General features: G+C 73.8%; 45 protein-coding genes and 1 riboswitch (1 of these 46 running past the window's edge). Of the genes, 17 read left to right on the top strand and 28 right to left on the bottom strand.

Annotated features, from left to right (window positions below; translation table 11 throughout):
- The first annotated feature begins 231 nt into the window (after positions 1-231).
- Together AB0302_RS04975 and AB0302_RS04970 are read left to right on the top strand one after the other, a co-directional pair.
- Complete coding sequence (locus tag AB0302_RS04975) at positions 232-1,149, top strand: tryptophan-rich sensory protein (protein ID WP_366370722.1); 918 nt, start codon at positions 232-234, stop codon at positions 1,147-1,149.
- A 135-nt stretch (positions 1,150-1,284) separates the two neighbouring features.
- The gene (locus tag AB0302_RS04970) at positions 1,285-2,742 is read left to right on the top strand and encodes a thermonuclease family protein (protein ID WP_366370721.1); all 1,458 of its coding nucleotides are present in this window, start codon (positions 1,285-1,287) and stop codon (positions 2,740-2,742) included.
- 110 nt (positions 2,743-2,852) lie between these two features.
- Here AB0302_RS04970 and AB0302_RS04965 read toward each other — a convergent pair whose 3' ends face one another.
- The 3 genes from AB0302_RS04965 to AB0302_RS04955 form a co-directional block, all read right to left on the bottom strand.
- Positions 2,853-3,989 carry a YihY/virulence factor BrkB family protein gene (locus tag AB0302_RS04965; RefSeq protein ID WP_366370720.1) on the bottom strand — a complete coding sequence of 379 codons (1,137 nt, stop codon included), beginning with the start codon at positions 3,987-3,989 and terminating at the stop codon, positions 2,853-2,855.
- An 81-nt stretch (positions 3,990-4,070) separates the two neighbouring features.
- Entirely contained in the window at positions 4,071-5,492 is a 1,422-nt protein-coding gene (locus tag AB0302_RS04960) for an L-serine ammonia-lyase (protein WP_366370719.1), read from the bottom strand.
- A gap of 144 nt (positions 5,493-5,636) precedes the next feature.
- On the bottom strand, positions 5,637-6,560 hold the full coding sequence (locus AB0302_RS04955) for an NUDIX hydrolase (protein ID WP_366370718.1): 924 nt from the start codon (positions 6,558-6,560) through the stop codon (positions 5,637-5,639).
- A 124-nt stretch (positions 6,561-6,684) separates the two neighbouring features.
- Here AB0302_RS04955 and AB0302_RS04950 point away from each other — a divergent pair, with 124 nt between their 5' ends.
- Genes AB0302_RS04950 through AB0302_RS04940 form a run of 3 tightly spaced genes read left to right on the top strand, consistent with a single transcriptional unit; the run spans position 6,685 to position 10,314 of the window.
- Positions 6,685-7,467, top strand: coding sequence for an electron transfer flavoprotein subunit beta/FixA family protein (locus AB0302_RS04950; protein WP_366370717.1), 783 nt, complete (start codon positions 6,685-6,687; stop codon positions 7,465-7,467).
- A gap of 23 nt (positions 7,468-7,490) precedes the next feature.
- Positions 7,491-8,501, top strand: coding sequence for an electron transfer flavoprotein subunit alpha/FixB family protein (locus tag AB0302_RS04945; protein ID WP_298986622.1), 1,011 nt, complete (start codon positions 7,491-7,493; stop codon positions 8,499-8,501).
- Positions 8,502-8,553: 52 nt separating this feature from the next.
- Entirely contained in the window at positions 8,554-10,314 is a 1,761-nt protein-coding gene (locus AB0302_RS04940) for a cytochrome b/b6 domain-containing protein (protein WP_366370716.1), read from the top strand.
- Positions 10,315-10,444: 130 nt separating this feature from the next.
- On the opposite strand, the gene AB0302_RS04935 is transcribed toward AB0302_RS04940, so the two are convergent.
- A complete protein-coding gene (locus AB0302_RS04935; protein WP_366370715.1) occupies positions 10,445-11,392 on the bottom strand; it encodes an acyl-CoA thioesterase domain-containing protein in 948 nt (315 codons plus the stop codon).
- A gap of 163 nt (positions 11,393-11,555) precedes the next feature.
- Here AB0302_RS04935 and AB0302_RS04930 point away from each other — a divergent pair, with 163 nt between their 5' ends.
- The gene (locus AB0302_RS04930; RefSeq protein WP_366370714.1) at positions 11,556-12,689 is read left to right on the top strand and encodes an acyl-CoA dehydrogenase family protein; all 1,134 of its coding nucleotides are present in this window, start codon (positions 11,556-11,558) and stop codon (positions 12,687-12,689) included.
- Between the two features lie 88 nt (positions 12,690-12,777).
- On the opposite strand, the gene AB0302_RS04925 is transcribed toward AB0302_RS04930, so the two are convergent.
- Genes AB0302_RS04925 through AB0302_RS04910 form a run of 4 tightly spaced genes read right to left on the bottom strand, consistent with a single transcriptional unit; the run spans position 12,778 to position 17,227 of the window.
- Positions 12,778-13,965 carry an enoyl-CoA hydratase/isomerase family protein gene (locus AB0302_RS04925; RefSeq protein ID WP_366370713.1) on the bottom strand — a complete coding sequence of 396 codons (1,188 nt, stop codon included), beginning with the start codon at positions 13,963-13,965 and terminating at the stop codon, positions 12,778-12,780.
- Positions 13,962-14,759: an enoyl-CoA hydratase gene (locus AB0302_RS04920; RefSeq protein ID WP_248104446.1), complete on the bottom strand. Its 798-nt coding sequence runs from the start codon at positions 14,757-14,759 to the stop codon at positions 13,962-13,964. The genes AB0302_RS04925 and AB0302_RS04920 overlap by 4 nt, the downstream gene beginning before the upstream one ends.
- Positions 14,756-15,673 (bottom strand): 3-hydroxyisobutyrate dehydrogenase, encoded by a 918-nt coding sequence (gene mmsB, locus AB0302_RS04915; protein ID WP_366370712.1) that lies wholly within the window; start codon positions 15,671-15,673, stop codon positions 14,756-14,758. The genes AB0302_RS04920 and mmsB overlap by 4 nt, the downstream gene beginning before the upstream one ends.
- A gap of 39 nt (positions 15,674-15,712) precedes the next feature.
- Complete coding sequence (locus tag AB0302_RS04910; RefSeq protein WP_366370711.1) at positions 15,713-17,227, bottom strand: CoA-acylating methylmalonate-semialdehyde dehydrogenase; 1,515 nt, start codon at positions 17,225-17,227, stop codon at positions 15,713-15,715.
- Positions 17,228-17,409: 182 nt separating this feature from the next.
- On the opposite strand from AB0302_RS04910, the gene AB0302_RS04905 reads away from it, so the two are divergent.
- Positions 17,410-18,183: an SDR family NAD(P)-dependent oxidoreductase gene (locus AB0302_RS04905; RefSeq protein ID WP_366370710.1), complete on the top strand. Its 774-nt coding sequence runs from the start codon at positions 17,410-17,412 to the stop codon at positions 18,181-18,183.
- Positions 18,184-18,232: 49 nt separating this feature from the next.
- Here AB0302_RS04905 and AB0302_RS04900 read toward each other — a convergent pair whose 3' ends face one another.
- From AB0302_RS04900 to AB0302_RS04890, 3 genes are read right to left on the bottom strand one after another with little or no spacing between them, the layout of a single operon-like run.
- The gene (locus AB0302_RS04900; protein WP_366370709.1) at positions 18,233-18,667 is read right to left on the bottom strand and encodes a GNAT family N-acetyltransferase; all 435 of its coding nucleotides are present in this window, start codon (positions 18,665-18,667) and stop codon (positions 18,233-18,235) included.
- Positions 18,664-19,215 carry a MarR family transcriptional regulator gene (locus AB0302_RS04895; RefSeq protein ID WP_366370708.1) on the bottom strand — a complete coding sequence of 184 codons (552 nt, stop codon included), beginning with the start codon at positions 19,213-19,215 and terminating at the stop codon, positions 18,664-18,666. Before AB0302_RS04895 ends, AB0302_RS04900 begins: the two co-directional genes overlap by 4 nt.
- A 14-nt stretch (positions 19,216-19,229) precedes the next feature.
- Positions 19,230-21,026 (bottom strand): AMP-binding protein, encoded by a 1,797-nt coding sequence (locus tag AB0302_RS04890; protein WP_366370707.1) that lies wholly within the window; start codon positions 21,024-21,026, stop codon positions 19,230-19,232.
- Positions 21,027-21,201: 175 nt separating this feature from the next.
- On the opposite strand from AB0302_RS04890, the gene AB0302_RS04885 reads away from it, so the two are divergent.
- Positions 21,202-22,383: an acyl-CoA dehydrogenase family protein gene (locus tag AB0302_RS04885; RefSeq protein WP_366370706.1), complete on the top strand. Its 1,182-nt coding sequence runs from the start codon at positions 21,202-21,204 to the stop codon at positions 22,381-22,383.
- Here the strand turns inward: AB0302_RS04885 and AB0302_RS04880 are convergent.
- From AB0302_RS04880 to AB0302_RS04870, 3 genes are all read right to left on the bottom strand, one after another.
- Positions 22,331-23,098: a YoaK family protein gene (locus AB0302_RS04880; RefSeq protein ID WP_319075529.1), complete on the bottom strand. Its 768-nt coding sequence runs from the start codon at positions 23,096-23,098 to the stop codon at positions 22,331-22,333. The genes AB0302_RS04885 and AB0302_RS04880 overlap by 53 nt on opposite strands.
- 106 nt (positions 23,099-23,204) lie before the next feature.
- Positions 23,205-24,293, bottom strand: a complete 1,089-nt coding sequence (locus AB0302_RS04875) for a putative sulfate exporter family transporter (protein ID WP_366370705.1) — start codon at positions 24,291-24,293, stop codon at positions 23,205-23,207.
- A gap of 123 nt (positions 24,294-24,416) precedes the next feature.
- A complete protein-coding gene (locus AB0302_RS04870; RefSeq protein ID WP_366370704.1) occupies positions 24,417-26,357 on the bottom strand; it encodes a metallophosphoesterase in 1,941 nt (646 codons plus the stop codon).
- A gap of 207 nt (positions 26,358-26,564) precedes the next feature.
- Positions 26,565-26,685, top strand: a riboswitch (glycine riboswitch).
- A gap of 161 nt (positions 26,686-26,846) precedes the next feature.
- Between AB0302_RS04870 and gcvP the strand changes: the two genes are divergently transcribed.
- The 3 genes from gcvP (at position 26,847) to AB0302_RS04855 (ending at position 32,024) form a co-directional block, all read left to right on the top strand.
- On the top strand, positions 26,847-29,837 hold the full coding sequence (gcvP, locus tag AB0302_RS04865; protein WP_319075535.1) for an aminomethyl-transferring glycine dehydrogenase: 2,991 nt from the start codon (positions 26,847-26,849) through the stop codon (positions 29,835-29,837).
- Between the two features lie 14 nt (positions 29,838-29,851).
- Positions 29,852-31,018, top strand: coding sequence for a glycine cleavage system aminomethyltransferase GcvT (gene gcvT / locus AB0302_RS04860; protein WP_366370703.1), 1,167 nt, complete (start codon positions 29,852-29,854; stop codon positions 31,016-31,018).
- A 160-nt stretch (positions 31,019-31,178) separates the two neighbouring features.
- Positions 31,179-32,024 carry a nuclease gene (locus tag AB0302_RS04855; protein ID WP_248116596.1) on the top strand — a complete coding sequence of 282 codons (846 nt, stop codon included), beginning with the start codon at positions 31,179-31,181 and terminating at the stop codon, positions 32,022-32,024.
- Here the strand turns inward: AB0302_RS04855 and AB0302_RS04850 are convergent, their stop codons facing one another.
- The 4 genes from AB0302_RS04850 to AB0302_RS04835 form a co-directional block, all read right to left on the bottom strand.
- Entirely contained in the window at positions 32,025-32,516 is a 492-nt protein-coding gene (locus AB0302_RS04850; protein WP_248116598.1) for a hypothetical protein, read from the bottom strand.
- A 78-nt stretch (positions 32,517-32,594) separates the two neighbouring features.
- Entirely contained in the window at positions 32,595-33,635 is a 1,041-nt protein-coding gene (locus AB0302_RS04845; RefSeq protein WP_366370702.1) for a hypothetical protein, read from the bottom strand.
- Between the two features lie 90 nt (positions 33,636-33,725).
- Positions 33,726-34,454 (bottom strand): peptidase dimerization domain-containing protein, encoded by a 729-nt coding sequence (locus AB0302_RS04840; protein WP_366370701.1) that lies wholly within the window; start codon positions 34,452-34,454, stop codon positions 33,726-33,728.
- Positions 34,455-34,694: 240 nt separating this feature from the next.
- The gene (locus tag AB0302_RS04835) at positions 34,695-35,585 is read right to left on the bottom strand and encodes a hydroxymethylpyrimidine/phosphomethylpyrimidine kinase (protein ID WP_366370700.1); all 891 of its coding nucleotides are present in this window, start codon (positions 35,583-35,585) and stop codon (positions 34,695-34,697) included.
- A gap of 131 nt (positions 35,586-35,716) precedes the next feature.
- Between AB0302_RS04835 and AB0302_RS04830 the strand changes: the two genes are divergently transcribed.
- From AB0302_RS04830 to AB0302_RS04820, 3 genes are all read left to right on the top strand, one after another.
- Positions 35,717-36,343 (top strand): DUF4126 domain-containing protein, encoded by a 627-nt coding sequence (locus AB0302_RS04830; RefSeq protein ID WP_366370699.1) that lies wholly within the window; start codon positions 35,717-35,719, stop codon positions 36,341-36,343.
- Complete coding sequence (locus AB0302_RS04825; protein ID WP_366370698.1) at positions 36,340-36,663, top strand: putative quinol monooxygenase; 324 nt, start codon at positions 36,340-36,342, stop codon at positions 36,661-36,663. Before AB0302_RS04830 ends, AB0302_RS04825 begins: the two co-directional genes overlap by 4 nt.
- 98 nt (positions 36,664-36,761) lie before the next feature.
- Entirely contained in the window at positions 36,762-37,397 is a 636-nt protein-coding gene (locus tag AB0302_RS04820) for an N-acetyltransferase (RefSeq protein WP_343282214.1), read from the top strand.
- A gap of 10 nt (positions 37,398-37,407) precedes the next feature.
- Here the strand turns inward: AB0302_RS04820 and AB0302_RS04815 are convergent, their stop codons facing one another.
- A complete protein-coding gene (locus tag AB0302_RS04815; RefSeq protein WP_366370697.1) occupies positions 37,408-38,013 on the bottom strand; it encodes a helix-turn-helix domain-containing protein in 606 nt (201 codons plus the stop codon).
- 126 nt (positions 38,014-38,139) lie between these two features.
- On the opposite strand from AB0302_RS04815, the gene AB0302_RS04810 reads away from it, so the two are divergent.
- Positions 38,140-39,354 (top strand): acyl-CoA dehydrogenase family protein, encoded by a 1,215-nt coding sequence (locus tag AB0302_RS04810; protein ID WP_366370696.1) that lies wholly within the window; start codon positions 38,140-38,142, stop codon positions 39,352-39,354.
- A gap of 98 nt (positions 39,355-39,452) precedes the next feature.
- On the opposite strand, the gene AB0302_RS04805 is transcribed toward AB0302_RS04810, so the two are convergent.
- The 4 genes from AB0302_RS04805 to AB0302_RS04790 all read right to left on the bottom strand — a co-directional run bounded on the left by AB0302_RS04805 (position 39,453) and on the right by AB0302_RS04790 (position 46,180).
- Positions 39,453-40,394, bottom strand: coding sequence for a hypothetical protein (locus AB0302_RS04805; RefSeq protein WP_366370695.1), 942 nt, complete (start codon positions 40,392-40,394; stop codon positions 39,453-39,455).
- Between the two features lie 297 nt (positions 40,395-40,691).
- On the bottom strand, positions 40,692-42,056 hold the full coding sequence (gene tgt, locus AB0302_RS04800; protein ID WP_366370694.1) for a tRNA guanosine(34) transglycosylase Tgt: 1,365 nt from the start codon (positions 42,054-42,056) through the stop codon (positions 40,692-40,694).
- 40 nt (positions 42,057-42,096) lie between these two features.
- A complete protein-coding gene (locus tag AB0302_RS04795; protein ID WP_366370693.1) occupies positions 42,097-43,050 on the bottom strand; it encodes an ornithine cyclodeaminase family protein in 954 nt (317 codons plus the stop codon).
- Between the two features lie 112 nt (positions 43,051-43,162).
- On the bottom strand, positions 43,163-46,180 hold the full coding sequence (locus tag AB0302_RS04790) for a S8 family serine peptidase (RefSeq protein ID WP_366370692.1): 3,018 nt from the start codon (positions 46,178-46,180) through the stop codon (positions 43,163-43,165).
- Positions 46,181-46,282: 102 nt separating this feature from the next.
- On the opposite strand from AB0302_RS04790, the gene AB0302_RS04785 reads away from it, so the two are divergent.
- Positions 46,283-47,209: a LuxR C-terminal-related transcriptional regulator gene (locus tag AB0302_RS04785; RefSeq protein ID WP_366370691.1), complete on the top strand. Its 927-nt coding sequence runs from the start codon at positions 46,283-46,285 to the stop codon at positions 47,207-47,209.
- Between the two features lie 25 nt (positions 47,210-47,234).
- Here AB0302_RS04785 and AB0302_RS04780 read toward each other — a convergent pair whose 3' ends face one another.
- The 4 genes from AB0302_RS04780 to AB0302_RS04765 all read right to left on the bottom strand — a co-directional run bounded on the left by AB0302_RS04780 (position 47,235) and on the right by AB0302_RS04765 (position 50,772).
- Positions 47,235-48,005 carry a glutamine amidotransferase gene (locus tag AB0302_RS04780; RefSeq protein WP_366370690.1) on the bottom strand — a complete coding sequence of 257 codons (771 nt, stop codon included), beginning with the start codon at positions 48,003-48,005 and terminating at the stop codon, positions 47,235-47,237.
- A 109-nt stretch (positions 48,006-48,114) separates the two neighbouring features.
- Positions 48,115-49,020 (bottom strand): DUF6707 family protein, encoded by a 906-nt coding sequence (locus AB0302_RS04775; RefSeq protein WP_319075559.1) that lies wholly within the window; start codon positions 49,018-49,020, stop codon positions 48,115-48,117.
- Entirely contained in the window at positions 49,017-49,556 is a 540-nt protein-coding gene (locus tag AB0302_RS04770; RefSeq protein ID WP_248118053.1) for an NUDIX hydrolase family protein, read from the bottom strand. The genes AB0302_RS04775 and AB0302_RS04770 overlap by 4 nt, the downstream gene beginning before the upstream one ends.
- A gap of 85 nt (positions 49,557-49,641) precedes the next feature.
- A complete protein-coding gene (locus AB0302_RS04765) occupies positions 49,642-50,772 on the bottom strand; it encodes an NADH:flavin oxidoreductase/NADH oxidase (protein WP_319075560.1) in 1,131 nt (376 codons plus the stop codon).
- Between the two features lie 66 nt (positions 50,773-50,838).
- On the opposite strand from AB0302_RS04765, the gene AB0302_RS04760 reads away from it, so the two are divergent.
- Positions 50,839-51,156, top strand: a complete 318-nt coding sequence (locus AB0302_RS04760) for a hypothetical protein (RefSeq protein ID WP_319075562.1) — start codon at positions 50,839-50,841, stop codon at positions 51,154-51,156.
- 72 nt (positions 51,157-51,228) lie between these two features.
- Here the strand turns inward: AB0302_RS04760 and AB0302_RS04755 are convergent, their stop codons facing one another.
- Positions 51,229-51,458, bottom strand: the end of a protein-coding gene (locus tag AB0302_RS04755) for a hypothetical protein (RefSeq protein ID WP_366370689.1). The gene runs 1,933 nt beyond the window's last position; only the last 230 of its 2,163 coding nucleotides appear in the window; its start codon lies off the right edge, out of view; its stop codon occupies positions 51,229-51,231.

Here is a 51,458-nt window from a genome sequence, read left to right as displayed (position 1 = left end):
GCCTGGATGGCTGCACTTCTACAATCATCATCGCGTCCACTCCGCGATCGGCGCCGCGCCTGCCACCAGGCTCAACAACCTCCCTGGACATCACACCTAGGCGGGGCGCGGGGGTGGGAGGCCAGACGGCGTGGGAGAGGCACCTGACGGAGGCCGCTCCGGGTTGGCTACGCTGACCACGAACGGCATCCGCATGCGCGGGCGCCATCCGACCCCGACCTGGGAGAGACCATGAGCACCGCCGCCCCCGGCCAGCCCCCCGCCCCGCACTCCGCCCACGCGGCCACCGCCCGCGCCGACCGGAGCGTCGACCTGGGCCGGACCTCCCGCGGCCGTCAGGCGGTCATGCTGCTGGTCGTCCTCGCCTCCCTCGTGGCCGCCTTCCTCGGCTCCGGGGCGTTCCTCCGCGACGCGACCGGCGGCTGGTTCACCGACGACGGCTCCTGGCTCTCCCCGTCCCGCCCCGCCCTGTGGCTGTGGGCCCTGGTGGGACTGGGGCTGCTCGCCTCTGCGCTGTGGCAGTTCCTGCCCGCCGCGCAGACCGTGCGCCACGACCGCCTGCGCCCGTGGATCATGGCGAGCGCCGTGCTCGGCGCCGCGTGGATCTGGACGATCCACGCCGCCTGGCTCCTGGTGAGCGTCGTCGTCGCGCTGCTCCTCGTGGCCGTGCTGTTCCGGATCCTCACGCTCCTGGAGTCGGGCCACCCCCGCACCGTGGCCGAGCGCGTCCTCGTGGACGGCGTGCAGGGGCTGCACCTCGGCTGGGCCACGTTCCTCCTCGTCGCGAGCCTCGCGGCGTGGCTCACCTCCGCCGGCTGGGCCGCGGGGCTCATGCCCACCACGTGGGCGCAGACCCTGATCGTGGTCGCCGCGATCGTGGGCCTCTTCACCGCCGTGTACGACGGCGGCCGGCTGGCCCCGGCGCTCGCCCTCGCCTGGGGGCTCCTCTGGGTGGGCGTGGGCCGCTCGGACGGCGCCGGCCTGTTCTCCGGCGCGGTGGCGGTGACGGCGTGGGGCGCGGCCGTGATCGTCCTGCTCGGGTGGGTCGCCTCCCTCCTGCTGTCCCACGTGTCCGCGACGGGTGAGGCGCGCGACCTCGTCCTCGACGCCATCGACGGCGGCGACGACCCGATCGATGGCCGCCGCTGACTCTGGACCCGACCGGAGACGGCAGGGGCGTGCCACACGAGAATCCGGTGCAATGACCGTGGGAGGATGACTCCGACGGAGGGCCCCGCCGCATGGCGGGGCCCTCGCCCGTCCCCACCACCGTCAGGAGCCCCCGTGACCCCTCTCCGTCCTCTGCGCACCGGACTCGCCGCCGCGTCCGCAGCCCTCGCCCTCGTCGGCTGCACCGCCTCCGATCCGTCGCCCGCGAGCGGTCCGCCGTCCGCCGCGGGCACCAGCGGCGCCGCCGTCCATCCCGCGGCGGAGGTGTCGCCCTCCACCGCGCCCTCCGATGCCGTGGAGGGCGACGCGGCGGTGGTCGTCCGGGTGGTCGACGGCGACACCGTCGACGTGCGCAAGGACGGCGAGGCCGCCGTCACCCGGGTCCGCCTCCTGAACATCGACACCCCCGAGACGAAGCACCCGAGCAAGGCGGTGCAGTGCAGGGGCCCGGAGGCCGCCGCGCTCCTCGAGTCCCTCCTGGAGGAGGGGGACCACGTCACCCTCCAGTACGACGAGGAGCGCTACGACAGGTTCCACCGCACGCTGGCCGGCGTGTTCGAGGGCGCCACGCTCGTGAACGCGGAGATCGCGCGAGCCGGCCTGGGCGTGCCCGTGGTGTTCGAGCCGAACCGTCGCTTCTACGACGAGGTGCTCGCCGCCTGGAACGAGGCGGAGGAGGACGGCGCCGGGCTGAACCAGCCGGGCCTGGACTGCTCCCTGCCGGTCATGGCCGAGCAGGCACCGGCGGGAGCGGAGCCCGCGGAGGGCGTGCTCGAGGAGCTCGCACTGGCGTACGCGGGCGCCGCGTCCGGTGAGCAGGCCTGGATGAGCGCCCTCTACCCGGACGTGCTCTCCCGTGTGAAGCACCTCGTCTCCACAGGCACGTCGAGCGCTGGGGAGGGCGCCGGCGGGGACGAGGCGCCGACGGCGAGCGCGGCTCCGGAGCAGCGGGCCGAGGGTCAGCGTGCCGCGGAGGGCCGTGCCGCCGAGCAGCGGGCCGAGGAGGAGCGGGCAGCCGAGCAGCGGGCGGCACAGGAGCGCGAGGCCGAGCAGCGGGAGGCTGCCCGGAAGCGCGAGGCGGCCGCAGCGTCGGCCCGGGCTGCTGAGGCCGAGGCCGAGGAGAGGGCCGCTGCCGCGCGTCGCGCCGCAGAGGAGAAGGCGGCCGAGACCGCGCCCCGGAACGTCGCGGGCACGTCCGGCGGATCCGGCTCGGGGTCCTCGTCCTCCGGCCGGCCCTCCGGCGGGACGTCCAGCAAGGCGCCGAACCGCTGCTACGCCCCGGGCGGCGAGACCTTCGTCTACTGCGACGAGGAGGGGTCCTCGGGTTCAGGCGGTTCAGGCGGTTCAGGCGGCTCGGGATCGGGGTCGGGGTCGTCGGGCTCCGCAGCGGCCGCCGGCGGTCCGGTGGCCGGCAGCGGCGGCGTCTGCCCGGACGGCTACCCGGTCAAGGTGAGCAGCTCGGGCAAGTACCACGTGCCCGGCGGAGAGCACTACGACCAGACGAGCGCGAAGAACTGCTACGCGTCGACCTCGGCCGCAGCGGCGGCCGGCTTCATCGCCTCCCAGCGCTGAGGCCGTGAGCCTCCTCGCAGAGGAGGCCCCCCGGCCTCGGCCGCGAGGAGACGAACGGGCGCCCACCTCGATGAGGTGGGCGCCCGTTCGTCGTGCCGGGGACGTGAGGCTCAGGACGTGGCGTGGCGGGGGCCGGAGCCGCCGTCAGAGGTGTCCGGGGCGTCCTCGTGGGCGGCCCGCAGCTCGTAGCCCTTCTCCTCCAGCTCCTCCTGCTTCTCCACCTTCTTCACCAGGGCGTCGGTGTCCTTGGGGGGCAGGCGCACGGCCTTCTCGGCGGGCATGCCGGCGGTCAGCTGCTTGGCGCGCTCCACCTCGGTGTCGATCTCCGCGCCGAGCAGCAGCACGATGTTGAAGATCCACAGCGCGAAGAGCAGGGCCATGATGCCGCCGATCGCGCCGTAGGCGCTGTAGCCGGCGAACTGCGTGAGGTACACGGACAGCGCGACGGCGGCGAGGGCCAGGCCGACGAGCGCGAAGACGTTGCCCGGGCCGAACATGTGGAAGCTCGGCTTCTTCACGTTCGGGGTGGTGTAGTACAGGGTCGCGATGAGCAGGAGCAGCAGCACGATGACCACGGGCCACTTCACCCAGGCCCAGATCGGCAGGAAGGTGTCGAGCAGGAAGTCCACCACGCCGCCCAGGCCGAGCGGCTGGGCGATCGGCGCGAGGAAGCCCTCGACGAGCGACTTGTTGAGGGCCAGTGAGATCAGCACGAGCACGATGCCCACGATCAGGATGAGCGTGGTGAGGAGGTTGGTGAGGGTCAGCTTGACGAAGCCGCGCCCCTCCTCGTAGTTGTAGACCTGGTTCATGCTGCGGTTGAACGCCTTCACGTACGCGGAGGCGGACCACAGGGCGGTCAGGATGCCGATCACCAGGGCGATGATGCCGCCGGTCGCCTGGTTGCTCATGGTGGTGATCATGTCCGTCACCATGGGCTCGTACTCGACGGGCACCGCGCCGGCGATCTGGTTGATCAGGTCGTCCACGGCCTGGCGGTTGTTGGAGAGGACGAGGCTGAGGATGGAGAAGATCGCGAGCAGGGACGGGGCCAGCGAGAGCACCATGAAGTAGGTGAGCTTCGCGGCGAGGTCTGTGCCGCCGTCGTTGCCGAACTCCTTGAGGGCACGGGTGAGGGCGTACTTCCAGCCCTTGCCGTCCAGCTTGACGTCCTTCAGGCGCTCCGTGCGCTCCTCCGGGTCGATCCTCGCGCCCTCGAGGGTCGCGTCGACGGGGTGAATGGCCACGGTGGGTCCTTCCGCATGACAGGTCAGGGGTCGCGCCCACAGTAGCCGACCCGGGCCGTCAGGGCCCGGGCCGGGGACCCGTCAGCACTCGGGGACGTTGACGGCGAGCCCGCCGCGCGAGGTCTCCTTGTACTTGGACTTCATGTCCGCACCGGTGTCACGCATCGTCTTGATCGCCTGGTCCAGGCTCACGCGGTGCGTGCCGTCGCCGAGGAGGGCGAGGCGGGCGGCGTTGATGGCCTTCACGGACGCGATGGCGTTGCGCTCGATGCAGGGCACCTGGACGAGGCCGCCCACGGGGTCGCAGGTCAGGCCGAGGTTGTGCTCGATCCCGATCTCCGCCGCGTTCTCCACCTGCTCGGGGGTGCCGCCGAGCACCGCGCACAGCGCGCCGGCCGCCATGGAGCAGGCCGAGCCGACCTCGCCCTGACAGCCGACCTCGGCGCCGGAGATAGACGCGTTGCGCTTGTACAGGATGCCGATGGCCGCGGCGGTGAGGAGGAAGTCCACCACCTTGTCCTCGCGCTCGGCGTCCGTGGCGTCCTCCGACATCTCGAACCGCTTGAAGTAGTGCATCACCGCGGGGATGATGCCGGCGGCGCCGTTGGTGGGGGCCGTGACGATGCGTCCGCCGGAGGCGTTCTCCTCGTTCACCGCCAGGGCGAAGAGGTTCACCCACTCCATGGCCCACATCGGGTCCTTCTCCCCGGTCTGGGCCTCGAGGTGCGCGCGCAGGGCGGGGGCGCGACGGCGGACCTTCAGCCCGCCGGGCAGGATCGGCTCGGTGCGGGTGGTGCCGTTCTCGACGCACTCCTCCATGACGGCCCAGATGGCCAGGAGCTTGCCGCGCAGCTCCCCGAGGTCGTGCTTGACCGCCTCGTTGGCCAGCATCAGCTCGGCGATCGAGATGCCGTTGGCGCGGCAGTGGGCCACCAGCTCGGCGCCCGAGGAGAACGGGTAGGGCTCAGCGCCCTCGGTGGCCTCGTCCTTGCGGTTCACGTCCCGGGCCTCGTCCAGCTCGGCCTCGAGCTCGTCCGAGGTGACCACGAATCCGCCGCCCACGGAGTAGTAGTCGCGCGTGTGCAGCTCCTCGCCGGCCTCGTCGAAGGCGGTCAGGCGCATGCCGTTGGGGTGGCCGGGCAGGTTCTGCCGCATGTGCAGGACCATGTCCTTCCTGCGGTCGAAGTGGATCTCCCGGCGGCCGTCGAGCGGCATGCGGCTGCTGTCCACGATGTCCTTGACGAGCCCCACGCAGGCGTCGGGGTCGATGGTCTCCGGGTCCTGGCCCGCGAGGCCCAGGAGGACGGCGGTGTCGGAGCCGTGGCCGATGCCCGTGGCGGCGAGGGAGCCGTACAGCTCCGCCTTTACGCGGTGGGTGGAGTCGAGCACGTCGTTCTGCTGCAGGCTGGAGGTGAAGCGGCGCGCGGCGCGCATGGGACCCACGGTGTGGGACGACGACGGGCCGATGCCGATCGAGAACAGGTCGAGGACGCTCAGCGACATGCCGGGGACTCCTTGGTTGCCGGGACGGGGCCCGGGATGTGGGGCGCTCCGCGGGAGGCGTCCGGCGCGTCGGTCCGGGCTCACCGGACGACGGGCGCCGTGGTCGACCCTCCCGTGCTGTCCAGCGTAGGGGCAGACCGGGCCTCAGAGCACGTTGTCGGGGCTCTCCTCCACGGTGGCGGCGGCCCGGAAGGCGGCCAGGTCGCGCAGGTAGTCGGCGGCGCCCGTGAAGTCGGGGCGGGGGGCGTTCGCCCTCAGCATGACGGCCCGCAGCGGCTCGAGGCTCCGGCTCAGGGGCACCACGTCCTCGCACCCCTCGGCGTCGGCGAGGGCGCGCAGCTGCCACCACGTCGGGGCCATGAGGTTCACCGCTCCCGCCCGGAAGCGCTCGAGCAGCGCCGCGGGGGTGGCCCAGCCGTGATGGGCGGCCTCGGTCGAGACCCGCTCGGGGGACTGGCCCGCGGGCAGGCGGACCACGAAGAAGAAGGTGTCGTAGCGCCGCGCGCCGCCGGGCGGCGTGATCCAGCGCGACCACGGGACGAGCGCCCCGACGTCGGGGGCGAGGCCCTCGTGCGCCAGGAACGCGCCGAAGTCCACCTCGTGGCGCTCCACCTGCGCGCGCAGCTCAGCAGGGAGCGCGGCCACGCGCTGCGCGTCCACCGGGACGCCGGTGGCCGCGTCCCGGGCCAGGAGCACGCCCACCTCCTCGAAGGTCTCCCGCACGACGGCGGCCAGCAGGCGCCCGGCGGCGCGCTCCGGGGCGAGGTCCCCGAGGGTGCTCCGCGCGCCCTCCGGCTCCCCGGGCAGGCCGAGCCTGTCCGCCCACCCCGCGAGGTCGACCCCGTCCCACAGGGCGGGCGGCAGCTCGTCGGCCGGGTCCACCCGTCCGCCGGGGAAGGCCGTGGCGTGCGCGCTGAAGGCCATGGTGGCGGCGCGCTGGAGGGCGAACACCTCGAGGCCGCCCTCCTCGCCCGGGCGCACCAGGAGGAGGGAGGACGCCGGGCGGGCGGGCGCATCGAGGGGCGGAGTGCCCTCGTGGGGGGCGCGGGGCGGGTGGGAGGCTGTCACCACCGTCACACTAGTCAACCGGGGTTGTGTAGCGTGAGCCCTGCATGCCGTGCGCGCCACGAGCAGGGCCTCATCCCGCTCGGCGCCGCGCGGCCCCGAGCGGAGATTCGAGGAGGAGTCACCCGTGAAGATCGTGGTGCTGGTCAAGCAGGTGCCGGACACGTGGCAGGCGCGTGAGCTGAGCCTGGAGACCGGTTGGGTGGTGCGCGACGGCGCGGCCGAGCCCGTGCCGGACGAGATCAGCGAGCGCGTCATGGAGGTCGCCCTGGGCTGGCGGGACGCCGGAGCTGACGTCGAGATCGTGGCCTTGACGGTGGGCCCCGAGGACTCCTCGAAGACGCTGCGCAAGATGCTGGCCATGGGGGCGGACTCCGCCGTGCAGATCACCGACGACGCCCTCGTCGGCTCGGACGCCGTGGAGACGGCCCGCGTGATCGCGGCGGCCGTCGAGAAGGAAGGCGCCGACCTCGTGCTCGCCGGCACGCTGTCCACGGACGGCGGCACCGGCGTGGTGCCGGCCATGGTCGCCGAGCTCCTGGACCGGCCCTACCTGCCGCATGCTGAGGCCCCCGAGTTGGTCGACGGCGAGCTGACCGGCACCGTGGTGACCTCGGACGCGGACGTGCGCGCCGCCGTCGCCCTGCCCGCCGTGGCGAGCCTGACGGAGAAGACCGCGGAGCCGCGGTTCCCGAACTTCAAGAACATCATGGCGGCCAAGAAGAAGCCGCTCACCGTGCTGTCCCTGGCCGACCTCGGCATCGCCGCGGGCCCGGCCCAGGCCGCCTACCGCTCCGTGATGGTCTCGGCGGACACGCGCCCCGAGCGTGCCGCGGGCGAGAAGATCACCGACGACGGCACCGCCGCCGAGCGGCTGGTGGAGTTCCTCGCGGGTCGGGGGCTCGTGTGAGCGCGAACGTGGAGGAGACCGAGATGACGACGCAGACCGATGCCGCGAACAGCGGTCAGACCGTGCTGGTGCACGCCGAGATCGGCGCGGACGGCGCGCTCCGCCCGGTCGTGGCCGAGCTGCTCGGCGCCGCCGCCACCGTGGGCGTGCCCGAGGCCGTCCTCGTGACCGGCGCGGAGGGCAGGGACGCCGCCGTCGCCCGTCTGGGGGAGTACGGCGCCACGCGCGTCCACGTCCTTGTGGCCGACGACGCCGCCACCACCCTGGGTGACGCGGCCGTGCAGGCCCTGACGGCCGTGACCGCCCGCACCGCTCCCGTGGCCGTGCTGCTCTCCGGCAGCCCGGAGTCCCGCGCGGTGGCCGGCCGTCTGTCCGTTCGGGCCCGCGGCCCCGTGTGCGCGGACGCCGTGGGGCTGCGCTGGGCCGACGACGAGGTCATCGCCCGCCACTCCGTGTTCGGCGGCGACTACCTCAGCGAGTCCACCGGCGAGGGCGGCCCCCGGATCATCACCATGCGCCCCGGCGCCGTCGCGGACCGGGCCCCGGCCGTCGAGGCGCCCGAGGTCGTGGAGCTGGCCGCCGCCGAGCTGGGCCCGGTGACCGCCGGCGCCCGGGTGCTCGAGGTGAGCGCCCGGACGCAGAACTCCGCCCGCCCGCCCCTGCGCGGTGCGAAGACCGTCGTTGCCGGCGGCCGCGGTGTGGGATCCGAGGAGGGCTTCGCGATCGTCGAGCAGCTCGCCGACGAGCTCGGCGCCGCCGTGGGCGCCTCGCGCGCCGCCGTGGACTCCGGCTACACCGCGGCCGACCGCCAGGTGGGTCAGACCGGCGTGATCGTGTCCCCGAACCTGTACATCGCCCTGGGCATCTCCGGAGCCATCCAGCACCTGGCCGGCATGAAGACCGCCAAGACCATCGTGGCGATCGACAAGAACGAGGACGCCGAGATCTTCGAGCACGCCGACTTCGGTGTGGTCGGGGACATCTTCCAGGTGGTCCCGCAGGTCATCGAGCAGCTGCGCACCCGCCGCGGCTGAACCGGTGCGGGCGCGGTCCGCCTCGGACCGCGCCCCTCGGACGAGGAGAAGCATGCCCAAGCAGCGAATGGCCGGATACGTCCCCCTGAAGGGCGCCCCGGCCGAGACCGAGCCCGCCCCCGCCCTGGCGCAGGACACCACGACGGCGGCCCCGGCCCCGGTGGTGGCGCCCGCCGCACCGGCGGCCCCGGCCCCGGTGGCCGCGCCCGCCGTCCCGGTGGCGCCGGCCGCACCGGCGTCGGCTCTGACGCCCCTGTCCGCGCGACGCCGCATGGCCGGATACGTCCCGTTCGCCCGCGAGGCCGAGTGGCTCGGCGGGGCCGCCGCCCCGGCCGCCGGCTCGACCCCAGCCGCCGCCCCGGCGGTGCCCGTCGCGCCTGAGCCGATCGCCGCCTCGGCGTCCCCGACGCGGGCCCCCGCACCCGCGGAGACCGAGCCCGTCGTGCCGGACGTGGCGGCCGCCGTCGCCGCCGCCGCGACCGGTGCGCCCGCCGCTGCCGGGGCGGGCACGCCCGTGGAGTCCGACCTCGTGCCGCTCGCGGAACGGCGACGCATGGCCGGGTACGTGCCGTTCGCCCGCGAGGGGGAGTGGTTCACCGAGCTGGCCGCCGTGGGCGTCCCCACCGCGCCGGAGACGGTGGCGCAGGAGGTCGTCGCACCGAAGTCGGTCACCGCCGAGCCCGCCGCCGCGGCGCCGGCCCGGTCGGTCGTCGCCGAGCCGGCCGATGCGGCACCGGCCGTCGCCGCCCCCGTGGCCGCGGCGTCGGCCGCGGAGCCGGCTCCCACCGCGCCGGACACCCGTTCGGCCCCGCCGGCCTCCGCCGCGCAGCCGCCCCAGGCCGCCCCCGGTGCCGCCACCGGCATGCCCGCTCGGGCCGCGGAGACGGACGCCGCCGAGTCCGCCGCCCCGTCCCGTCTGCGCAAGGCGCTGCCGGCGCTGGCCGGCGTCGTGGTGCTGGCGCTGCTCGCGGTGCTGGCCGGACGCTGGCTGCGGAGCCTGGACCCGGTGGCGGACTTCATCGCGACCTACGACGGGCACCCGGTCCTGCCCGAGGGCACCCCCGAGGGGATGCCCTGGTGGATGGGCTGGCAGCACTTCCTGAACATGTTCCTGATGGTGCTGATCATCCGGACGGGCCTGCAGATCCGTCACGAGACGCGGCCTCCGGCCAACTTCACTCCGACGAAGGACGGCCTGTTCTCCGCGCGGGGCAACACCCCGAAGAAGTTCTCGCTCACCATCTGGATGCACCAGGCCCTCGACGCGCTGTGGCTGCTCAACGGCGTGATCTTCGTGGTGCTGCTGATCGTCACCGGCCACTGGGCGCGGATCGTGCCCACGGACCCGCACGTGTTCCAGCACGCCGTGTCCGCCGGCATCCAGTACCTGTCCCTGGACTGGCCCACCGAGAACGGCTGGGTGCACTACAACGCGCTGCAGATGCTCTCCTACGCGCTGGTGGTGTTCGTGGCCGCCCCGCTCGCCGCCCTCACGGGCTGGCGCATGTCCTCGTGGTTCCCCACGGAGGCCACGGGACTGAACAAGGCGTTCCCCATGGAGGTGGCCCGCAAGGTGCACTTCCCGGTGATGGTCTTCTTCGTGGCGTTCATCCTGGTGCACGTGTTCCTCGTGGCCTTCACGGGCCTGCTGACGAACCTGAACCACATGTACACCTCGCGCGGCGGGGCCACCGACGCGTGGGGCCTCGTGGTCTTCCTCGTGAGCGTGGCGGTCACCGCCGCCGCCTGGTTCTTCCTGAAGCCCGCCTTCACGGCCCCCGTGGCCTCCCGGTTCGGCACCGTGGGCCGCTGAGCCGGCCCCACGACGACGGCCCCTCCTCCCGGGACTTTCGAACGTGACTTCGGGGGAATGAGCGCTTTCGAACGTGGGATAGGCCCTATCTCACGTTCGAAAGCGCTCGGGGGCTCGGGCGTGCGGGGCGTCAGCTCCGGGTCGCGCGGAAGGTGACCTGCACCTGGACCATCGGCTTGTCCGCCACGGGGTCGCCGTCGGCGCCGACCGGCACGAGATCGACGTCCACGAGGCGCAGGGACCGGCCGGCGTGCCGCACCCGCGTGAGGGCGACCATCTCGCCGTGACCCGGGCGCACGAACACCACGCGCACGGCCTGGACGTCGTAGCGCTCGCGGTCCGGCATGGCCGCCTGCGCGGCGGTGACCGCCCGCAGCGTCATGGCCCCGCCGTGGACCGCGCCCGACGGGTTGGCCAGCTCAGGCTTGGGGGCGAAGCGGGCACCCGGGGTCCCCGCGGCGGCGACGGCGGGGCGTACGTCCGGAGCGGCCGTCGGCAGTGACTCGGGGCGGGCGGCCAGCAGCCTCGGCATGGGCATGCGGGTCTCGGCTCCGCGGGGCAGCCGTCCGGCGGCGACGAACTCGGCCATCCGCTCCGGTGCTCCGGCGGGCACCGACTGGAACCAGCCGGTCGCCTCGACCACGCGGCGTCCGCCTGCGTCCTCGAGCCAGGCCCGGGCCACGCCACCCCCCGCATCCCAGCTCAGCGGGCGGGTCCAGCACTCCAGCAGCGGGCCGTCGTCGTCCCCGGCCGTGACGGCCGCGGCGTCGAAGGCGGGCAGCGGGCCGAGCACGTTGACCTGCAGCTCGGTGGTGACCACGGCCTCGATGTCCCGGGCCGCGTGGTGCACGGCCACTGCGGTGGCGTTGTCCATGATCACGGTGGCGGCCGCGCCGGTGGGCCGTCCGTCCAGGTCGAGGCACCAGGGTCCGACCTCGAACGCTGCCGGGTTGAGGGCGCCGTCCCGCGCGCTCATCAGGGCATGACGACGGATGCCGAACAGCTGCTCCGTGCGTCCGGAGGCGTGGGAGCGGGGGCCGGTGGGCGAGTCTGCGGTGGGGCTGGTGGTGGTCTGCACGGGCAGAACGCTAGCCCACGGCCCGGTGGTGAGGCGGAGAATCGTTGGATGTCCTATTATCGTGGTGACGACAGTCACACCATGGCGCCGCCCACGCCGTCACCCGCCCCACCCCGTCGTGGACCGCCCGCGCGGCCGGACCGAGCCCCAGGAGGACGAACCCATGTTCCCCCTCACCGACGACCAGAAGGCCCTGGTCGACGCCGTCCGCGACTTCGCCGAGCAGCGCGTCACCCCGCACGCTCTCGACTGGGACACCGAGAAGCACTTCCCGGTGGACGTGCTCGCCGAGGCCGGCGAGCTCGGCCTGGGCGGCATCTACGTGGGGGAGGAGTACGGCGGCACCGGCCTGGAGCGCACGGACGCGATCCTGATCTTCGAGGAGCTCGCCAAGGCGGACCCGGCCTTCGCCGCCTACATCTCCATCCACAACATGGTGGCCTGGATGATCGACTCCTTCGGCAGCGACGAGCAGCGCGCACGCTGGATCCCCGAGCTCGCGAGCATGGAGCACCTGGCCAGCTACTGCCTCACCGAACCCGGTGCCGGCTCGGACGCGGCCGCGCTGAAGACCCGCGCCGTCCGCGACGGCGACCACTACGTCCTCAACGGCGTCAAGCAGTTCATCTCCGGCGCCGGCGCCTCCGACTACTACGTGGTGATGTGCCGGACCGCGGACACGGGCGCTCGGGGGATCTCCGCCGTCGTGGTCCACAAGGACACCCCCGGCCTGTCCTTCGGCCCCAACGAGAAGAAGATGGGCTGGCACACCCAGCCCACGCGCCAGGTGATCTTCGAGGACGTCCGCGTGCCCGTGGCCGACCGTCTCGGCGAGGAGGGCGACGGCTTCCGCATCGCCATGAAGGGCCTCAACGGCGGCCGTCTGAACATCGGCGCCTGCTCGATCGGCGGCGGCCTGGCCGCGCTGGACAAGGCCACCCGCTACCTCAAGGAGCGCAGCGCGTTCGGCGAGCCGCTCGCCACCAAGCAGGCCCTCGTCTTCGAGCTTGCGGACATGTCCGTGAAGCTTGAGACCGCCCACACGATGCTCATGCGCGCCGCGGACGCCCTGGATCGCAACGATCCGGACACCGTGCGCCTGTGCGCCATGGCCAAGCTCGTGGCCACCGAGTCCGGCTACGAGGCCGCCGACACCGCCCTGCAGCTGCACGGCGGCTACGGCTACCTGCACGAGTACGGCGTGGAGAAGCTCGTCCGGGACCTGCGCGTGCACCGGATCCTCGAGGGCTCCAACGAGATCATGCGCATGATCGTGGGTCGCGGCCTGATCGGCTGAGACCGGGGGGCCCGCCCGGTCGCCCCACTCAGCACGGCGCCCCGCGGTCACCACACGTGACCACGGGGCGCCGTCCGTCGGGGCGGGCTCAGCCGAGCTGCAGCGGGTCCACCCCGGGCACGGGCTCGAAGTGGCCGGCCACGTCCTCGGCCGAGACGTCCTCGAGTCGGGCCGGGCTCCACGTCGGATCCTTGTCCTTGTCCACGAGCAGCGCGCGGATGCCCTCGGCCATGTCCGGCTCGCGCATCAGGTGGGTGCCGATCGTGAACTCCTGGCGCAGCGCGTCGGCCACGGTCAGGTCCGCCCCGCGTGCGGCCAGCCGGCGCTGGGCCTCGTGGGCGACGGCGACGGCGGTCGGGGACTTGGTGCGGATGGCCTCGGCGGCCCTCCCCGCGGCCTCGGCGTGCTCCCCGCCCGCGGCGGCGCGCTCGTCCAGGGCGGCGAGGGCCTCGGCGGCCGTCTCCCGGCCGTAGGCGTCCTCGATCCACTCCCGGCCGGCCACCAGCGCGGACGCGGGCCGTGCGTCCTCGGCCACCGCGAACCGGGCCAGCACCTCGTCGGCGGCGGCGAAGGCGGCCTCGTCGCGCGCGCCCGCGTCCGCGGCCGAGCCGAGGGCGCCGAACGCCGCGGCGAGGTCCTGCTCGAGCTCGTCCAGCCGGGCGGACTCCACGAAGACGTCCGCCAGGCCCAGGGCCACCGCGTCGGAGCCGGAGGCGTGCGCCGAGGTCGCGGCCAGGTGCCGGCCCGCCTGGAAGGGTGCGCGGGCGAGGTGGAAGGAGCCGCCGACGTCGGGGGTGAATCCGATCGCCGTCTCGGGCATGCCGGCGCGGGTCCGCTCGGTGGCCACGCGGTGCGAGCCGTGCGCGGACACGCCCATGCCGCCGCCCAGGACGATGCCGTCCATGAAGGCCACGTACGGCTTGGGGTAGGTGGCGATGCGCTCGTTCATCGCGTACTCGTCGCGGAAGAACTCCTCGGCCTCCGCGAACCGCCCGGCCAGGAGCGAGGAGCGCAGGGAGACGACGTCACCGCCGGCGCACAGTCCCTTCTCCCCGGCGCCGCGGATCAGCACGCCGCGCACGGCGGGGTCCGCGGCCCAGTCGGTCAGGGCCGCGTCGATCGCTCGGACCATGTCCTGCGTCAGCGCGTTCAGGGCGCGGGGACGGTTCAGCGTGATGCGGCCGAGGCCGTCGCGGACCTCGAGGAGCACCTCGTCCGCCGCCCCGTCCCGTGCGGCCGCGGGGGCCGTCGTCGCCGTGGTCTGCGCGTCGCTCATCGGTGCTGCCACCCCGCCTCGCGCTTGGCCGCGAACGCGTCCATGCCCTCCTTCTGGTCCGCAGTGGCGAACGCGGCGTGGAACACGCGGCGCTCGAAGGCGATGCCCTGGGCGAGCGTGGTCTCGAACGCGGCGTTGACGGCCTCCTTGGCCATCCAGGAGGCCGACTTGGACTTGGACGCGATGGTCGCGGCCACCTCCAGCGCCTCCTCGAGGGCCTTCTCGTCGGCCACCACGCGGGAGACGAGCCCGATGCGCTCGGCCTCCTCCGCCCCGATCATGCGGCCGGTGAGGATCATGTCCATGGCCTTCGCCTTGCCCACGGCGCGGGTCAGGCGCTGGGAGCCGCCCATGCCGGGGATGACGCCGAGGTTGATCTCGGGCTGGCCGAACTTCGCGCCCTCGCCGGCCACGAGCACATCGGCCATCATGGCCAGCTCGCAGCCGCCGCCGAGGGCGTAGCCGGTCACGCACGCCACGATGGGGGTGCGGGCACGGGTGAGCCCGTCCCAGCCGGCGAACCAGTCGGCCGCGTACATCTCGGAGAACTCCTTGGTGGCCATCTCCTTGATGTCCGCGCCGGCGGCGAACGCCTTGGGGGAGCCGGAGAGCAGGATCGCCCCGATCTCCGGGTCGGTGTCCAGCTCCTGCACCGCCGCGACGACGGCACGCATCGTCGCCTCGTTCAGCGCGTTCAGGGCCTTCGGTCGGTTCAGCCGGATGTGGCCGACCCGGCCCTGCCGCTCCACGATGATCGGCGACTCGGCGCCGTCCGGGGTGGTCTGCTCGCTCATGCCTCGCTCCTGTCCGTGTGTGATGCTCGGATGTCCTCGATGATGCCGGAAAAGTCGCGGGCGGCGCCTTCTCCGGCGGCGTACTCGGCGTATTTGGCCTGCGCGAGGCGGCCCAGGTCGGCCGCCACGCCCTGCTCGTCCAGGGCCGCGAGTGCGAGCCCGAGGTCCTTGGCCATCAGGGCGCCGGCGAAGCCGGGCTGGAAGTCCCGGTTCGCGGGGGAGCCGGGGACGGGGCCGGGCACCGGGCAGTTGGTGGTCAGGGACCAGCACTGCCCGGAGGCCTGGCTCATCACGTCGTAGAGGGCCTGGTGGTCCAGGCCGAGGCGCTCGCCGAGCACGAAGGCCTCGGCCACGGCGATCTGCGTGACGCCCAGGACCATGTTGTTGCAGATCTTCGCCGCCTGGCCCAGCCCGGACCCGCCGCAGTGCACGATCCGCCCGCCCATCACCTCGAGCAGCGGCAGCACCTCGGCGTACACGTCGTCGTCGGCGCCCACCATGAACGCGAGCGTCCCGGCCTCGGCGCCCACCTGGCCGCCCGAGACGGGCGCGTCGGCGGCCCGCATGCCCGCGGCCACGGCCGCCTCGGCGGCCTCGCGGGCCTCCGCCACGTCGATCGTGGAGCAGTCCAGGAACACGGTGCCCGGGCGGGCGGCGCCGAGGAGCCCCGGCGCGTCGCCCCGGCCCCGGTACACGTCCAGCACGAGGCGCCCGTTGGGCAGCATGGTGAGCACGACGTCGGCCTCGGCGGCCGCCGCGGCGGTGTCCGAGACGGTCTCGACGCCGGCCGCGCGGGCCTTCTCGAGCGCTGCGGGGACGAGGTCGAAGCCGAGCACGCGGTGGCCCGCGGCGGCGAGGTTGGCGGCCATGGGGCCGCCCATGTGGCCGAGGCCGAGGAACAGGACGGTGGTCATGGGGATCCTCCGGGTCGGGGTGGGTGCGTGAGGGGCGGGTCAGGACCCGGCGGGCATCACGAAGCTGGCGCCCTCGCGGTTGCCCGAGGGCCAGCGCGTGGTGATCGTCTTGGTCTTGGTGTAGAACTTCAGCCCGTCCGTGCCGTGCTGGTTGAGGTCGCCGAAGCCGGACGCCTTCCAGCCGCCGAACGTGTAGTACGCGATCGGCACGGGGATCGGCACGTTCACGCCGACCATGCCGACCTCCGCGCGGGTGGTGAAGTCGCGGGCCGTGTCTCCGTCGCGGGTGAAGATGGCCACGCCGTTGCCGTACTCGTGCTCGTTCGGCAGGGCGAGGGCGTCCTCGTAGTCCTTCGCGCGGACCACGCAGAGCACGGGGCCGAAGATCTCCTCGCGGTAGATCCGCATGTCCGGGCTCACGCGGTCGAACAGGGTGGCGCCCACGTAGAAGCCGTCCTCGTGGCCCTCGACGACGACGCCGCGGCCGTCCTCGACCAGCTCGGCGCCCTCCTCGACGCCCGAGGCGATGCACTCCTCGATGCGGCGCTGCGCGTCCTTCGAGACGACGGGCCCGAAGTCCGAGGACTCCTCCAGCGACGGACCGACCCTCAGGCCCTCCATGCGCTCGCGGAGCAGGGCCACGAGGCGGTCGGCGGTCTCCTCCCCGACGGGGACGGCCACGGACAGGGCCATGCAGCGCTCGCCGGCGGAGCCGAACGCGGCGCCGATCAGGGCGTCCGCGGCCATCTCGAGGTCCGCGTCCGGCATGATCACGGCGTGGTTCTTGGCCCCGCCGAAGCACTGGGCGCGCTTGCCCATGCGGGCGGCGTGCTCGTAGATGGACTGGGCGATCGGGGTGGAGCCCACGAAGCCCACGGCCTTCACGCGCGGGTCCTCGATGAGGGTGTCCACCGCGAGCTTGTCCCCGTGCACCACGTTGAGGGTGCCCTCGGGCATGCCGGCCTCGAGGGCCAGCTCGGCCAGGCGCACCGGCACGGAGGGGTCGCGCTCGGAGGGCTTGAGGATGAACGCGTTGCCCGCGGCCAGCGCGATGCCGGCCTTCCACAGGGGGATCATCGCGGGGAAGTTGAAGGGGGTGATGCCCACGACCACGCCGAGGGGCTGGCGGATGGAGTGCACGTCCACGCCGCGGCCGACCTCGGAGGAGAACTCGCCCTTGAGCAGGTGCGGCGCGCCGGCGGCGAACTCGACCACCTCGACGCCGCGCTGGATGTCGCCGCGGGCGTCCGGGACGGTCTTGCCGTGCTCCTGGGCCAGGGTCCGGGCCAGCTCGTCCGCGTGCGCGTTGATCAGGTCCACCCAGCGCAGCAGGATGCGGGCGCGGCGCTGCGGGTTGAGGCGGGACCAGGCCTGGAACCCCTGCTCCGCGGAGGCGACGGCGGCCTCCACCTCCTCCTTCGTGGCCAGCGGCACGCGTCCGGCCACCTGCCCGAGGGCCGGGTGGTACACGTCGCCGAAGCGGCCGGACTCGCCGTCGGTGCGGCGTCCGTGCACGAAGTGGGGGATCACGGGGGTGGAGGTCTCGAGGGACATGGTGGCGGCTCCTGAAGCGATGGTCGAGGCGGTGGAGGTCGGTCCCGGGAGCCCGGAGCTGGCGCTGCCGCGGGGCCGTGCGGTGTGATCTGGATGACGTCGCCGCTAATCTATGGCGAGAACGTAGGACATGCAACTATCGAGCGCCGGGAGTAATCCCCGGCCCGAGGTGAGGAGCCCTCATGGACCTGAAGAACGCCAGCGCCATCGTCACGGGAGGCGCCTCCGGCCTCGGCCACGCCACGGCGCGCCGGCTCGCGGAGGCGGGCGTCGCCGTCGTGGTGGTGGACCTGCCGGACCGTGAGGGGGAGACCCTCCGCGCCGACGCCGTGGCCTCCCTGGGCGAGCGGGCGCGGTTCGTCCCCGGCGACGTCACCCAGGAGGCGGCGGCGGAGGCCGCCGTCGCTGCGGCCGCCGAGCTCGCGCCCCTGCGCGTCCTGGTCAACTGCGCCGGCGTGGCCACCCCCGGCAAGCTCGTGGGCCGCGAGGGCCCGCTGCCGGCCGAGACGCTGGCGCGCGTCCTCGCGATCAACACCGTGGGCACCGTGAACTTCATGGCCCGTGCCGCGCAGGCGATGCAGGGGCAGGAGCTGTGGGGCGAGGACCGCGGCGTGATCGTCAACACCGCCTCCGTGGCCGCCTACGACGGCCAGATCGGGCAGATCGCCTACGCCGCGTCGAAGGGCGCCGTGGTCTCGATGACCCTCCCTGCCGCGCGCGAGCTCGCCCAGAGCGCGATCCGCGTGGTGACGATCGCGCCGGGCCTGATGGAGACTCCGATGATGGCCGGCCTGCCCGAGGCCGCGCGCGAGGCGCTCGCCACGAAGACCCCGCATCCCGCCCGCCTGGGCCGCCCGGACGACTACGCCCTGCTCGTGGAGCAGATCGTGGCCAACCCGTTCCTCAACGGCGAGGTCATCCGCCTCGACGGCGCCGTGCGCCTCGAGCCCCGCTGAGCCGTCCGGCGGGGCTTGGCTGCCCGGGCGGACAACGGGGCGGGCCCGTTCACGAGAAGCGGACGAAGCCGCGCATGCCGCCGTGCGGGACGTCTCGGATCTCCCGGAACCCCAGGGACTCGTAGAAGGCGCGCTGCCTCTCCTCGGCGTCCGTCATGAGGACGTGCTGACGGACGGACGCGAACGGCGCGAACGCCCTGCCGACCAGCTCGGAGGCGATCCCGCGGCGCTGGTGCTCCGGATCGACCAGCACGTCCTGCAGGTACGCGATGGTGTGGCCGTCCGAGATCACGCGGGCCAGGCCCACGAGGCGCTCGTCCCTCCACGCCGTCACCACGTGCGCCGAGCCGGCGAGCCCGCGCATCAGGGAGTCGAGGTCGTCGGTGTAGGCGGACCAGCCGACGGAGTCGTAGAGCGCCCGCACGTCCTTCGCGCCGGGGATCCTGCCGGCGGAGCAGCGGACGTCCGCGGGCGTCCCGCTCATCGGTCCCGCCCGGCCGGGCTCTCCGCGCCGTCCCCGGCCTCGAAGTCCCCCGCCTGGGCCCGGAAGCGGGCGAGGATCTCGTTGAGCTGCGCGACGTCGCCGTCCTCGAAGCCCGTCTGCCCGAACACCTCCGCGTTGAGCGCCTCCGTGGCCTCCGCGGCCACCCTCGTGCCCTCGTCCGTGAGCACCAGCACGAGGGCCCGACGGTCGGACTCGTGCGGCCGGCGCTCCACGAGGCCCGCGGCCTCGAGGCGGTCCACCGCGTTGGTCACGGACGTGGGGTGCACCTGCAGGAGCGCGCTCGCCTTGGACATGAGCAGCCGCTTCTCCCGGGAGAAGTTCAGGAGGGCGAGCAGCTCGTAGCGGGCGAACGTCAGGCTGAACGGCTTGAGCACCGTCTGCGTGCGCGCCAGGAAGATCTGCTGGGCGCGCATGATCGAGGTGACCGCCGCCATCGGGGCCGCGACCTCGCCCCATCCGTGGCGCTCCCAGTTCAGGGCGGCCTCCGCGATGGGGTCCTTGGTCAGGGGCGTGCTGTTGACGGTCATGGATCCCAGCCTAGTCAGCGCTGCAGGTCCAGGTCCTCCTCGCGGTACTCGGCGCCGTAGCCCTCGGGGGCCTCGCCGGTCTCGGACCGGGAGACCTCCGCCTTGCGCAGCTCCACGCGGCGGATCTTGCCCGAGATGGTCTTGGGCAGCTCGAGGAACTCGATGCGGCGGATCCGCTTGTACGGGGGCAGCTGCGTGAGCGTGTACTGCAGGATCGCCCGGGCCGTCTCCGCCGTGGGCTCGTGGCCGGGGGCGAGGGTCACGAACGCCTTGGGCACGGCCAGGCGCACCTCGTCCGGGGTCGGCACGATGGCCGCCTCCATGACGGCCGCGTGCTGCACGAGCACCGACTCGAGCTCGAACGGGGAGACCTTGTAGTCGGAGGACTTGAACACGTCGTCGGCGCGGCCCACATAGGTCAGCACGCCGTTCTCGTCGCGGGAGGCGATGTCGCCGGTGTGGAAGACGCCGTCGCGGAAGACGTCGTCGGTCTTCTCCTGGTTGCCGTAGTAGGACTTCAGCAGGCCCACGGGGCGCGGGTCCAGGCGGAGGCAGATCTCGCCCTCCGCGGCCTCCGCGCCGGTCAGCGGGTCGATGAGGACCACGTCCATGCCGGGCAGGGGGCGGCCCATGGAACCGATGACGACCTTCTGCCCCGGCGTGTTGGCCACCTGGAGGGTGGTCTCGGTCATCCCGAACCCGTCGCGGATCGTGGCGCCCCAGGCCTTCTGGACCTGGTCGATGACCTCGGCGTTCAGGGGCTCGCCGGCGGAGATCGCCTTCGTCGGCGGGGTGGCCAGCTGGGTCATGTCCGCCTTGATCAGCATGCGCCACACGGTGGGCGGGGCGCAGAAGCTCGTGACCCCGTAGCGGGCCATGTTCGCCATGAGGGAGGCGGGGTCGAACTTGCGGGCGTTGTGCACGAAGATCGTGGCCTCCGCGATCCACGGGGCGAAGACGTTGGACCACGCGTGCTTGGCCCACCCCGGCGAGGCCACGTTCAGGTGCACGTCGCCGGGCTCGAGGCCGATCCAGTACACCGTGGTCAGGTGGCCCACGGGGTAGGAGGTGTGGGTGTGCTCCACGAGCTTGGGCTTCGAGGTGGTGCCGGACGTGAAGTAGAACAGCAGCGTCTCCTCGGCCGGCGTCGGCTCGTCCGGGGCCAGCTCCGAGGAGGAGGAGGCGGCGTCGTCGTAGGAGAGCACCGTGTGGCCGGCGACTCGAGGGGCCGTGCGGTCCGCACCCTCGGCGAAGACGCCGGGGACGTGCACGAGGCGCAGGCCCTCGCCCACCCCCGCGAACTTGGCGAGGTCCTCGGCGCCGGCCACGGCCCACGAGGCCTCGGCGCGCTCGACGCGGTCCTCGAGGTCGGCCGACGTCATCTGCGTGGTGGTGGGGATCATGACGACGCGCAGCTTGATGCACGCGAGCATGAACTCCCACAGCTCCACCTGGTTGTTCAGCATGAGGATCAGGCGCTCGCCACGGCGCAGGCCCTGCTCGGTGAGCCAGGTGGCCACGCGGTTCGAGGCGGCGGAGAGCTCCGCGAAGGTCCGCTCGGTGCTGCGCCCGTCGTCCTCCGCGATGATCAGGGCGGGCACGTCCGCGCGGGCGGGGTCCTTCGCCAGCTGGTCGAACCAGTCGAATCCGAAGTTGAAGTGCTCGAAGCGGGGCCACGCGAACTCGGCGCGGGCCCGGGCATAGTCGGTCTGGCACTCGACGAGGAGGTCGCGGGCGGCGCGGAACGCCGCGGTGACCTCGCTCTGGTCTGTGGTGGCGGGGGCCTGGGGAGTGGTGTCCGGGGTGGTCAAGGGAGTCCTCCTCGTCGGGGCGGGCGGCAGGGGCGCGGGCCGCCCGTGGCCGATGTCCGCTGTGATCTGCAACACTACTCACAGACATGGATAGTCGGAAGTCCTACAGTCGGACTGACGCGAAGACGTCGGCGGCCGCCGGCTCGTGCGTCCGCCGCGCCCGAAGGAGACACCGTTGACCAGCCCCGCCACCCCCTCGCCCTCCGCCCTGCCGCACGTGGACCTGCTCCGTCTGCGGGACGGCCTCGACGAGGCCGAGCGCGCGCGACTCGAGGCGATCGAGGAGCACCTGCAGACGCAGGTCCGCCCGCGCCTGGCCCCGTACTGGGATGCCGAGGAGTTCCCCTTCGACCTCCTGCCCGGGCTGGCCGCGCTCGGCCTGGGGCGGCTGCTCACGGACGGCTCGTCGTCGCTCTTCCAGCACCTCGTGCACGCGGAGATCGCGCGCGTGGACCTCTCCCTCTCCGCGCTCGTGGGCATCCACAACGAGCTGAACCTCGGGATGATCGTGCAGCTGGGCTCGGACGAGCAGAAGGCCCGCTGGCAGGGGCCGCTCGAGCGGTTCGAGGCGATCGGCGCCTTCTGCCTGACCGAGCCGGAGCACGGCTCGGACATCGCGGGCGGGCTGGAGACGACCGCGACGCGGGAGGGGGACGAGTGGGTCATCCGCGGCGCCAAGCGCTGGATCGGCGCGGGGACCATCGCGCAGGTGGCGCTCGTGTGGGCGCGTGACACGGCCGACGGCGAGATCAAGGGCTTCGTGGTCCCCACGGACACCCCCGGCTACGAGGCCTCGAAGATCGCCGGGAAGATGGGCCTGCGCATCATGCAGAACGCGGACATCACGCTGGACGTGCGCCTGCCGCTGGACGCTCAGCTGCCCGGCGCGGCCACCTTCGACGCCACGCGCGACCTCCTGCGGGACTCGCGCATGTGGGTGGGCTGGCAGGGGGTGGGCGTGCAGATGGGCCTGCTCGACGTGCTGCGGGCGTATGCGCTGGAGCGCCGGCAGTTCGGCCGCCCGCTCGCCAAGTTCCAGATGATCCAGTCCCAGATCGCCGAGGTGGCAGGCAACCTGGCGGCGGCCTCCGGGATGATGATGCAGGTGCACCGGCTCAACGAGGCGGGGACGATGGACATGATGCACGCGGCCATGGGCAAGGCCACGTCCACGCGCCTGGCGCGCTCCTCCGCGGCCCTCGCCCGGGACGCCTTCGGCGGCAACGGCCTGCTCAGCGAGTACGAGGTCTCCCGGATGATGGGCGACATCGAGGCCATCTACAGCTACGAGGGCTCCTACGGCATCAACGCGCTGATCGTGGGCCGCGCCCTGACGGGCGTCTCGGCCTTCGTCTGAGCCACGCCTCCCTCAGGTCCTGGACGAGGGGCCGGTGGGCGATCAGCAGGAGCACCGCGGCCACGGGCACCACCACCTCGAAGCCGAGCCAGAGGTACCCCAGGGCGCCCGCCATGCCTCCCAGGAAGAACAGGGCCACGAGCCCGGCCAGGGCGGCGATGCGCCGCGGCTCCCCGACGACCGGGTCCGCGGCGTCCGCGGGACTGCGGTAGAGGGCCTTCCCGATCTCGACGCCGATGTCCGTGACCATGCCCGTGATGTGGGTGGTGCACACGGGCCACTCGCCGATCCGTGTGATGAGCGCGTTCCGGAGGCCCATGGTGAAGCAGAGGACACCCACCACGACCACGGACCGGTGGGCGTCCTGCAGGCGCTCGGCGAGCAGCCCGAAGAGCAGCATCCCCATGCCCTCGAGCAGCAGGATGTTGGCGTAGCGCGAGTGCAGTCCCCGGACCCGCCCCCAGTTGAAGACGAGCGCGCAGGCCACCGCCCCCAGCACGAAGGCCGTCAGCGCGAGTGCTCCCACGGCCACCAGGTCCGGCAGGCCCAGGGCGATCGCGTCCGCCATCGAGGCGACGATGCCGGTCATGTGCGAGGTGTACCGGGCCACGGCGACGAACCCGACGGAGTTGAGGATCCCCGCCACCACCGTGAGGACGCAGGCGAGGTGGAGGTTGCGGCGCACGGTGCGCTCGGGGCTGCACAGGTTGAGCACGTCGTCACCCTAGGTCGCTCTCGCAGAGGACGCGGGCGGGTTGCGCCGCCGGTCGTCGACGCGGCCTGCTCCGGAGCTCCCGTTTCGCACACGGAAGCGGGCGCCCTCACGCCAGCAGGGCCGCGCCCGCTCCGCCCACGGCGACCGCGACGGCGGTGCTCCCCGCGCCGAGCACGAGCGGCCTCGGGCCCACGGCGGCGATCGAGCGCAGGTGCACGTTCAGGCCCAGCGCCACCATGGCGGCGGCCAGCAGCACCTGCTGCAGCACGGCGACGGCGTCCAGGACTCCGGCGGGCAGCACGCCGGTCGCCCGGATCGCGACGGCGGCCAGGAACCCGAGCACGAACCACGGCACGAGCGGTGGCCGGGTGACGCTCGCGGCCGGATCCGCGCCCGGGACGGCGGCGTCCTCGCCCGTGGCCGACCCGGCCGGACGGCGCCGCTCCCACCAGGCCAGGCCCGTCATGACCGGCGCGAGCAGGACGACGCGCGCGAGCTTCACGGTGACCGCCACGGAGAGCGCCGTCGGGCCGACGAGCCCGCCGGCCGCCACCACCTGGGCGACCTCGTGCGTGGACGCGCCGATCCACAGCCCGGCCACCCGCTCGTCGAGCCCGAGCGCACCGATGAGCAGCGGCATCACCGGGATCATGAGCGTCCCGAACAGCACCACGAGGCCGATCGCCGTGGCCGCCATCTCGCGGCGCGCGCGCACCACGGAGTCCGCGCCGGCGACGGCCGCCGCGCCGCAGATCGAGAACCCCGAGGCCACGAGGGCCGTCAGGTCCCACGGCAGCCCCAGCGCGCGCCCCAGCGCCACGGTCGCCGCGAACGTGAGGCCGACGGCGGCCACCACCAGCGCGATCACGCCCGGGCCCAGCGCGAGCACGTCGGCGAGCACCAGCTGCAGCCCGAGCAGGACGATGCCCGCGCGCAGCACCGGCTTCGCCGCGACCGCGATGCCCGGGGCGAGGGTCGCCGGCACGCGGGCGAGGTTCCGCCACGCCAGGCCCACGAGGATGGCGAGCAGCAGCGGGCTGAGCGCGGGCACCCAGGGGCGCGCCGTCGCCGCGATCAGGACGCAGACGACGCCGAGCACCGTGCAGACCGCGAGGCCGGGCAGCCAGGCGGAGCGGGCGGGGCCGGCCGTCGGCCGCGGGGCGGACCTGGGGGTGGAGGAGGGTGATGCGCGCACGGGGCCACCCTAGGGGAGGCCGCGCGACACGGCTGCGCCGGTGCGCCCACCCTGAGGTCCGTGCCGCAACGCCCTCGACGTCGCGGCACGGACCTCAGGGTCGGCGAAGGGGACCGGTGTCCGTCAGCGGCGCGGCTTCGGCACGCCGCTGCGGTCGAAGCGGACCACCTGGACGTCGTCGTACGCGCGGCGCTCCGTGCGCACCAGCCGGTACTGGGCGTCCAGGATCGGGAACACGTACATCGGCGTCAGCGTCATCTCGGCCTCCTGGCCGCGGCGCCTCAGGTCGATCTGCAGGTGGCCGTAGTGCATGCCGCCGTCCACGAGCTGGCGCACGCCGTCCACGTCGGCCCAGGTCTCGGGCTCGTGCGTGTTGGCGGTCCACTCCATGTGGGTGTTGAAGCGCACCGGAACGTACTCGCCCGCCGCGTTCTTGGCGTACTGCTCGCCGCGCAGGCCGTCCGCGGCCACGCCCACGTCGTAGGCGTGGAAGCCGACGCCGTCGCCGTCCTCGTCCACCCACGAGCGCTGGAACATCTCGTCGTGGCCCGAGATCACGACGGCGACCCCGTACTTCTCCAGCAGCGGCGTGTACACGCGCATCGCGACGCCGGACTGGTCGTCCGGGAACTCGTGGTTCGGCGGGGTGCCGTGCACGCCCACGGAGTAGGGCGCGTGGTGGAACTCGACCATGATGATCTGCCCCTTCGCCCGCGCGTCGGCGAGCTGGCGCTCCGCCCAGGCCCACTGGTCGTGGCCGGGGTTGAACACGGGGAGGTCGGCGTCCGCGGCGGTGGTGCCGGGGAAGACCTCCGTGAAGGCCTCCTCGTAGGCGGCCTGGGTGAACGAGCCCTGCGTGTCGGTCGGCATGCGCTCGGCCGTGAGGTTGCGGTCGTCGCCCGAGAACGTCTCGCCGGAGAGCAGGCCCGCGCCCACGGACTCGTCCGGCACGCCGTTCGTGGAGTCCAGCGTGATGATCGTCAGCGGCCCGTGGTCGGTGCGGTAGTAGGAGCCGCGGTACTGCGGGTTCTCCTGGTCCGTGCCGGCGCCGGTGCGCTCGAAGTAGGCGTGGTACTTGTTGCGCGAGCGGACCACGGGGGAGCGGTCCTCGAGGGTGCCGTAGCCGCCGTTGATCGAGGCGAAGGTCTCCCAGTTGCCCAGCGAGGTGATGAGCGGGACATGCGAGGCGATGTCCGAGAGCTCGCCCGCGAAGTGGCGGAAGAACTCGTCCCAGCCCGGCTGGTAGCCGCCGCCCTGGCCGAGGTCGCCGGCCACGAGCAGCAGGTCCGGGTCCGCGGCCTCGATGTGGCGGACGTTCTCGGTGAGCGCGACGTCCTGGGTCAGGGGGTATTTCAGCGTGAACTGGCCGTAGCGCGTCGTGGAGCCGAAGGTGTGGTGCCACAGCGAGCCCTCGCCCGGGCGGGGCAGCGAGCCCTTGGTGTAGGGGGTGACCTGGTTGAGCTCCCACTCGCGGTTCTCGACGCGCCCGAAGGGCTCGGTCTCGGTGTCCGAGAAGGCGATCACGCGCAGGTCGTGCCAGCCGTTGCCGGCGTCGGCCGTGCGGAACGTGGCGGTGTGGCGCTGCCCGCCCTGGGTGACGGTGTAGGTGTACTCCTTGCCGGGCTTCAGGCCGGTGAGGGAGACGCGGTGCTTCCAGTTCTGCGCGCCCAGCAGCCACGAGCCCTGGGCGAGGCCCTCGATGCTCTGGGCCAGCTCCGCCTCGGTGTAGTCGAGCAGGGGCTGGTGCTCGGGGGCGGAGACGCGCGTGCCCGCCGGGCGGGTGCGGCCCTTGCCGTGGTTGTTGCCCAGGCCCGGGCCGGAGACGACGACGGTGCCGGCCACGCCGCGCTCGGAGAACCACACGAGGTCCATCGAGGTGGCGGTGGGCTCCATGAGGTAGGGCAGGACGCGGAAGCCGTCGCCCCCGGCGGGGGCGGCCGAGGCGCCGGCGGCGGTCTTCGCCAGGGCGACGGGGGCCGCGGTGGACACGGTGCCCGCGACGACGGCGGCGGCCAGGGTGCGCAGGCCGGTGCGGCGGGAGAAGGTCGGGTTCAGGGCGTTCACGGTGGCCTCCGGGAGGGTGGGTGGCGAGGGTACGGCTCCGATCCTGCGCCCCGGAGTCGGCGGGCGGCTCAGCGTCAGGTGGACGGCCGGCGTCGGGCGGGTGAACTCGGGTCGCCCGCCGTCGTCCTGCCCCCGTCCGGCCGGGCGACCGTCCACCCGGCCTCTGTGTCCCGCGCGACACCGTGTGGGATACTCGAGCCACGCCGCATGCCCCCCGCGGGAGAGCGTCGACGCGCCCCGTGCCCTGCCGGGCCCGGAGCGCCGGTCGGCCGCCGAAGGAGCAAGTCCTCCCCGGGAATCTCTCAGGCACCCGTACCGCGAGGGGTCAGGCGCTCTGGAAAGCGTCCTTGTCGCGCCCGCACCCGCGGCCGTGCAGGGGCCACCGACGGTGCAAGCCGGCCCCTCAGGCCGGCGGAAACTCTCAGGTCCATGACAGAGCGGGGAGGAGCAGACCACGCCGTGACCGGCAGGATCCCCCGGAGGTAGCTCGTGACCAGCCCCCAGACCGCAGCCCAGACGACGGCGGACACGCCCGCCACGGACGGCCTCGAGCCGCGCGACGGCGCGTCCGCCCCGTTCGTCGCCCGGCACATCGGCGCCCGTGACGAGGACGTCCGCCACATGCTCGAGACGCTGGGCTACGACTCGCTGGACGCCCTCGTGGACGCCGCCGTGCCCGCCGGCATCCGCCAGCCCAGGCCGCTGGACCTGCCCGCCCCCCTCACCGAGGCGGCGGTGCTGGAGCGCCTGCGCGAGATCGCCGGCCGCAACGTCATGAAGACCCAGATGATCGGCCAGGGCTTCTCGGACACCGTGACCCCGGGCGTGATCCTGCGCAAGGTCCTCGAGAACCCGGCCTGGTACACGGCCTACACGCCGTACCAGCCGGAGATCTCCCAGGGCCGCCTCGAGTCGCTCCTGAACTACCAGACGATGGTGCAGGACCTCACCGCCCTGCCGATCGCCAACGCGTCCCTGCTGGACGAGGCCTCCGCGGCCGCTGAGGCCGTGCTGCTGATGCACCGCGCCAACCGCAAGAAGGGCGACGGCGTCACCCTCCTCGACGCGGACCTCTTCCCGCAGACGCTCTCCGTCGTCCGGATGCGCGCCGAGGCCGTGGGCATCGACGTGCGCGTCGCGGACCTCTCCGCCGGCATCCCTGAGGACGTCCGCGCCGAGGTCGAGGAGAAGGGCCTGTGCGGCGTCGTGCTGCAGCAGCCCGGCGACTCCGGCCGCCTCCACGACCACGCCGCCGTGATCGCGCAGGCCAAGGAGGCCGGCGCCCTCGTCACCGTGGCCGCGGACATCCTCTCCCTCGCCCTCATCACGCCTCCCGGCGAGCAGGGCGCGGACATCGCGGTCGGCTCCACGCAGCGCTTCGGCGTCCCGCTGTTCTTCGGCGGCCCCCACGCCGCCTACATGGCGGTCAAGGACGGCCTGCAGCGCTCCATGCCGGGCCGCCTCGTGGGCGTCTCGCACGACGACGCCGGCAAGCCCGCCTACCGCCTGGCCCTGCAGACCCGCGAGCAGCACATCCGCCGCGAGAAGGCCACCTCCAACATCTGCACCGCGCAGGCGCTGCTGGCCATCGTCGCCTCCATGTACGCCGTCTACCACGGCCCCCAGGGCATCGCCGCGATCGCCCGCCACGCCCACCGCCAGGCCGTGCGCCTCGCGGAGGCGCTGCGCTCCGGCAGCGTCGAGGTCGCCCACGAGGCCTTCTTCGACACCCTCACGGTGAACGTGCCCGGCCGCGCCGAGGAGATCCTGCGCGCCGCCGAGGAGAACGGCGTGAACCTGCGCCTCGTGGACGCGGACACCCTGCGCATCGCCGCGGACGAGACCACCGTGGACGCGGACCTGGCCGCCGTGCTCACCGCCTTCGGCCTCGACGCGGGGACGCTGCCCGCCGGCGCGCACGACGGCGCCGTGGCCACCCCGGCCATCCCGCGGGAGCTGCGCCGCACCTCCGCGTTCCTGACGCACCCGGTGTTCAACAGCCACCACTCCGAGACGCAGATGCTGCGCTACCTGCGCCGCCTCTCCGGCTACGACCTGGCGCTGGACCGCACCATGATCCCGCTGGGCTCGTGCACGATGAAGCTCAACGCCACCGCGGAGATGGAGGCCATCTCCTGGCCCGAGTTCTGCTCGATCCACCCGTACGCCCCGGACCACCAGACCGAGGGCTGGCGCTTCCTCATCGAGGACCTCGAGGACAAGCTCGCCGAGATCACCGGCTACGCGGGCGTCTCGGTGTCGCCGAACGCCGGCTCGCAGGGCGAGTTCGCGGGCCTGTGGGCCATCCGCCAGTTCCACCTGGCCAACGGCGAGGGCGAGCGCGACGTCTGCCTCATCCCCGCCTCGGCGCACGGCACCAACGCGGCCTCCGCGGTGCTCGCCGGGCTGAAGGTGGTCGTGGTGGCCACCGCGCAGGACGGCACGATCGACGCCGCCGACCTCGACGCCAAGATCGCGGCGAACGAGGGCCGGATCGCCGCCATCATGATCACCTACCCCTCCACGCACGGCGTGTACGACGCGGACGTGAAGGACGTGTGCGCGACGGTGCACGCGGCCGGCGGCCAGGTGTACATCGACGGCGCCAACCTCAACGCGCTCGTGGGCCTCGCCCAGCCGGGCGAGTTCGGCGGCGACGTCTCCCACCTGAACCTGCACAAGACCTTCTGCATCCCGCACGGCGGCGGCGGCCCCGGCGTCGGGCCCGTGGCGGTGGGCGAGCACCTCAAGCCCTACCTCCCGAGCCGCGACGTGCTGATGACGGCGGCCCCGCACGGCTCCGCCGGCGTGCTTCCCATCTCCTGGGCGTACATCCACCTCATGGGCGCCGAGGGGCTGAAGGACGCCACCGAGCACGCGCTGCTGGGGGCGAACTACATCTCGCGCCGCCTGGCGGACCTCTACCCCACGCTGTACACGGGCAACGACGGGCTCGTGGCGCACGAGTGCATCCTCGACCTGCGCGAGCTCACGGCCAAGACCGGCGTGACCGCGGAGGACGTGTGCAAGCGCCTCATCGACTACGGCTTCCACGCGCCGACCCTCGCCTTCCCGGTGGCCGGCACCCTGATGGTGGAGCCCACGGAGTCGGAGGACCTCGGCGAGATCGAGCGCTTCATCGAGGCCATGACGGCCATCCACGCCGAGATGCTCGAGACGACGCCGGAGACGGTCGAGGACTCGGTGCTGCGCCGGGCCCCGCACACGGCCACCACGCTCATCACCTCGTCGTGGGACCGCGCCTACTCCCCGGAGAAGGCCGCGTTCCCCGTGCCGAGCCTGCGCATGGACAAGTACTTCCCGCCGGTGGGCCGCATCGACGGCGCGTACGGCGACCGCAACCTGATCTGCTCGTGCCCGCCGCCGGAGGCCTTCGAGGAGGCCGCCGCCGACTCGGCCGCCGCGACCGGCACCCCGGACGCACCCGTCTCCACCGCCACCGCGTCCCTGGGCCACTGAGAGAGGAACCTGACATGACCGACTCCCTGCGCAACTCCCCGCTCCATCCGGTCCACGAGGCCGCCGGGGCCTCCTTCACCGACTTCGGCGGCTGGAACATGCCCCTGAAGTACGGGTCCGAGCTGGCCGAGCACAAGGCCGTCCGCGGCTCGGCGGGCCTGTTCGACCTCTCCCACATGGGCGAGGTCCGCGTGAGCGGCCGCGAGGCCGGCGCCATGCTGGACCACGCCCTCTCCAGCACGCTCTCCGTGCTGAAGCCGGGCCGCGCCAAGTACGCGCTCTGCCTCACGGACGCCGGCACGATCCTGGACGACCTGATCGTCTACCGCAGGGACGACGGCGCCGCGGGCTCCGAGCCCGACTTCCTCGTGGTCCCCAACGCCGGCAACATCGCCGCGGTGCACACGGCCCTGAACCAGCGCGCCTCCGGGTGGGACGCGACAGTCGAGGACGAGTCCGCCTCCACGGCCCTCGTGGCGGTGCAGGGCCCGCGCGCCGAGGCGATCCTGGCCCACGCCATGCCCGCGCAGGCCGAGCAGCTGGCGGGCCTGAAGTACTACGGCCACCTCACGCTGAGCCTCCCCACCGACGCCGGCGAGGTCACCGTGCTCGTGGCCCGCACGGGGTACACGGGCGAGGACGGCTTCGAGCTGTTCGTGCCCGCGGACTCCCGCCAGGAGGCAGGCGACCGCGGCTCCGCCGTGTGGAACGCGATGCTGCAGGCGGCCGAGGCCGCCGACGTCGAGCTCACCCCGTGCGGCCTCGCCTCCCGCGACTCGCTGCGCCTCGAAGCCGGCATGCCGCTGTACGGCAACGAGCTGGACACCGCGCACCAGCCCCACGCCTCCGGTGTGAGCTTCGCGGTGCCGGCGGTCAAGGAGGCGGACTTCGTGGGCAAGGCCGCCCTCGTGGGCGCCGACGACGTCCAGGAGGTCCTCGTGGGCCTGCGCGGCGAGGGCCGCCGGGCCGCCCGCCACGGCTATCCCGTCCTCGACGCCGAGGGCAACCGGGTCGGCGAGGTCACCTCGGGCGCCCCGAGCCCCACGCTCGGCTTCCCGATCGCGATGGCCCGCGTGGCCCGCGAGCACGCCGCCGAGGGCACCTCCCTCCAGGTGGACCTGCGCGGCAAGGGCGAGCCCTTCACCGTGGTGCCGCTGCCGTTCTACCGACGCGAGCGCTGACCGCGGGGCGCCCTCGCGCGCACCCGGCGCCGCAGCGCCCCGGACCCGCCGCACGGCAGGTCCGGGGCGCTTCGCTAGACTCGGCCTCCGGGCCCGACGGCCCCGCCCGCGGGGCGGTCGTCGTCCCCCACCCTCCATCGCCCACCTGCAGGAAGTCCGCATGACTCACGTCGCCGCTCAAGCCCGGGTGCCCAAGAAGGGCTTGCTCATCTTCCTCGGGGTGGCGGGCCTGCTCCTGCTCCTCGGGGTGCTCTCCGTGCTCAAGGGCATCGTGGACGAGCGCTCCCGCGTGGACATCGTCTCCGTGGTGGACGGCAACACCGTGGTGGTGAACGCGGGCGGGGAGCAGAAGACCCTGGTCATGGCCGGTGTGACCGCGGCCCCGCGCAATCCGGACGGCCTGCGCGTCGGCACCGAGTTCTGCCTGGGCGAGGAGTCGTACGCGTGGCTGCGCGACCGCCTGCCGCAGGGCGCCGTGGCCACCGTCAAGACGAGCCGTCACGGGGCGCCCGAGGGCACCGAGTCGGCGGTGTTCACGCTCGCCGGCTCCACCGTGAACGTGGACATGGCGGAGGCGGGCATGGCGGCCCCCACCGGCGAGGGCGTGGGCCGTGGTCTCCGGGAGGAGATCGCCCAGGCCAACGAGACGGCGCGGAAGAGCGCGAACGGCCGGGGGTCGGGGCTCTACGACGTCGAGGAGAACTGCACGCTCAACCACGAGCTCTACGAGTCCTCCTACGCCCTCGAGCACGCGCCGACGAGCGCCGAGGCCACCGTGGACGCGATCGACCAGCGCTCCGTGGAGTACGCCGACACGCTGGACGAGGTGCGGCTCGTGCGCCAGGACATCGCCGAGCTCGACGCTTCGCGTGGCACCTTCACGGACCTCGCGTGGGCCCCGGCCAAGGAGGACCTCCAGAAGAAGGCGGACGCCGTCGTCTCCGAGGGCCTGCAGGTGCTGCGGGACCTCAACGCGAAGCGCAACGAGCTGGTCGCGCAGGGCTGATCACGCCGCGGCGGGATCCTCGGCGCCCGGCGTCACGACGTCCACGAGCGGCCGGGCGGCCATGCGGCCCAGGCCCATGAGCACGCCGGCCGGGAACCCGATCACCGGGATGAGCATCGGCAGCACGCCCCCGGCGCCCTGCGTGAGCACCACGAGCCCGTAGAGCATGCCCACGAGGGCGTAGGCCAGCACGTGGACCCACTGGTTGGTGACGTGGCGGAAGGCCACGTTGACGAGCAGGCACAGCGGCAGGCCCACCACGAGGCCCGCGATCCCGACCACGCTCAGCAGCGGCGTGAGGCTGCCGAACTCCTGGAGCCCCGGGATGAGGGAGAGCGCCGCCACGATCGCCGCCATCACCAGGTTCGGCGCGAGCCAGGCGACGAGGAACCCGTTGAGGCCCATCCGCAGGCGCGGACGCGGGCCCGCGGCGGCGCGCTGGGCCGCGCGGCGGGCGCGAGCGGTGGACTTGACCGGGGCGGGGGTGGTCATGGGGCACTCCGTGGTTGGACGGCGTCGGGCGACTCCCCACTCTAGTGGGGAGTCGCCCGACGCCGGTCGTTCAGGGTGTCAGCGGCGCTCGCCGTCCACCTCGAAGGACAGCTGGTGCACGCCCGGCCAGGTCTGCACCGTGGGGATCTCGTCCCACACGAGGCGGCCGGACTCCTCATCGGGGGAGACGGTCAGGGCGCCCAGCTCACCGTCGATCACCAGGAGGGTGAGCTCGAACGGCTGGCCCTCATGGGTGAAGTGGCCGCGCACGGGCCAGGTGAAGTCGTGGGGCACGGCGCGCTCCACGTCCTCCTCCGCCTCCACCACGAGGGGGAGCCAGTCGATGCCCTCGGCGTCGCCGTCGGCGGGGATGCGGACAGCGTCGGCGACGGTGCGCATGTGCGGCAGCTGGGCGCGCAGGGCGGCCGCGCCGGGCAGGTCACGGCCCTCGAAGAGCGTGGGGTCCAGCAGCGTCTCCACCAGGACGCGCGCCTCCACCGGCACGGGCGCGGTCTCCACCGCGTCGTCGGCCTCGTCCGTGACGTCCGTGGCGAGGGGCACGTAGGCGTCCTCCACGGCGGGGCGACGGTCCGTCTCCGCGGTGGCCACGAGGGGGGCGTAGGAGTACACGCCCTCGGCCTCGTCCTCACGGCGGCGGGAGCGCGCGGAGCGGGTGAGCCCGACGGCGGCGGCGACCGTGGCCGCGAGGGCCGCGAGGGCGGGGCCGTAGGCCTCGGGTCGCAGGAGGCGCTCCATGGGGGTGGGCTCCGGGGTGCGGGCGTGACGCATGGCCGCGGTGACCGCCGTGGCGAGGGCGCCGGTGGCGATGGCGCCGCCGCCGAGCAGCCAGGGGAGGCGAGAGGACTCCGAGGACTCTTCCACGCGGCGGGTCGGGGCGTCGGTGCCGGTCACCACGGTGCGCACGACCGGGGGCTCGGGCGTGGTGGTGCGCACGTCCACGGTGCGCTCGACGCGTTCCTGGGCGGGGACGCGGGTCTCCACCACGACCGGCGGGGCCGGGGTGGTGCGGGTGGCCATGACGTCGGCAGGGGCGGTCAGGCCGAGGTCGTCGGCCGGGGGGACGGGGGCGCCGGACGTGGCGGGGCGATGAGTGTCCATGACCCCAGTCTGTGCCATGACCCCGCGGGGTGTCCCGGGTTGGCGGCTCCGTCGTCGCGCCCGCGGCGGCACCGGTCCCGCCCGCCCGGCTCAGCGGCCGAGCACGTGTAGGATCCCGGCGAGGGCGGCGTGGACGCCCGTGGTCAGGGTCGGCTCCAGCACGGGGGCGAACTGCGGGGTGTGGTTGGCGGGGTTGTCCTCGAGCTCGTCGCCCTCGAATCCGCCCAGGAACCAGTAGACCAGCGGGACGCCGAGCGCGTCGGCGAGGGCCCCGACGTCCTCCGAGCCCATCAGCGGCGGCATCTCGGTGACGGCCTCGGCCCCCAGCTCCGCGCGCAGCGCGTCCATCACGGACGGGGTGAGCTCGACGTCGTTGTGGGTGCGGGGGAACGAGTTGTACCGGACGATCTCGGGTTCGGGGGCGCCGGAGGCCAGCGCCTCGGCCGTGAGGATCCGGTGGATCGCCGCGGAGACCTTCGCGCGGACCTCGGGCGTGGGCGTGCGCACGTTCAGCGCGATCTCCGCGGTGTCCGGGATGACGTTCTCCTTGAGCCCGGCGTGGAAGGTCCCCACCGTGACGACCGCGCGATCGGACGGGGCCACCTCGCGGGAGACGACCCCCTGCAGCCGCGTCACCGCGTGGGCGGCCAGGAGGATGGGGTCGATCGAGCGCTCCGGCATGGACCCGTGCGCCCCCCGGCCGCGGTTGGTCACGCGGAAGGAGTCGGCGAGGGACATCGCGTCGCCGGTGACGTAGCGGACGGTGCCCGCCCGCGCCGGCATGACGTGCTGGCCCAGCACGGCGGCGGGGCGGGGCACCCGGTCCCACAGTCCGTCCTCGAGCAGCGCGGCGGCGCCGGCATCCCGGCCACCTGCACCGTTCCGGACTCCAGCAGCGCCGCCCCGTGGCGGGCCACCGTGCGCTCCGGGGCGCCGAGCACCGTGGCGATCCGTCGCAAGCTGGCGCGGGGGTCCACCTGCAGGGCCGTCGCGACCGCCAGGTCCAGACCTGCGAGCGGGGTGGGGGATGCGCCCACGCTCACGCGTGCGACCGCCCGCTCACGCGCGCCCGCCGCCCGGTGCCACAGTCGGGCGCACGGGGTCGTGCGCCCTCCGCAGGCCGCCCTGCCACAGCGCGGCGAACGGGGTGGCCCCCTCCACGGCCTGGGCGATGCCCGCGGCCACGAACTCCTTCGCGCGACGGGCGGCCTCGAGGGGGGTGGCGCCCTTGGCGAGCTCGGCGGTGACGGCGGCGGCCAGCGAGCAGCCGGCGCCGGAGACGCCGGCCTCCCCGATCTTCGGGTGGACGAGCACCTCCACGGTGTCCCCGTCCACGAACACGTCCACGGCGTCCGGGCCCGCGATGTGCATGCCGCCCTTGGCGAGCACGGCCGCGCCGGAGATCTCGTGGATTCGCTCGGCGGCGGCGGTCAGGTCCTCCACGGTGCGCACGGTCATGCCGGAGAGCTGCTCGGTCTCGAAGTGGTTCGGGGTGGTGAAGGTGGCCAGCGGGAGCAGCTCGTCCCTCAGGGCCCGGTCCGTGTCCAGCGCGTGGCCCGGCTCCTGGCCCTTGCAGATCAGCACCGGGTCCAGCAGGACGTGGTCCCACTCCTGGCGCTTCAGCGCCTCGGCGGTGGTGCGGACGGTCTCCGGGGAGCCCATCATGCCGAGCTTCACGGTGCGCAGACGGCCGGCGTAGTCCGCCTGCACCGCCTCCAGCTGATCCGCGAGCACCGCGGTGGGCACGGGGAAGAAGCGGTGGCTCCACTCGTCCTGCGGGTTGAAGGAGACGATGCACGTCAGGCTGACGACGCCGAAGACTCCGAGCTCCTGGAACGTCTTCAGGTCGGCCTGCGCACCGGCGCCGCCGGTGGCCTCCGATCCGGCGATGGCCAGGGCGAGCGCGGGGGCGGACGCGGAGTGCTGGGGGGAGTGCGCGGTCTGGGGCATGCGCCCATGGTAGGACCGACCCCGGACGGGAAGCGCCCGACGGCCGGCGGTGTTCACTGGGGAGCGAGGGTCCTCGGACCCGGAGCGTCCGCCCGGGCGCCCCGAGCGACCCGCGAAGGAAGGGGACGGACGTGCTCGAGTTCCTCACCGGCACGGGCCTGGCCACCTCGGCCGGGCTCAACGCCTACATCCCCCTGTTCGCCCTGGGTCTGCTGGACCGGTTCACGGGGCTCGTCGACCTGCCCGCGGGCTGGACGTGGCTGTCCGCCGACGCCTCCCTCTGGATCCTCGGCGTCCTGCTCGCGCTCGAGCTCGTCGCGGACAAGATCCCCGGGGTGGACGCGGTCAACGACGTCGTCCAGACGGTCGTGCGTCCCGCGGCCGGCGGCATCGTGTTCGCCTCCGGCGTCGGCGCCGAGACGACGGCGGTCCACGACCCCGGCACCCTCTTCGCCGGGTCCGGCTGGGTGCCGGTGATCATCGGCGCAGGCATCGCGCTCGCGGTGCACCTGGCCAAGGCCGGCACGCGCGTGGGCGCCAACACGGTCACGGTGGGGGCCGCCGCGCCCGTGCTCTCGGCGGCCGAGGACGTCTCGGCCGCCGGCCTCGTCGCGGCCGCGCTGTTCCTGCCGGTGCTGGTCGCCGTGCTGGTGGTCGCCGTCGTCGTGGGCCTGTGGCTGCTGGCCCGGCGGTTCCGCGCCCGGCGGACGCGAGGCCGTGCCGCGGCCGTCCCGGGTGGGCCAGAATGGACGGCATGATCCTCATCAACCTGAAGTTCACCGTCCAGCCCGAGCGTGCTGGCGAGTGGATGGACGCCGTCGCGAAGTACACCGCGGACGTGCGCTCCGAGCCCGGCAACCTGTTCTTCGAGTGGTACCGCCCGGTGGAGGGCGGCCCGAACGAGTACTTCCTGCTGGAGGGGTTCACGGACGAGGGTGCGCAGGCCCACGTCGCGTCCCCGCACTTCCAGGAGGGCCTGGACGCGATGCGGCCGCTGCTGGCGAGCACGCCCCAGATCATCTCCGAGCAGGTCGGTGCGGAGGGCTTCGGCCCGATGGGCGAGCTGCAGATCGACTGAGCCCGCCCCGGCCGGAGGAGGCGATGGCGCCCGCGTCACGAGCGTGACGCAGGGCGCCGTCTCTGTATCCGGGGTCACACCCTGGCTACGGTGAGCGCATGAGCGCCGAGCAGAACAGCACCCAGACCCCCGGCCACCGCGCCGCCCACGTCCCTGCCGGCCAGGATCTCGGCCACCGCTGGTCCACCCGCGAGGCCGATCACGACGATCCGGCCGACCGCCGCGCCGTCCGCCAGATCGCCGAGCTCGCCTTCGCGTCCACGGCCGAGGCCGACCTCGTCGAGGAGCTCGCCGGCGGCGCGGAGGGCTGGCTGCCCCAGTACTCCCTCGTGGCCATGACCGCCGCGATCCCCGGCACGGACCTGCAGTCGGACCCGATGGGCTACGGCACCCTGGTCCGGGCCCACATCGACGACGCCGAGGTGCTCGCCCTCGCCCCGCACGGCATCCTGCCCGAGCATCAGGGCGAGGGCGCCGGCACCGCGCTCGTCAACGCCCTGCTGCAGAAGGCGCAGGCCGACGGCGAGGAGGTCGTGGTGGTCTACGGCTGGCCCGAGTACTACGCGAAGTTCGGCTTCCACCGGGCCTCCGAGCACGGCGTGCGCGCGGCCTTCGCCCGGCAGCCCGAGGCGCTGCAGGTCCTCACGCTCCAGGACGGGGCCGAGGTGCCGGCCGGCGAGTTCCGCTACCCGCCCGCGTTCGGGGCGGAGAACGCGCAGGTCGCCGGCCGCTGAGAGCCCGGTCTCAGCCCAGGAGCCGGCGCACGGCGGCGAGCGTCCGTTCGGCCTCGGCCGGCTCGGCCGTGAGCCGCGCGATGACCTCCGCGAGGTCCGTGCGCAGGCCGGCCTCGGCGTCGTCGGCCGGGGCGTGGAGCCACGCCCGCAGGGCGCGGTTGTGGACGGCCACCACGGCCGCCGCCAGCCCGACGGCGACCCCGCCGCGCGCGTGCGTGTCCGGCAGGGCCGAGGCGAGCCAGCCGGAGAACAGCTCCGTGTAGCGGTGCGAGGTGAGCAGCTCGCGCGTGCGCAGCGCCTGGGAGCCGCGCAGCAGGCGAGAGCGCGCCCGGGCGCGGTCCGGATCGGCGGTGTGGTGCCGGAAGACCTGGAGGACCGCCTCCTCGAGGGCCTCCCGCACGCCGAGGGAGGTGCCGCGCAGGAAGTCGTCCAGGCGGGCGAGCAGCGCTGCGTGGTCGGCGAAGACCACCTCCTCCTTCCCGCCGAGGTGTCGGAAGAAGCTGGCCCGACTCATGCCGGCCTGGCGGGCGAGCTGGTCGGCCGTGACGGCGTCGTAGCCCTCGCGGTCCAGCAGGTGGATCAGGGCGGTGAGGGTGTCCTCGGCGGGCGTCGTCATGCGGGCCATGGTGCCACGGACGCGGAGAGGGGGTGAGACTGCGTCTGATTCTGTGAGATGGCGTGTCAGTCGGTGTAGGGTGATGACAGACACACCCATCTCTCCGACCCCGCCCGGGAGGCCACCATGACCGAGACCCTGCCCACCGTCGAGCCCGAGTACGACGTCGCCACGCCGCTGGACACCGACTTCTACCTGGCGCTCGCGGACGTCTCCGACGCCGAGAAGGACGTGTGGCGTCGGGCCCGCGCCTTCGCGCTCGAGCCGGACGTGCTGCCCCGGATCCGGGATGCATGGGACCGCCACGAGTACCCGCTGGACCTCGTGGCCCGCCTGGGGCAGGCCGACCTGCTGCGCGACGGCGTGCCCGTCGCCGGGCTGCCCGACGTGTCCCGCGTGGCCGCGGGCCTGGCCATGATGGAGCTCTCGCGGCTGGACGGCTCGATCGCCACGATGACGGGCGTGCAGGGCGGTCTGGCCATGCGCTCGATCCAGCTGTGCGGCAGCGAGGAGCAGCGTGCCGAGCACCTGCCGGCCATGGCGCGCGGCGAGCTCTACGGCGCCTTCGCGCTCACGGAGCCGACCCACGGCTCCGACTCCGTCTCGCTGGAGACCCGCGCCGAGCGCGTCGACGGCGGCTGGCGGCTGCACGGGCACAAGAAGTGGATCGGCAACGGGGCCGCCGGCGGTGTGACCGTGGTGTGGGCGCGCAGCGCCGAGGACGAGAAGGTCCGCGGGTTCATCGTGCGCCAGGAGTCCGAGGGCTACACGGCCGAGGTCATCAAGGGCAAGGTCGCGCTGCGGGCCATCGACCAGGCCCACATCACCCTCGACGGCGTGTTCGTGCCCGACGCCGACGTCCTGCCCGAGGCCCGCTCCTTCAAGGACACCTCCCGCGTCCTCTTCGCCACGCGCGTGGGGGTCGCGTGGTCCGCCCTCGGGAAGGCCGTGGGCTGCTACGAGGCGGCGGTGCAGTACGCGGGGCAGCGCATCCAGTTCGGCCGGCCGCTGGCCGCCGCCCAGAGCGTGCAGACCCGTCTGGCCGAGATGCTCTCCCAGCTCACCCAGGTGCAGCTGCTCGTGCTCCGTGCGACCCGGCTCGAGGACGAGGGCCGGCTCACCGGTCCGATGGCGTCCCTGGCCAAGTACTCGGCGACGCGCGCCGCGCGGTCCATCGCCGCGAACGCGCGCGACCTGCTCGGTGGCAACGGCATCCTCATCCAGAACGAGGTGGCCCGCCACTTCGCGGACATCGAGGCGATCCACACCTACGAGGGCACCGAGACCGTGCAGGGGCTGATCATCGGCCGCGAGATCACGGGGGTCGGCGCGTTCGTGTGAGATGACGCGAGCGGGGGGCGGCGTGAGCCAGAGATTCCTGCTGGTACGCACGCCCCCCTGCCGCCGATTCGTCTGGCTCGGCGGCCGATTCGTCTGGCTCATGCAGGCAGAGGGAGCCGCAGGTGGGCGGCGAGGTCGCGCAACAGGGCGTCGAGGCCGCGCCGAGTGAAGACGCTGGCGGCCACGCGCAGCACGATCCACCCCTCGGCCTGCATCCGGCGGTCACGCTCGATGTCCCGCCGCCACTGCTCCGGGTCCGTTCGGTGATGATCGCCCTCGTACTGCACGCAGACGCGGGCCTCCCGCCACACCAGGTCCGGCCGGACGGTGGACCCGTCGCTCAGCATCAGCAGCGGATTCACCTCCGGCTCCGGCACACCCGCGTCGGTCAGCGCCAGTCGCAGGAGCGTCTCGGCCCTCGAATCCGCGCCGTTCCTGAGCAGCGGCAGGGCCGCTCGCAGGGTCCGCGTCCCTCGCCTGCCGCGCACCCGGAGCACCTCCGCCTCCAGATCACGCACGGTGCACCGCGGATGCTCGCCGGGGCGACGCCGGCCCGCCGGGCCGTCAGCCCGTTGCAGCAGGCTGTCCCCGGCGGCGACGACGTCGGCCAACGGCAGACCCAGCTGCGCCAGCGCCGCCCAGGTGGCGGCCGGCGTCGTGATCCGCACCCCGGCACGCACCAGCATGGGGTCCTGCGGGTGCAGCTCATGCCCGACGACGCCGCTGCGGCGCGGCGCCCCGCCCTCGGCCCGCGTGCGCGCCAGATGGATGGGGCCGCGCTCCCACTGCCGCGGCAGCCACATCCCCCAGAGGCGAGCGGCGGTGGCGTGGGTGGCCGCGGTGCCGGGGTTCGTCCGCTGGAGGGCGCGGACGACGTCGGCCAGTGAGGGCTGACCCCCGGCGGTGTGCCGCAGCCCGTGGTGCGGGGCGTCGAACCGGGGGCCGCGCAGCTGCGAGGCCGTCAGACCGGCCTGCAGCCCCGCGGCGACCGGGAAGACGGGGCTGAGGGTGGCGTCGTCGTGCGGAGGAGGGGCGACCATGCCGCCAGCCTCCCCTTCCATGGGCGGACCCGGCGCCGCGACGGCGAGGGCCGTGGAGGGCGAGCCGAGCCGGCGGCTCTGTGCAGGAGCCGCTGAATCGTCTGGCTCACGTCTCCCACGCGTCCGAGCGTCGCCGAGCCAGACGAATCGGTCGTGACAGCCCCCTCAGAACAGCAGAAACGTCTGGCTCGCGCCCGCCGCAGCGTGCTGGCTCGCGCCCGCCGCAGCGTGCTGGCTCGCGCCCGCCGCAGCGTGCTGGCTCGCGCCGTCGCAGCGTGCCGGCGCACCCGGCACCCCTCAGCCCTTCGGGGCGTAGTACCGGCCGAGGGTCTCGGCCTTGAGATCGGGCAGCGTCCCGTCCTGCATGGCCGCGCGGATGCGGTCCACGAGGGAGACCGTGAACCGCTCGTTGTGAATCGAGACGAGTGTGTGCGCCACCATCTCCTTGGCCTTCATGAGGTGGCGGATGTAGGCCCGCGAGTAGTTCGCGCACACGTAGCAGTCGCACTCGGCGTCGAGCGGCCCGAAGTCCCGCTTGTACTTCGCGCCCGGCAGGTTGAACCGGCCGTCGCGCGTGTAGAACGCGCCGGTGCGGGCCACGCGGGTGGGGGAGACGCAGTCGAACGTGTCCGCGCCGTTCTCCACGGCCGTGAAGAGGTCGTCCGGCTCGGAGATCCCGAGCAGGTGCCGCGGCTTGTCCTCGGGCAGCTCCTGCGCGCACCAGCCGACGATGGTCCCGAGGTTCTCCTTCTCGAGCGCCCCGCCCACGCCGTAGCCGTCGAAGCCGTTCGACGCGGCGTCCAGCTCCCCGGCCGCGGGGAACTCCGTGCGCATCGCGGAGAGGTCCCGGCAGGCCTTGCGGCGCAGGTCCTCGTATTGCGCGCCCTGGATCACGCCGAACAGCGCCTGGTACGGCCGGTCGGCACGGACCCCGGTGAGGCGGGCGTGCTCGTCAAGGCAGCGCTGGGCCCACCGGCGGGTCCGCTCGAGGGCCTCCTCCTGGTAGCCGCGGGAGTTGTGCAGGGTGGTCAACTCGTCGAAGGCGAACATGATGTCCGCCCCGAGGTTGTGCTGGATCTGCAGTGACACCTCGGGCGTGAACCGGTGCTTGTCGCCGGTGAGGTGGGACGTGAACCACACGCCGTCGTCGTCCACGTTGGCCAGGCGCTCCTTGCCGGGGGCGACGGCGTCGTCCGCGCCCTGGCCGGCCGGGGCGTCCGGGCCCTTCATGTCGATGACCTTCTTGAACCCGGAGCCCAAGGACATCACCTGGAAGCCGCCGGAGTCCGTGAACGTGGGGCCGGGCCAGTTCATGAACGCGCCCAGCCCGCCGGCCTCGTCGAGGAGGTCGTCACCGGGCTGGAGGTACAGGTGGTAGGCATTGGCCAGCAGGGCCTGCGCGCCGAGCTCCTTCATGGACTCCGGCAGCACTGCCTTGACCGTGGCCTGCGTGGCCACCGGGATGAACGCCGGGGTCTGGATCTGCCCGTGCGGGGTGCTGATCACGCCGGTGCGGCCCAGCGGGGCGCCGTCGACGCCCCCGGACTCCAGGCGCGAGGTCACCTCGAACCCGAAGTGCGTGGGATGGGCGGGGGCGCTCGCGGCGGCGGGCGACGACGGCGCGCGGCGCCCTCGGGAGGCAGATGCGGGGGTGACGGACATGCGTCTCAGCGTAGTGGCGGCGTGCGGCGCGGGCGGCTGCTCAGGCCCCCGCGCGCTCGGCCACGGCGACGGCCACCGCGAGGTCCTGCCACGGCATGCCCGTGGTCACGAACACGCCGGGCCTGCCCGTCGGCCGACGCGCCGTCCCCGCCGCGAGCTCGGCGAGCGTGGCCACGTCTCCGATCCCGCGGAGCGCGCCGGCCTCGATCGCCAGGAGCACGTCCCCGGCCTCCCGCAGGGCGGAGTCCCGGGACTCCACGGCCACGAAGCCGCGCCCCATGAGGACGTCGTCCAGCTCTCGGGCGTCCGGGGTGTGGGCGCCCATCGCGACGACGACGGCGTCGTCCCGCACGAGGTCGCCGTCGAAGAAGGGCTGGGTCGCGGATGTGGCGCACACCACCGCGTCGCCCTCGGCGGCGGCCTCCGCGCCGCCGGTGTCCGCGTCGACGCCCAGCTCCCGTTCGATCCGTGCGGCCATGGCCTCGGCCTTGAGACGGTTCCGCCCGGCCACCGTGATCCGCTCCAGCGTGAACACGTCCGCGAACGCCACGGCGTGCTCCCACGCCTGCACCCCGGTGCCGAACACTGCGAGGTGACGTGGCGCCGTCGTCCCCATCAGCCGGACACCCAGCGCGGAGACCGCCGCGGTGCGCAGGTTGGTGAGCTCGAGCCCGTTGATCACCGCGCGCGGGGACTGCTCCTCGCCGCCGAAGAGGACGTAGACGCCCTGGATGAGCGGCCGGTCCCGCGCGGGATTGTCCGGGGAGACGGTCAGCAGCTTCGTGCCGGTGTCCGTGCCCGCCGTCGAGGGCATCTGCAGCAGCTGGCCGTGCGCGGTGTCCAGGCGGGTGCGCGGGGCGTCGTGCTCCGGATCGACGCCGGAGCGCAGCGCCGCCTCGAGGGCGTCCACGGCCTGCGTGGGGGTCAGCGCCGCGCGGACGGCGGGGCCGGGGACGTAGGGCAGGGAGGACGGGGGGACGTCGTTCGCGGTCATGGCCTCCACGGTACGGAAGGGATGGCACGGAAGAGGCGGCCCCCGTCAGGGGGCCGCCTCGTCTCCGGGGGTCCCGCTCGGCTCTCGCCGGCGGGCCCGCCTCATCCGCGCATCACTGCACGCGCACGGTGGTGGTGTCCACCACCCTGCCGTCGTGCAGGATGTCCACGGTGCCCATGTAGGGGCTGACCCCGTCGGTCTCCAGGGTGCCGTGGAAGACGTGCGTCTCTCCGGGCTTCACCGCGGCGGAGGCCGGATCGAAGGTCAGCACGCCGTTGTCGCCGCCGCCCTCCTGCGGGAAGAACACCCGCAGCGTGTAGTCGATCGGCGCGTCGGAGGGCAGGCCGTCCGCGCCCGGCTTCGCGACCACGTGGACCTGGTGCTCGGGGGCCGAGCTGTAGATCCGGCCCTGGTAGACCTCCGTGCCGGTGCCGCGCGTCGTGGAGCGGGCCACGGGGTAGCCGGACCACGAGCTCGTCACGTAGACGTCCAGGTCCACGTCGGGCGCGGCGGTCTCGGCCTCGATCCGCACGGTGGGGTAGCCGCGCGGGTACGCGAAGTCGTGAGCGGTCAGGGCCGCGTCGGCCTTGTCGAAGAACGGGCGGCGCACCGTGGTGCCGGTGTGCTCCTCGCCGCGGGTCAGCCCGTTCACGCGGGTGGTGAAGGTCCCGTCCACGCCGGAGACGACCGGCAGCTCGAGCGAGTCGGCGTCCCGCTCCACGGTCACGGTGGCCGGGGCGTCGGCGACGCCGGGGCGCACGACCACGGGGATCCGCACCCGCTGCTCGGCCGGGCCGGTCCACACGATGTGGCCGGTGGCCCACTCGCCCGCGGGAGCGCCCGCGGCGGTGACGGAGATGTCCACGTCCGCGTCGGCCCCGCGGCGCGGCTTGATGACCTGTGGGGAGACGGAGACGTCGAGGCCCTCGAGGCCCTCCACGTGCGCGGTCCACTCGCCGTTGGAGCGACCCACGTTGGTGAGCGTGCGGGTCACGGTCTGCGAGCCGTAGAGCTCGCCCATCGCGATCGAGGGGACGTTGAGGTCCGAGGCGTCGATCGGGTTCTCGGAGACCGGCTCGCCGGTGGCCGCGAACGTGATGCCCTGGCCGGCGAGGTAGTCGAACCAGTCCTCTCGGTCCGAGTCGAACACGAGCCCCGGGTCCATCATCGTCGTGGGGTCCACGAAGCCCGCGCCGCCCGCGAACGGGGACGTCTCGGACGCGTGGTCGCGCGCCGTCGTCATCATGGCGGACTTGATCTCCATGGGGCTGAACTCGGGGCGTCCCTGCTTCACGAGCGCGGCGAGGCCCGCGATGTGCGGGGAGGACATCGAGGTGCCCGAGACGTAGGCGAAGTCCTCGCCCGCCTCCTCCGGCGAGTATGCGGCGAGCACGTCCACGCCGGGGGCGGAGATGTCCGGCTTCAGCAGGTCCGACTCGGCGGCCAGGGACGGGCCGCGCGAGGAGAAGCCCGCGACCTCGGGGACCAGGGTGGTGGTGCCCTCGTTCGTGGCCAGGATCTGGCCGGTGGCGTTCCCGGCCCGCACGTAGGCCAGCAGGGCATCGCGGTTCGTGTGGTCCAGGTGCACGGAGGGGATCGCGTGCAGGTCGGCGTTGAGGCCGGCGTCGGTGACGTTCACGAGCACCATGCCGACGCCGCCGGCGTCCTTGACCACGGTGGACTTCTGGGCGCGGGCGTTCTCGCCGCGGTCGCAGACCACGATCTTCCCGGCCGCCTTCGCGGAGTCGAGGGTGCCCGGCAGGCACAGGGCGGCCTTCGCGGGGTCCGCGCCCGCGGCGGCGATGTCGCCGGCGTAGACCAGGGCAGTGGAGGCGGGCAGCGGGGCGGTGACGGAGGAGCCGATGAAGCGCTGGCCGTCGCCGGTCACGAGCGTGTGCTCGTAGACCGCGTGGCTCGAGGCCGCCACGGTGGTGATCCACGGCGAGGGGTGCGCCGTCGTCGAGACCGTGGGGCCGGAGTTGCCGGACGAGGCCGCGACGAACACACCGGCGGTGGCGGCGTTCATGAAGGCCACCTCCACCGGGTCCACGACGTTGGTGCTCGTGCCGGAGATCGAGAAGTTCACGACGTCCACGCCGTCGGCCACGGCCGCGTCGATCGCGGCCACGGTGTCCGAGGTGGCGCAGCCGCCGCCGGTGACGCCCTCCCAGCAGGCCTTGTAGGCGGCCACGTGGGCGCCCGGGGCCATGCCGGAGACGGTGCCGCGCTCGAGGCCGTCCACCGTGGCGGTCACGTCCTTGTTGCCGGCCGCCGTGGAGGCGGTGTGGGTGCCGTGGCCGCCGGCGTCCAGCGGGGAGAGGGTCTCGACCTCGGCCAGGCGGGCGGCGCCGAAGCCCTGCACGAAGTACTTGGCGCCGATCAGCTTGTCGTTGCACGAGTCGGCGGGGAATGCCTCCGCGTCACCGGTCTCGCAGCCGCCGGCCCAGTCCGCGGGGGCGGCGGGGTGGCCGCGGTCCTGGAAGGAGGCGGCCTCCGGGCGGATGCCGCTGTCGATCACGCCGACGACGACGCCGCGGCCGGCCTGCGCCTGATCGCCCTTCTTGCCCAGGAGCCCCGCCCACACGCCCTTCTTGCCTGTGAGGCCGAGGAAGTCGGGGGAGGAGACGGTGTCCATCTGGCGGATCTCGTCCGGCACGACGGCGAGCACGGCCGGGTCGGCGGCGAGGGCCGCAGCCTCCTGCGCGGTGAACGTGCCGGAGAATCCGTTGAGGGCGGTGGTGTACCGGGTGTGCGGGGCGCCGGCGCCGGTGCGCTCGAGGACCGTGTCCTGCTTCTTCGTCAGGTGCTTGGCGTAGGCCCGGGCGTTCGCGCTCTTGGGGTTGAAGCCGTTGTCCCGGCCCTTGCCCTTGCCGGGGCGGGTGGGGGCGTACCCCTCGGTGCCGCCGTCGTAGGAGGCCACGGGGGCCTCCGCCAGGACGACGACGTAGGCGCCGTCCTCGAAGGTCTCGGGGGCGGGCGCGGTGCGGGACGTGTCCGCCGCGGCCCCGGTGACGGCGGTGACCGCGTCGGGATCGGGGGCGGCCCCGGCGGCGGCGGCGCCGGAGAGGACCAGGGCGAGGGCCGAGGTCACCCCGAGGGCGCGGTGGCGACGAGTGGGCGAGTGGGTCATGAGGATCCTCCGTGAGTGACGGGACGGCGCCTGGGCGACGTTCCCGCCATCCCACCACCGTGAGGTGCATCACGCACCCCTGTGAGGTAGCGTCAACGTGCCATGACGCCCTTGCGCCACGCCGCTCCCCCCGCCCTCGACCCCGAGGAGCTCGCCGCCTTCCGCGCGCTCCTCGCGCGGCCCGAGACCCGGACCGATGACGTGGACGCCGCCGCGCTCGCGCACCTGGAGGCGCTCGGGCTCGTCCGGCGGCACGACGACGGGTCCCTTGCGGTCCAGTCGCCGCACCGGCCGCTGACGGCCGAGGCGAACCGAGCGCAGGCCCGGGCCGACGCCCTGCGCGAGGCGGCCGAGTCCCTGCACGCCGAGTTCCGACGTCGTGCCGGCGCGGGGCGCGAGTCGCTGGACGTGGTGGTGGGGGCCGCGGAGATCGTGGAGGCCGCCGTCGGGATCGCGCGCACGGCGCGGCACACCGTGCGCGGCTTCGACCGCGGGCCCTACTTCCACGCCGACCCGCTGCCCGAGTCCGCGCAGTCCCGCTCCTCCGCGCGGGGCGTGGAGTGGCGCGTGATCTACGAGGGCGACTCGCTCCGCGGCGAACCGCCCGAGCGATGGGAGCTGATCGGGTCCACGCCGGGCGAGACGGGGCGCGTCATGCCGCACCTGCCCTTCAAGCTCCTGATCGCGGACGACGCCGTCGCGCTCGTGGGACTCGTCGGCCCCAGCCCCGGCTCCGGGGAGGGTCTCGTGGTGCGCGGCGCCCTGCTCGTGGACGCCCTCGTCCGCCTGTTCGAGCAGCAGTGGGAGCTGGCCCTCCCGGTCTCCTCGGGGGACCACGGCGCGCTCGACCCCCACGACCGCCGCCTGCTCGCGATGCTCAGCACTGGGATGACGGACGAGGGCATGGCCCGATCGCTCGAGGTCTCCCGCCGCACCGTGCAGCGGCGCGTCTCTGAGCTCGCACGGCGCATGGGCGCCGAGGGGCGCTTCCAGCTCGGGGTGCAGGCCGCCCGTCGCGGCTGGGTGTGACCCGGCCGTCCCGACGTCGGGCCCGTCAGCCCTCGTAGGCGCGCCGGAAGTTCTCCAGGATCCGCGGCGGCTCGGGCGCGGTCGTCGCGGCGATGCGCGCGAACGTGGCATCGGACTCCTCGGGGGCGAAGTACCCGTGGTGCGCGTAGATCCGCAGGCGCTCCAGGAGCCCGGCCTGGTCGAGCTCGGGGTGGAACTGCGTGGCGTACTGGTGCTCGCCGAGGCGGAACATCTGCACCGGGCACGCGACGCCGGACGCCAGCACGACGGCGCCCTCCGGCAGCTGCGTCACGGCCTCCTTGTGGCCCACGTAGGCGGTGAAGTCGGCCGGCATCCCCGCGAGGAGGGGGTCTGCCGCGCCCTCGTCCGTGAGGGTGACCGTGACGGGCCCTGCGGACTCGCCGTACGTGCCGTCCACGAGCGCTCCCACGTGACGCCCGAGCGTGCCGACTCCGTAGCAGCAGCCCAAGAACGGACGGTCCCCGGCGAGCACCACCTCGAGCATCCGGGCGAGCTCCGACTCCACGCGCCACTGCAGCGCGGACTTCGTGTCCTCGGGGTCGGAGGTGGTGTAGGGGCTGCCGGGCAGGATGACGCCGGCGTGCCGGGCCAGGAGGTCACCCCAGTCGGGGCGGGCGTCGGGTGCGGCGCCGAGATCGCGGCCCAGCTGCATCGCGGTCAGCTGTCCGTCCGCGAAGCCCCCGAGGCGCTGCACGGCCTCGGCCTCGGCCAGCGCGGCGTCCACCTCGGGGCGCGTCTGGACCAGGAGGAAGGGGCGCTGCGGGGTGGAGGTCATCGGAGCAGACTAACCGGCCGCGGGCGGGTCTGCGCCGGGTCGTCGTCATGGGACGCCGCGCGTGTCCCTCTGCCTCGCGGGCCGCGTCCCGTGGCCGGGCACGCCCCGCTCAGCGTCCCGCCGCCGCCTTGGACTCCACCGTGCGGGCCAGCTCACGGAGCGTCCCGAGCTCCCGGGAGATCCGCGAGTCCAGGTCCGCGTCCGTGAGGGTCTCGGAGCCGCCGCGCGCCCGCAGGTAGAGCAGCTGGGCGAACCGGGCCTTGCGCCACTGGAACTCGGCGGCGGCGTCCCGGGCCTGCAGGGCCTTGGAGATCTCCCGCTCGTACAGCGGCGGGGCGTTGAGCTGGCGCTGGCGCACCTCGAGCACGCGGGCGGCGCGGCCGGGCTCGCTGGGCACCTCGTCGGCCTCCAGGAGGCGCTTGCCGAGGTTGGCGGCGGTGATGTGCTCGTCCTCCTCCCGCAGGATCTGCGCGGCCAGGGCGAGGGCGGCCTGGATGGACTTCCAGCGGCCCACGGCCCCGTCCCACGGCAGGTTCGTCAGCAGGCCGAGCGTGGCCAGCGTGCCCTCCACGTCCTCGTGCAGCAGGTACATGCGCGCGGCCATGTCGAAGAGGTCCTCGAGCTGGGATCCGGAGCGCAGGTTCAGCCCGTGGGAGAGGCGGGCGGCCGTGGCCACGAGCTCCGGGTCGTCCAGGTGGCGCTGGCCGACGGCCACGATCCGGGACTCGGGGGAGCCCGCGTCCACGGGGGAGAAGGCCGTGTCCGCCGCGGCCTTGCGCTCCTCGGGGCGCTCGGTGCGCACCCGGATCACGGAGCCGTGGGCGATCCTCACCTCGCGGCCGCCCTCCAGGGTGGCGATCACGAGTGCGGGCGTGCCGAAGTCGTCCCGCACCGTGCGCACGGAGGCCACGGCCGGGGCGGGCTCGCCGCGGCGGGTGAGGAAGGAGTCGCCCGGCTGGACCTCCTGGGCCTTGAGGTGACGGAGGTAGCCGCCGCTGACCGGTGCCACGCTCATCGCCCCCAGCCCACGTGGGCGAGCGCCTGGCGAAGCAGGTTCCCGCGGCCGCCGATGAACTCGGCCTGCACGTCCTCGCTCAGCGCCTCGTCCGGCGTGAGCCACGTCAGCTCCAGCGCGTCCTGGCGCGGGCTGCACTCGCCCGTCACCGGCACCACGTAGACCATCGAGACGGCGTGCTGCCGGTCGTCGGTCAGCCCCGTCTCGGACGGCGCAGGGAAGTACTCGGCCACGGTGCACGGCACGATCGACGGCGGCAGCTGTGGGAACACGAGCGGGCCCAGGTCCTTCTCGAGGTGGCGCATGAGCGCGGCGCGGATCGTCTCGCGGTACATCACGCGGCCGGAGACGATGGTGCGCTGGAAGCGGCCCTCGTCGTCGGCCACGTAGAGCAGGCCGATCTCGGAGACGTAGCCGAGCGCGTCGAGGCGCACCGGGATCGCCTCCACGTAGACCATGGGCAGCCGCCGGCGGGCCTCGTAGAGGTCCTCCTCGGACAGCCATCCCGGATTCGGGTCGGGGGTGCGCACGCTCATGGCTCTGTTCTACCGGAGTTCCGGGCTCGGGGCACGTCGGGCCGGCGCGTTCCGCCCTCGGCGAGGGGCGCGACGACGGCGCGGCTCAGTGCGCACCCGGGCCCCACGTCGCGCGGAAGTACTGCCGGGCCATGGGGGCCTGCTCCGCGCTCGCCCCCAGCTCGAGGGCCGCCTCGACCGGCCAGTTCGGGTTCGCGAGGGCCGCCCGCCCCACGCACACGGCGTCCGCCGCGCCGGAGGCGAGCACCTCCTCCACCTCCTGCGGCGTGGTCAGGGAGCCGACGGCGGACACCACCATCCGCTGCGTCCCCTCCTTCACCGCCCGCGCCAGGGGCACCTGGTAGCCCGGGCCCTTGGGGCCGTGGTACCGGTCGCCCAGGCCCGCGGAGGAGACGTCCATCCAGTGCACGCCCTCCTCCTCGAGGATCCGGGCCAGGCGCACCGTCTCCTCGATGCCCCAGCCCTCCTCCACCCAGTCGGAGCCGGAGATCCGCACGCCCAGGATCTTGTCCGCGGGCCACACCTCGCGCACGGCCGCCACGATCTCGCGCAGGAACCGCGTGCGCCCCTCGAAGTCTCCGCCGTACCCGTCCGTGCGGGTGTTGGTCAGCGGGGAGAGGAACTGGTGGATGAGGTAGCCGTGGGCGGCGTGCAGCTGCACGGCGCCGAACCCGGCCTCGTCCGCGCGACGGGCGGCGTCCGCGAAGGCGCGCACGGTGCCCGCGACGTCCTGCTCGGTCATGGCGCGCACGTTCGCCGGCATCGAGGTGGCGGGCACGCCAGAGGGGGAGAGGGTCTCCCACGCGTCGGGGCCCTCCAGGATCGGCTCGCCCGCGGGCACGCCCGGGTGCATGGGCACGGTGGAGGCCTTCGCTCCGGCGTGGCCCAGCTGGACCGCGGGCACCGCGCCCTCGGCGGCGACGTACGCGGCGATCGGCGCCCACGCGTCCCGCTGCTCGTCGTTCCACAGGCCGGTGTCCCACGCGGAGATGCGCCCCTCGGGCGTCACCGCCGTCGCCTCCGCCACCACGATCCCGAAGCCGCCCGCGGCCCGTGCCCCCAGGTGCTGGAAGTGCCAGCCGTGGGGGACGCCGTCGCGGGCCTCGCACGCGTACATGCACATGGGCGGCAGGATCAGGCGGTTGCGCACCTCGACGCCGTTGATCGTCAGCGGCTCGAGGATCGCGGGCAGGGCGGGAGAGGTCGCGTCGGTCATGGCCCCACCTTACGAGGGCCCCCGGACCCCGGAGGCCGTGCGGCGCCGCCTCGCTACCCTGGCGGCATGCCCTCCTACCGCGCCCGTCTGCAGATCGGCGACCTCCGCCCCGGCCATCGCCCCGAGGAGGTCATGGACCTCGCCGAGGCCGCCGTGCAGGCCACGCACGTGCTCGCCGCGAAGGACGTCGAGGTCGTCTCCCGGGTGCCGCGCATCGTGCTGCGCTTCACCGTCCCCGCCTCGCACCGCGCGGGGGAGGACGCCGAGGCCGCGGGCGTCGGCGCGCGGATGGCGGAGGCGGTGTCCGGCGTCGCCGTCACGGGGCGCCTGGACGTCCTGCGGCGCGACGGCGGCCGCTGGGTCCCGGTGCACGCCGCGCCGTGAGGGTGACGCGCCCTGAGCACACGGGGGACACCGCGCTGCGCCGTCGACCGGCCGCGCGACGCCGGTCGGGGCTCAGGGGGTGAGGCCCGCGTCCCGCTCCACCTGGCGCACCCACGAGCGGCGCACGGCGACGGCGAGCACGAGGGCGAGGGCCCCGAACACCGCGGTGAGGCCGACCCAGGCGCTCTGCTCGGCACCGAGCGGGGGCGGCAGCAGGCGCGGGAGGCCGAGGTTCAGCAGGGTCCAGCCCATGCCCAGCGCGACCCCCATGCGGCCGCGATCCGTCAGCGCCAGGTGCAGGC

This window comes from Micrococcus sp. NPDC078436 (assembly GCF_040702705.1).
In the GTDB taxonomy this organism is placed as follows: domain Bacteria; phylum Actinomycetota; class Actinomycetes; order Actinomycetales; family Micrococcaceae; genus Micrococcus.
The sequence above is the reverse complement of the archived record's forward strand: the minus strand, read 5'-3'. Positions and strand labels throughout refer to the sequence as shown.

Bases quoted from the DNA above. Each gene is read 5' to 3' on its own strand.
- AB0302_RS04975 (WP_366370722.1), top strand. From the start codon at position 232: ATGAGCACCGCCGCCCCCGGCCAGCCCCCCGCCCCGCACTCCGCCCAC.
- AB0302_RS04960 (WP_366370719.1), bottom strand. From the start codon at position 5,492: ATGTCGCTGAGCGTCCTCGACCTGTTCTCGATCGGCATCGGCCCGTCG.
- AB0302_RS04945 (WP_298986622.1), top strand. From the start codon at position 7,491: ATGACGACGCAGACCGATGCCGCGAACAGCGGTCAGACCGTGCTGGTG.
- AB0302_RS04940 (WP_366370716.1), top strand. From the start codon at position 8,554: ATGCCCAAGCAGCGAATGGCCGGATACGTCCCCCTGAAGGGCGCCCCG.
- AB0302_RS04930 (WP_366370714.1), top strand. From the start codon at position 11,556: ATGTTCCCCCTCACCGACGACCAGAAGGCCCTGGTCGACGCCGTCCGC.
- AB0302_RS04925 (WP_366370713.1), bottom strand. From the start codon at position 13,965: ATGAGCGACGCGCAGACCACGGCGACGACGGCCCCCGCGGCCGCACGG.
- AB0302_RS04920 (WP_248104446.1), bottom strand. From the start codon at position 14,759: ATGAGCGAGCAGACCACCCCGGACGGCGCCGAGTCGCCGATCATCGTG.
- mmsB (WP_366370712.1), bottom strand. From the start codon at position 15,673: ATGACCACCGTCCTGTTCCTCGGCCTCGGCCACATGGGCGGCCCCATG.
- AB0302_RS04910 (WP_366370711.1), bottom strand. From the start codon at position 17,227: ATGTCCCTCGAGACCTCCACCCCCGTGATCCCCCACTTCGTGCACGGA.
- AB0302_RS04905 (WP_366370710.1), top strand. From the start codon at position 17,410: ATGGACCTGAAGAACGCCAGCGCCATCGTCACGGGAGGCGCCTCCGGC.
- AB0302_RS04900 (WP_366370709.1), bottom strand. From the start codon at position 18,667: ATGAGCGGGACGCCCGCGGACGTCCGCTGCTCCGCCGGCAGGATCCCC.
- AB0302_RS04895 (WP_366370708.1), bottom strand. From the start codon at position 19,215: ATGACCGTCAACAGCACGCCCCTGACCAAGGACCCCATCGCGGAGGCC.
- gcvT (WP_366370703.1), top strand. From the start codon at position 29,852: ATGACCGACTCCCTGCGCAACTCCCCGCTCCATCCGGTCCACGAGGCC.
- AB0302_RS04855 (WP_248116596.1), top strand. From the start codon at position 31,179: ATGACTCACGTCGCCGCTCAAGCCCGGGTGCCCAAGAAGGGCTTGCTC.
- AB0302_RS04850 (WP_248116598.1), bottom strand. From the start codon at position 32,516: ATGACCACCCCCGCCCCGGTCAAGTCCACCGCTCGCGCCCGCCGCGCG.
- AB0302_RS04845 (WP_366370702.1), bottom strand. From the start codon at position 33,635: ATGGACACTCATCGCCCCGCCACGTCCGGCGCCCCCGTCCCCCCGGCC.
- AB0302_RS04835 (WP_366370700.1), bottom strand. From the start codon at position 35,585: ATGCCCCAGACCGCGCACTCCCCCCAGCACTCCGCGTCCGCCCCCGCG.
- AB0302_RS04825 (WP_366370698.1), top strand. From the start codon at position 36,340: ATGATCCTCATCAACCTGAAGTTCACCGTCCAGCCCGAGCGTGCTGGC.
- AB0302_RS04820 (WP_343282214.1), top strand. From the start codon at position 36,762: ATGAGCGCCGAGCAGAACAGCACCCAGACCCCCGGCCACCGCGCCGCC.
- AB0302_RS04815 (WP_366370697.1), bottom strand. From the start codon at position 38,013: ATGACGACGCCCGCCGAGGACACCCTCACCGCCCTGATCCACCTGCTG.
- AB0302_RS04810 (WP_366370696.1), top strand. From the start codon at position 38,140: ATGACCGAGACCCTGCCCACCGTCGAGCCCGAGTACGACGTCGCCACG.
- AB0302_RS04805 (WP_366370695.1), bottom strand. From the start codon at position 40,394: ATGGTCGCCCCTCCTCCGCACGACGACGCCACCCTCAGCCCCGTCTTC.
- tgt (WP_366370694.1), bottom strand. From the start codon at position 42,056: ATGTCCGTCACCCCCGCATCTGCCTCCCGAGGGCGCCGCGCGCCGTCG.
- AB0302_RS04795 (WP_366370693.1), bottom strand. From the start codon at position 43,050: ATGACCGCGAACGACGTCCCCCCGTCCTCCCTGCCCTACGTCCCCGGC.
- AB0302_RS04790 (WP_366370692.1), bottom strand. From the start codon at position 46,180: ATGACCCACTCGCCCACTCGTCGCCACCGCGCCCTCGGGGTGACCTCG.
- AB0302_RS04785 (WP_366370691.1), top strand. From the start codon at position 46,283: ATGACGCCCTTGCGCCACGCCGCTCCCCCCGCCCTCGACCCCGAGGAG.
- AB0302_RS04780 (WP_366370690.1), bottom strand. From the start codon at position 48,005: ATGACCTCCACCCCGCAGCGCCCCTTCCTCCTGGTCCAGACGCGCCCC.
- AB0302_RS04775 (WP_319075559.1), bottom strand. From the start codon at position 49,020: ATGAGCGTGGCACCGGTCAGCGGCGGCTACCTCCGTCACCTCAAGGCC.
- AB0302_RS04770 (WP_248118053.1), bottom strand. From the start codon at position 49,556: ATGAGCGTGCGCACCCCCGACCCGAATCCGGGATGGCTGTCCGAGGAG.
- AB0302_RS04765 (WP_319075560.1), bottom strand. From the start codon at position 50,772: ATGACCGACGCGACCTCTCCCGCCCTGCCCGCGATCCTCGAGCCGCTG.
- AB0302_RS04760 (WP_319075562.1), top strand. From the start codon at position 50,839: ATGCCCTCCTACCGCGCCCGTCTGCAGATCGGCGACCTCCGCCCCGGC.